The organism is Microcoleus sp. SVA1B4 (assembly GCF_036700545.1).
Lineage (GTDB): Bacteria > Cyanobacteriota > Cyanobacteriia > Cyanobacteriales > Microcoleaceae > Microcoleus.
The window spans coordinates 1-42,410 of the sequence record NZ_JAUBPB010000061.1; the positions used below are offsets into that span (position 1 = coordinate 1).

The window sequence follows — 42,410 nt, forward strand, 5'->3', positions numbered from 1 at the left end:
CGTCCCGCCCGTCCTTTTTGGACGGGCGGGACGCCCATCCCACAATAACAATTAAAATTGTAAGTTATTTAATTCGCAATCCTTAGCAATTTATTCTGGGAGGGTGACAAAGATGTCTAGGAACTAGAAGGACTCAGGGTTTCTCCCTGTATACGCTGTTGATAAAAGCTAATTTTATTACGAGCTAACTTCATTAATTCTTGCACAGGTTCAGAAGATTGTTCCAGATAATTTACCCGCTGCCCTCCATCTCAACCAACGCCAAATGTACTCCCTATTCGGGATTTTTGGGTCGGTTATTTACGGCGAGACACATATCTTTCCACCTGCATTTTCTGAATATTAGTGCCTTCAAATCCAGCATTTTGAGAACTAAAAAATTCCGCGCGATCGCCCATAGCATTATAGTAGCTGTAAAGGTAAGCTGTGGAGCATTTAAATTGGGAATTCGGGACAGGCTAGAAGCCCGTCCCACAAGAGTTTTATTGATTTTTGACACACAGTTTAAATGTAGAACAGCTTAATCGATCAGTTGCTGGCTGCCAGTCGAATAGATGTTATTCGGCAGCGCGTTTACCGTTATACCTCCGATTAAGCAGTGTGGTGTTTCCACAAATCGATTTTCCCGATTCTGCAGCCCTGTAGCCAATAAATCGTATTGAATTATAACTGCTATATTTTAATTTTTCAAACGATACAACACCGATTCAGTATTAAAATTTTTTCCGAAAACTGGTTGCAGCGGGCCCTCGGCACTTGTCAGCCAAGATAGAGCTTTTCTGGTAGCTGCGTCTGTCCCAGTCAGGGGCCCGAATCCTACAGTCCTAATTTTATTTCGCCGTAGATTGTCAATCCATGCCGAAAGTCGATCGGCTCTAAACGGCACATATAAGACTTGTCTGTCCATATTTCTCCCGTAAAATAGGTAGCTGCGCGAACTTAAAAAGAAGCCTATTTTTTGATCTGGTACTGTATTTTTATCAATATATTCGTAAATACCACGATACAGTTCGGTGCGTGCAAAATCTCGCTTTTCCCTCCAATTACCAATTACTATCAATCCGATAAAGACACCAATTATCACTATGTAAATCGATTTTTTTTGGGTGGGAAATAGATGATTCAGCCATCCTAAGCCAGGATTGATTTTCCACAATATCGCAGCCAGCGTCACTGACACCAGATAAAATATTGGGTATCTTAATATATCTGGCAAACTGGGGCCTAATATTTTCCCGATAGTATTAATAGCTTCTATTGGGTTAGACTTAAAATTGTCAATCAACAAACTACCCCAAACAATACTATCTCCGGTGAAAGAAGCATTTTTAATATAATCAAAAATTGTGTTGCTAGTAATTCCGAACAAACCACTAACCAAAACCACTGCCAGAACAACTAGATTTGGAGTTTTCAAGATAGTTGCTGTAGCTGCTGCTGCGATGCCCAGCAAGCTTAAAAAGGGAAAGCCGTATCTGAGGTTAAAACCCAGTAAAGGGCTGAGTTTACCGATCGAATCTCCCGCCGTACCGGACGTGTAAGGTGTAAATAGATACAGAATTCCTGTGCTGGCGAGAAGTATAATTAAAATAATATTATTTTGATTAATTATTCTGGCTTTACCCTGGATAAAAACCAGAGGCGCTGCCAATACCTGAAGTGCGATCGCCAGAAAGGGCAGTTGCAATCTAATGATAATTTGTACGCCGACAGTTTTCCAGTGGGAAATATTGCTGGGATTAAATTGAGCTGCTAAAGTGCTTTGCCAAATCTTTAGAAGTGGCGAAGCGGGCTGCTTCTGTACCGGAGGTATGGGTGCAGTTATGGGAGACGGGAAGGAAACAGGATCTAAGGGAATTTTAATATCGCCGACTTCGCCGACAGGATAATTGATTTGCAGCAAGTTTCTCGCATACCAAAAACATCCTAAAAGCAAGCAACAAGCTAGGCCGCCAAGTAACACTGGTTTGAGAAAGTGGCGAATTCTAAAATGAGCTGGTGTAGATTTTTTATTAACCGCGAATCTTTTAATTTCTAATATTGCTAATCCTCCTAAAAGTGAGGCTGCATAGATTATTCCCGTGATCTTTATTCCGGCTAGCATTCCTGCGGTTGCCAAAAATAGCGAGAGTTCCGATTGCGATCTGCTGCTATGATAGGATAAACCTAGATACAAGCAGACTGTAAATATTGCAGCTAGCGGTAAATCTGGCTGAATGGTGTTAACTTGGTTGAGCATCATCGGTACTGTCAATACTAAAGATGCTGCTGCCATACCGTGAATTCGGGTTGCTCCAAATTTTATGCTTAATAGATAGACGGCAATTCCCTCAAGTACCCACGCAATTACCAGGGGGAAAGCTGCTAGAAAATCTTCTCCGAAGGGAAGCACACACAAAGCAGATAAAACGTGCCAATTGTAGGGGTATACTCGTGCTTGCTCTTGTTCAAAAATCCAATTTCCGGCGGCATCTAATAATGTAAATGAATGGGTTTGATACCATCGGGCGATCGCAGGCAGGTGAAACCACAATGAATCATAATTGGTTATGGGTTTGGTTGCGATAGTTTCCAACAGCACAAATCCAGCCAAAGCGGTGGCAACAATAATTAGTGATTCTGAGAGAGTCCGAGGTTGATTGAGTTGGGGAATCGGCCACTCGGAGAAGGTAAAAGTTTTGTGGTTTTTTGTATAAATCAGGATGAAGCCGATCGCACAAATCAAAATTTCTGCTATAATCACCGCAGTAATATTTAGTCGATCGGCACTTCCTAAAATCAAGCCGATACAAACTTGGGCAATACTCCATCCCGTCAGGAGTACGAGGAGAAAATGGGGAAATGAATAGTTATTGTTTTCTTTGTGATTCTCGAAGGCAAGAGACAAGCTTAAGGGAATCGGCCCGACTACAATAATCAGAAATAAAATTAATTCCCACAAATGCTGCGCTATTAGCATAAGCTGCAAGTTACCATTTTTTATCAGTTTTTCCTCGTTACCCGAAAGAGCCTGGTAACGAGGAAAAACAACGAGTTCGCGTACTGGTTGCACAAAACATTAATTTTCTTGTGGGGAGTAGGGGTTTGGCTTTTCGACCCTTCCACAAGAAAATTAATCTAGCCCATCCCCAATTTTTACCTGTTAGCTTGCTTCTGAGGTTTGGGTTTGACTGCTTCGGCATCTTTGGGCTTAGAAGTATCAGCTTTTAAGAATTCCGGGAATGGCGGCTGGAGGTTGTGAACTTCGATGTCCATTCCCAGCGGCAGAGGTGGAAGCTGGGGCAGATCGTTTTCCCAATCCTTGAGTGAGCTAGCGGTTTGTATTTCCACCATTTTCGGCATTTGCGGTACTTTGGCGGTTTCCAAACTGCCGATCATTTTTGCCAGAGCGAATTCTAGCTGAGAGCCCGGGTCGATCGCCACCCAACCCTGATCGGTCATTTGCCGAACCTCGAAGTGAAGGTGAGGCCCTGTAGACATTCCCGTACTGCCGACGCGGCCGATCGTCTCTCCCTGTTTCACGAACTCTCCCGGTTTCACAAAAAGTTCCGAAAGGTGGGCGTAGAGAGTTTCCTGAGACTTTTTGTTGTGGTTGAGAACCACTGTCAAACCGTAACCGCCCAACCAGTCGGCGATCGCCACTTGACCCGCATAGGCCGCCAGTACGGGCGTTCCCATCGGGGCCCCCAAGTCTGTTCCGGTGTGAAACCTGCCGTAGCCCAGAACTGGATGAGTCCGCCACCCAAACGGCGAAGTAATTGCCGAAGCAATAGATAGCGGAAACAGCAAGCTGGTGTTGCCATTTCCGGGCACGCCTGGGGGACGCGGCGTGAGATTGTAGTAAGCAAAACCGGTATTGCTGCCACTGCTGACACTAACGGCACCGACTTGAACCGGCCCAAGTCCCATGCTGGGCGCTGGAGCGCCGCCGCCGTAAGATGCAGATCCGGCATAATACCCAGTGTCTGCGGAGTATCCAGTGTCTGCGGAGTAGCCGATGTTAGCCGACGAGTATCCAGCGTTAGCCGAGTATCCAGTGTCTGCGGAGTATCCAGCGTTCGGCGAGTAGCGCGGGGGTGCGTAACCAGATGCCGGTGGGTTTGAATCCCTCCAAACCTGGCTGCCTATTTGTTGAACGGCTTGACCGAGTTTACTGACAGGATTTCCGCTACTATTTCCGGCAACAGTTCCCCGAACATCGCCCGGAAGGCTTTCTGGCCGATTTCGAGGAGGAGGGGCTGCAATATAGCCGTCGTCTGCGATCGGAGGTTCCTCTCTGTAGTTGGGTTCTCCGGCATCTGCCGTCACCGGCTCGGAAACAGGAGGAGGCGCGCACAAACCGCCTTCTCCTTCGCACCCGGTCGATCGCTCTGCAAACTCTATTCTCGTTGGCGCTTCGTACTCTTGGTACTCTTCGTACTCGCTGGTAGCACCAATGCTGTAGTCTGTTTGGTCGATTTCAGCGTGGGCTGGGTTAACTGGCGCTTCAAAAGGTGGCTCCTGGGCCGTCGCTTCTGGCAGGGGAATCAGGGCGGGCTCTGGCAGATAATATTGGGTAGGAGGTGGTTCGCTGGCGTACTCCGGCTCCCAGGCAGGTTCGGGATCGAAAGGCTCGGACGGTGGAACTTCTGCCTGCGGTTCAGGGTATGGTTCTGGTTCCACTTGGCTGTATGCGGGTTCCGGGGGCGGGAGAGGAGCTTCAAATAATGGCTGGAGGTCTGCTGCGCCGGGGACGGCTTGTTCTGCTGGCGGAGTTTCGGCTTGGGCCCAAACTAAGCCTTTGCTGAGCAGTCCCAGACTGGCAAGACAACCCAGTCCCACCAGCAGTGAGCGATCGGACAAAAGGCGCGATCGAGTCCGGGCGCCTGTAGGGTTCTTTTTTTGCTGTTTGGTTTTCAAATGGGCTGTTATTTGCTTGTCTGGAACTGGTTTCACGATTTTTTTTCCCAACTCAACAGGGGGCACAAGGATCTCGAAGTCAGGATCGAATGTATGGCAATCCTTGTCTTTATATACAGGCCTAACTGATTTTACCGGGCTTGAGGCAATTTTTTCTGCACATAGAACAAGCTCAAATGCTTTACGCATTCAGTCGCGATCGATATCCGGTTTTTTCGAGCCTGATTGCACCCGTAACTCGTCTGTGACGGTCACACCGATGATAGCGCTTTGGCGTTCGTTTATGTTAATTAGTTACTAAAATTTTGCTCTCGGGTCGTGCAAAATTTTGGTGGCGTCCGCCGGAGTTAAGCGCCCAGGCATGGGGATTTTTTGATTAAAGCCGATCGTGGGTTTAAACTCAGATGTTGCACCATTGTCAATAAGCTTTTTATGAACAGGCTTTCCGGCCTGTTCCACAAAGAGTGAATTTTCTTGTGGAACAGGCCGGAAAGCCTGTTAAGCGAGAATGGTGCAAGATGTGGGTTTAAACTGAATCGGCTTAATCGGCAAAATTTTTGATTGTTTACAATACAAGGCAAATGATTCGCTTGAGTAAGGATAGGTTTCATGACTGTAGCTGGCGATCGCTTGACAAATTTTCCAAACTCTGAGGGCCTCAGACAGCCTGATGGTATCAGTTGGGACTGGCAGAGTTCTGAAGGCTTGCCCTATCTAACTTGCAGCTTGCTTTCTCGCTGGTCTCACGGCTTTTTTACTCGCGATTTCTCGCCCCAGGGGCCGATCGATCTGACGGAAGTTCTCGAACCTGGAGCTAAGGTTTACCGACTCCAACAGGTACACGGCAATGCGGTACTCAAAACGAGTGAGTTGTCACCCGTTGTGGCTCCGGCCCCGGAAACCCCTGCCCCAAGCTATGCTGAGGCTGATGGCTTGGTGGCAGCTCGAGAATTGGAGGCGCTGTGGGTTTGCTCGGCTGACTGTGTGCCGGTGCTGATTGCTGACGATCGCACGGGACTCGTTGCGGCAGTTCACGCGGGTTGGCGCGGGACTGCTGCTAAGATATTACCAGAGGCGATCGCTCAACTTGTGGCACAAGGCAGTCAACTAGAAAATCTGAAGATTGCTATGGGGCCGGCGATCGCTGGAGAGGTTTACCAGGTATCTGTGGAAGTAGCAGCGGAACTGGGAGCCACCATTGCTCCTAAGAGTGCCGTTAGTGCGACAGCCGACGGCATCTGCGAGTTTTTGCATCAACTGCCGCAAACGCCTGTTTTAGCCGATCCAGAACCGGGAAAAGTACGCTTGGATGTTCGCCTCTGCAATGCTCTGCAATTGCAGCAGTTGGGAATCGATCTTTCTCAAGTGGCGATCGCTCCTTTCTGTACTTATTCTGACTCGGCTCGCTTTTTTTCCTATCGCCGCGATCGACTTAAAAAAGTCCAGTGGTCGGGAATTGTGAGCGCCTGCAGGACAAGTCCCTTCTGAGGGCATTTGGCAGAAGGTAAAATTTTAGACGGCCAAGATAAAAATAACAATCTTTGGATTCATTATTTTTTATTTACGAATGCCAAATGCCTTCTAGTTTCAACCTTCGTAAGGTTTGCTGGTTCCTGTTTTAAAGCACTAAAAACTAGCAGCAAAACTTTTGGGAAAGCGGCAGAGCTCCCGCCCCGCTTTCCTCTCTTGTTAAGATTACTCTATAACGAGAGTCTTCAGCGGGTTATTACAATGAGTGAGCCAACTCCCTATCAACTTCTTGAAGTCGATGAAGATGCTTCCTTTGATGAAGTGCAAGAGGCCCGCACGCGCCTAGGCGAGCAGTACAGCGGTGACAAGAAACGTTTGGAATTGATCGAAGCCGCTTACGATGCGATCCTCATGGATCGCCTGCGGCAGCGACAGGAAGGGAAAATTAAAGTGCCCGAACGCATCCGCTTTCCCGAACGGCTGACTCCCCCACCCCCAAGCTTTACTCCGTCTCCTCCGAGTGGCAGCCCAGCTTGGTTGCAGCGGTTAATCGATACTCCTAGTCGATCGGACATTTTGTGGCCGGCTGGGGTGTATGTGGGGTTAGGCGGACTGAGTATTTATCCGGCGGCTAATGATGGTTTACTACAGTTGACTCTGGCTCTTGGGGTCGGCTGTTGTCTTTATTTTATTAATCGCAAGGAACAAAAATTTGGTCGCGCCGTGCTGCTGACTGTGGCTGGCTTGGTTATAGGCTTGTTGCTGGGAGGATTTTTGGGTTCTTTGGTCAGTCCGGCATTTATAACAACAGAGAAATTTATCGCTGTGTTTACGTTTTTAATTCTGTGGCTGGTTAGCAGTTTTCTGCGATAGTCAGTTGACAGTTGACAGTTGACAGTTGTCAGTTGTCAGTTGTCAACAGTCATCAATCATTAGTCAAGCATCAACAGTCATTAGTTATTGGTAATTGTTGAGTGGTAATTAGTAATTGGTAACAATCAACTAACTACTAACACCTAAAACCTACGAACCAACCAATAACAATTAACCAATAACAATAATTAACCAGTGCCAACTGTCAACTGTCAACTGTCAACTGACAACTGTCAACTGACTAATGACTACTGACTATCTAAGATAATCTCAACTGCTTCGCTCAAATTGTTAGCAATTAAATCCGGTTGGTGCATTTCTAGTTGGGTGCGATCGCGAATTCCGCACAAAACACCAATTACCTTGACACCGTGCGTTTTTGCTGCTATAATATCCGCCTCCGTATCGCCAACCATCCAAGTGTCAGAAGCCGGCGGCAGTTCGGCGAGAGCTCTTGCCATCAACAGGGGCTTATCTTTGACATCCCCGGTTTTAACGTAATCGTTGGGGAGGCAATAGCGGCGGTTTTCTGGGAAAAAATGCCCTAAATTGCAGCGGTTGAAGGCTTCATCTAGTTCCCTAACGCGGCGCATGGTCATCACCGCTAAGTCTACTCCAGCGCCCTGCACCTTTTCGAGAGTTTCCACAGCGGTGGGAACTGGTCGATCGTAAATCATGTAGGGAAGCGTGTGGACGGTTTGACGGCGTTTCTGGGCAAAATCGCGGGCTTGATCTGCATCTAATCCAGAGAGGATGGCGATTTCGGTTTCGGGAACCCGCGCGCGCTTCATGTCCCAAAACTCTGCCTTGGGGAGTTCGCGCACTGCTTGACCCTCACGTTGAGTCTCGGCGAGACACTTCTGGTAAACTCGGTAGTAGCGATCGGACACGTCCATAATCGGGCCGTCAAAGTCGGTAATAAGTCTCAGCATTTAGCAGAGTATTTTTAAGCTTTGTATACAAATCCTTCGATACTATATCATTTAAAGGTAACACTTTCTTTACAAAAATTGACACAAATACCTAGGGGAGGTAAGGTCTATAGGAATGGTGCTAATTAAAGCAAACATTTGAATTAAACTGTGCTGTTCATCAACTTGAGCGGTTGTCAGCCATATCGGGAAATTTAAAATTAAAATGTGTCGCACAAATAGTGTAAACCGCTACATATTGTTGATAAATCTCAACCTCAATCGAGGCTGATTTTGACTGCGCTTTCTCACAAAAAGTGGGTCAAATTAATATTTAGCCCCATTTTTAAAATAAGCAAAAAACTGCTTGGAGAATCCAAAGTGTACTGTTTGCATAAATGAGCCAGCGATAACAGGTGATAACATCTGCCAGTATAAAAATTTCCCTGATAAATCGCAGCCAAACAACAACTAACTTTACCGGCTAACCTTTGAGAGAGATGCTCTACAATAACGAGATGCTTCCCACATTAACTGTAGAGAGCAGCCCCAGAAGTATTAATATTCTTCTTTATAAGCTGTTATCCTTACGCAGGATTGAATACCTCACAGTCGATCGGGAACTTAAGATTAAAGAAATATCTTTGAAAGTGCAAGATTTTGCCTACATTCATGAAGAAGTAGCCGAAGGAAAAGACGTGCGCGATAGTTTTCCCGAACTGCTCGGAATTGAAGGAATCCTTGAAGGCATTATTGAAGAAGGAGAGCAAGACTTTCAGTTAAAATCAATTAACCGAGTTCTCAAAGACGGATCTTATTTGTATCTAAATTTGTACATATTTGGTTATAAGGCACAAGCCAATGCTGACAGATTGATTATTTTATGCGAAGATGTGACAGATAGCATTGCAGCTCAGCAAAGCATGGTTCAGGCTGCCAACGAAAACAGTATGAAAGTCGATTACTTAGCTGCGACTGGCGATTATATTGACAAAATTATTAATTCCCTAGGCGATGTTTTGTTCGTAACCGGAACATCGGGAAAAATCAAAAAAGTGAATCAAGCTGCACAGAAATTATTTGGATATACCGAATCGGAATTAATCGGTCAATCCATATCCCTGATTACGGCAGAGGAGGAATTGTTACGCAAAGTCAGCCAGCTACCTCCTGCACTTAAAAGCCAATATTGGCCTCAAGTAAAAGTAGCTTGCCAAACGAAAATAGGTTTAAAGCTGATTATTGCGTTTTCATGCTCTACTTTCGAGACAAGCCCAGGAAACCCGGATGCAGATAGCGAGGTTATACAAGATTTTGTTTATATCGGCAAAGACATTACCAAGCAACAACGCATAAAAAAGTGTCAAGAAGCACAGTATGCTGTGACTCATATCCTGTCAGAATCAACTTCTCTAGATAGCGCAACTCCGAAAATTTTGCAAGCTATTTGCCAAAGTTTTGGGTGGGATTTTGGCGAACTTTGGACGCCTGCAGAGGCGGAGAAAGAAACTAGATTGGGTGAGGAAATAAAATCGGAACAAGATCCGCTGTGGTGCCTGCCACTTTGCTGTCCGATCGAGGAAACTCCTTGTTGGCGGCGGGTGGCCGTTTGGCAGGCAGCGGAGGAAGTTAGGGAGTTTGCCGAAAACTATCAGCAGATTACTTTGGCTGCGGGTGAGGGTTTGCCGGGAGCGGTTTCCAGAAGCGGTTCTACGCAGTGGATTACTGATCTTGTGGGCGATCCCAGTTTCGTGCGATCGCGCTTGGCAGAGGAAGCGGGACTGCGATCGGGATTCGGTTTCCCCATTCACGCTAGGAGCCAAGTTGTAGGAGTAATGACTTTTTTTTGCCGCGAAGAACTGCCACCGGATCAAGATTTACTTCAGATCATAGCTGTGGTAAGTTCTCAATTAGGAGAATTTGTTAAGCGCAAATATGCAGAGCAAGAATTGCAAGAAGCTGAAGCTTCAATCCGATTTTTGTACGAACAAGAAAAACGCCAAAGTGAAGAATTAGCTCGGCAAAATTTAGCTTTAGAACAAGCCAAATTAGAATTACAAGCAGCTAACATGGAATTGCAGCGGCTCGCTTCGGTGGATGGATTGACTCAAATTCCCAACCGTCGCTGTTTTGACAAAAAATTGGAGTTAGAATGGCAGTTGATGGAGCGAGAAAAAGAGTCGCTATCTTTAATTTTGTGCGATATCGATTTTTTCAAACTTTACAACGATCGTTACGGGCATCAAGGAGGCGACGAATGTTTAAAACAAGTAGCCGAGATTTTAGCTAGCAACGCTCAGCGGGCAGGAGATTTAGCCGCCCGCTACGGTGGCGAAGAATTTGCGGTAATTTTGTCGCGAACTGATGTGCAAGGAGCAAAGCAGGTAGCTGAATCAATTCGCAGGGATTTGAAAGCTGCGGCAATTGTTCATGCTGCTTCCAAGGTAAGTGAGTTTATAACTCTCAGTATGGGAATCGCTACTACTGTACCTGCTGCTGGTTCATCGATCGAGGAGTTGATTGGACAAGCCGATCGAGCGCTGTATCGAGCTAAACTAGAAGGGCGCGATCGTATAGTTGCCCTAGACTTGAAAATAGAATTTCAGAGCCCGAAAGGAGTATGTTCTGATGATTGTGAGAGAAGCTAACATCGCTGACGCACCTGCAATCGCACGGGTGAATCTAGATACTTGGCGCACAGCTTACCGGGAAATTGTACCAGCAGATTACCTCGCACAGTTATCCTATGAAAAGCGAGAAAGCAATTGGCAAGAAATCCTCGTAAATGCAGAAAAAAGTAAAAACTTTGTGTACGTTGCTGAGAATGAATCGGGAGAAATTGTGGGTTTTGCTGCGGGTGGTGGCGAGCGCACTGGCAAATATGTATATAAAGGAGAATTATTTGCCATCTATATTTTGGAGGAATATCAGCGTCAAGGAATCGGACGGCAACTCGTGAGAACAGTTGCCACAAAATTGGCAGAATTAAGTTTGAACTCGATGCTAGTTTGGGTACTAGGAGACAATTCAGCCTATAGGTTTTATGAATTATTAGGAGGTGAAAAAGTAGACGAAAAGCAAACAACTAGAGCAGGAGTTGCCCTCAAAGAAATTGCCTACGGTTGGAAAGATATCGCAGTGCTGATTAACACGCCTGTATGACCGAAAAAGTGGAATTTTTATCAATCATCTATCAAACTTCCTCTCTTCATTTGTTCGCGTTCAATTGCCTCAAACAAAGCTCGAAAATTCCCTGCCCCAAAACCTCCAGCTTGTACCTGTTTCCCGTTAACTAAACTAACTCGGCGCTCAATAATCTCGAAAAAGAAAGTCGGTTCTGCAAAAATTGGCTGGGTAAATATTTGCAGCAGCATTGCTGCGGGAGTATCTTCTTGCCAATCTGCCAAAACTTGACAAGCTGCAATTGCTGGCCAATCTGCGGGCAAATAGTTTTGCCGCTGCTGCAATTCCGAGTAGTATGTTGGAGGAACCGGCAGAAAAGGCAAACCGCACGATCGCAAATCGGCAACAACCCCCACAATATTATTAGTTTGCAAAGCCATGTGCTGAATTCCCGGCCCCCGATTTGCGCTCAAAAACTCTTGAATTTGAGAATTAGCTGATGCCGGTTCATTAATCGGGAATTGCACCCCACCTTCAGCGTGCACCATAACTTGGCTACGCAAAGCCGATTTCTCAGTCTGAATGTCAAAATTTTGCTGCGGTTGAAAACCTAATATTTTTTGATACCAACTAACAGCACTTGATAAATCCCCAGATTCAACATTTAACACTACGTGGTCAATCCGGGTAAACAACGGCCGCTTATCCGAAGCCGATAGCAGTGAATGGCTGCCAATTCGCTCCACTAGCGTATGACTTAAATCGCCCCAGCCAGCGATTTTTGCCCGCTTAAAATAGCCTCCTGCGTTTAGGTCTTCTTGAATCGGTTCCAGGATTTTAGCGCCTTCAGCAGCCGCTCTAGCTACCGCTAATTCAATATTTTTTACCCGAAAACCCACATCGGCAATCCCTGGAGGATGAAACTTCAACCAACTAGCAGCGGGACTAGCGGGTGTCAGGGGCGAAGATAAAACAAAACATACATTGCCACTGCTGACAACTTCAGTGTGAGTGTGGCTGTTGGCATAACCTGCTATGGATTGAAAGCCTAACTGGCTGACAAACCAGTCGCAGGATACTTGAGCGTTTTCAACGTAAAATTGAATGCGATCGAACTCCATAATCAATAATTGAAAATGGAAACTGAAAAATGGAAAATCTGCTGATTTTCAAGGTCAAACTGCCAGGTAGGGACTGAGTAATGGAGATGTTTCATACTTTTTATTGCGCGCCCACTTAATAATAACCTAAAGATTGAATATCCTAGCTCCCTCTGAAGGCAGAAATAAGTCGGCACTTAAAAGAAACCCGTTGTCTGCGATAACTTAGGTTTGACCGCTAGACCTTCGCCAATAGGACTAAGGCAAAAAATGGTTTGACGTGCTACTTATATGGGTAAGGTGCGCGGCAGAAGAGCACTCTACATAATTAGGTGCTGTGCAAGTTCTCAAACCTAAAGATATGATAATTTTTCGGGGCTTGAGGCGCCGCTGTCTTCTGCCTTCAAATGACCAAGAATTTCAAAGGTGGTACCCGCCACGTGATTTATCCGTGGAATCAATCCCAAATCGAAAATCGAAAATCCTCAAGAAAGAGCATTGATCCGTGGGGTCGCCTCTAAAATCGAAAATCGAAAATCGAAGCTGTCTTCTGCCTTCAAATGACAAGCGAATTTCTTCATGTGATACCCGCCACGTGATTTATCCGTGGAATCAATCCCAAATCGAAAATCGAAAATCCTCAAGAAAGAGCATTGATCCGTGGGGTCGCCTCTAAAATCGAAAATCGAAAATCGAAAATCGATTGACTCCTCAATCGCTAAAAGAACAAATGACTTTCCGGCTGAATATTAATCTCCATCGGCACAGCTTGCGGGTCAGCCGAAAGAGCAAACATAATCGCATTTGCAGCAGTTTCGGTACTCAGCATTTTTGACCTGTCTACCTTCAAACTCACATTATCCCAAAAGGGAGAATCCACCCCGCCAAAATAGAATAGCGTAAACTTAATGCCGTAGCGTCGCAGTTCATCTGCCATGCACTTGCTGAAACCAACTACCCCAAACTTTGAAGCGCAATAAGCCGTTCCCATCGCCATCGAATGCTTGCCCAAAATCCCGATGACATTGCAAATGTGGCCGGATTTGCGCTCTTTCATCACATTCGCCGCTGCTTGAGACGTGTAAAAACTGCCTTTCAAGTTCAAGTCAAGCATTGCATCTAAATCAGCGGGTTCTAACTTGTTCCACTGCTTGAGAATTCCGGCACCGGCGGCGTTGATGAGGGCATCAATTTGTCCAAAATGTTCCAGAGTTGTCTGCATCAACGTCTCGACTTGTGGCAAATCGGTGATATCTGTGGGCACGCACAGTACCTCTGTTGCTGAAAGTTCGCTAGCTAAAGTGTCTAATTTACTGCTGTCTCTGGCGGCGAGCACTAGCCTCGCACCCGCATCAGCGAGTTTGCGGGCCACTGCTGAACCGATGCCGCCAGTCGCACCCACCACAACCACAACTTTGTCCTGCATATCCCTTTACATTTCTTTACGTCCAGATTGTATGATAACTCAAGTTGCTAGTAATGGGGATGTTGATATAGCAATCCTTGCAGGAGTCGTAAATTTTTGACCCCACCCCAACCCTCCCCTTATCAAGGGGAGGGAGTAAGAAATTCACAAATTATTTAGGATGGCTATATATTTTAATTTTTAATTAATTGAGAGAAACTTGCCAGCCTTTTTCGGCTTTTTTTAGCTGGAGAGAAGCGCAGGATTGCAAAAATTTAGTGAATTTCTTACCCAAATTAAAATCTTTAATTATTTGGGTAATTTGTTTGCCGTATTGTCGGTGAAATTCACTACCAACATTGGAGAGAAATACAGAATTTTCAGGAGAGTTGTCGGTTAAGTCGCCAACGATTTTGACAAGAGCTCTTTCTAAGTCTTCGAGAGAATTAATATCGGTCAAAGTTGCAGGTGCTGGCTGGTGGTTATTCAGATTTTCTTGGTTAAGTATTGGCGGTGGGGGCGATAATCTTACTTCAAAAAGAGTGACATAAGTTTGAGAAGTTTCTGAGGGTTTGTGGAGGACAAAATCGGTGGGATATTTGATAAATATATCCCTGGTTTTAGTACCAAGCAAATGATGGGCAACAACTTGATTGAGGACTAAGCCGTAATTTTCCTTAAATAAAGCTGAAACTGTAGAAAGTTTTATCCACTGAGTTGAGGTACGCTTTTGCTCTTTTTTGATTAATTCTTTGAGCTGAATAACTAATTGTTCTAGGGGGGTTATTTCCGGTGTGGTTACTAGGGAATGGGTTTCCAATTGTCCGGTTTTGCTGTTTAAAACTAGGATTTTATCTATTTGTTTGCGGACTTGAAATACGGTTAGTCCGTGGGCTTGCAGTGTGTTGCTGAGGTGAGTGAGGGCGCGATCGGACGAACAGACAAAAATCTCCTTGGCTGTGGGATAATGTACGAAAATCGATGCCCCGACTGTAGCCATTTTTAAGTCGGCGCTGTCTTTGCCGGGGGGGACGTGAATTAGTTGATAGCCACGCTGGTGAAATTCGGCATCTTTTTTGCCCATGCTGCGCCAGTTGGCAAAGGCAACTTTGATTTGGATGGGATAGTGGCAAATTCCCTCTAAAAATTTTTCGGTTTCGATGGTGAGTTGCAAGTTTTCGACATCTAGCAGCAAAATAGCAATACCGACAGGAAGCGGGGCTGGTTGATTGGCTGTTGGAGTTGGAGGTTCTGACGAAACTGAGTTTTGTGATTTAGCTGGTGCTGTTTGAGATTGGGCTAGCTGCTGAATTTTGGCACATAATTTACTGAATTGAGGTGAATTAACGAATTCTGGAATCAGCAGAATTTGTAGGTATTTTTTCGCACTCAGCACCAGGGAATCTGTATCGCTGGCTACTGTGAAACTTTTTGTCAATTTTCCAATCAAAACTGACTGAAAATCAGGTTTGGCCCAGGGGGTTTTCCTGTATTTTTCAGTTATCCATTCGGGATGCTTTTCCTGAATGGTAATTAGGGTTTGAGCTATATAGCGACTGATGGCGCTGAATGCGAGAGATTCTTGAGTCGCAAGCTCGGAGGTTCGATCGGGCATGGCCCTCTACAATGCGGGATGCTGTTTCAATTTATCACAATTCTAGTTTTTCGCCGGGAGTCGGACGATCGCCCGCCAAATTAAACCGGCGACAATTAATGCCAATCCTGTCAGCCAAATTTGTCTCTCCACCCAAAAAGCCAGAAACAGACAATTCCCCAAACCCACCCAAGCCAACCACTGCGGATAAAGTCTTTCGGCGGGGGAAAGTTGCAGGGCGGCGAGGTTGGTGATAGCGTAGTAAATCAAAACGCTAAAAGCGCTAAATGACCAAGTGGTTTTGACATCGCCGACGAGGATTAAAAGTGCGATCGTAACTTCCACAACCACCACAGCCACGTAGGGAGTTGTCCCCGAAGGATTCAGCCGCGCCAAGACTCTGGGCATATCCAAGCGTCGCCCCATCGCCAGCCAGATGCGCGACAGCCCTAAAATTAAGTTCAGCAAGACTCCCAACATAGCGGTAATTGCGCCGACGGCTAGCAGTTGAGAAACTCCCGGAATTCGGAAACTGCGGGCGATGACTTCCAAGGGTGCAGTCGTGCCGCCTGGTTGTAAAGACAATTTATCGGCTCCCCCCGCGCCCGCGACAACTACTGCTACCCCGACGTAAAGCAGCATTGTCAGCACCAAAGTGAAAATTATGGCTTTGGGAATGGTTTCCCTCGGTTCCCGCACTTCCTCGCTCATTGTGGTGATGCGGGCGTAACCGCTATAAGCGACAAACATCAGGGCGGTGGCCTGGAAGATGGAGCCGATCGAGCTATCATTCTGTACGGTGGCCATTTCCCACCTTACCTCTGGCAAACCGACAGCAACAAACACTGCTAAGGATAGAAGTGTAACTGAGACTATGGCAGTATTGGCAATATTCGATCGCCTAATTCCCGTCAATACAATTAAAGTGATGGCGGCGAGGGCGACTAAAGCTGTTAGGATCAGGTAAGTGCGATCGGCGACACCAACTGCATTTAAAAAATACCCCGCAAAACCTAAAGCAGCAGTAGCCGCAGAAGCCGTTTTCGCCAACAAAAACATCCAGCCGGCAGTGAAACCCAGCCAAGGATTGAGATATTTGTAGCCATATTCATAAGTACCGCCGCTAACAGGATGATTTGCTGCTAATTGAGCGCTGTTAAGGCCATTGCAAACAGCAACAAAAGCTGCAATACCCACAGCCAAAATCACCCCCGGCCCAGCAACTTCCGCCGCAATGCCGATACTCACAAATACTCCGGTACCGAGGATTGAGCCCAGGCCCATGAGAGTTGCGCCGAAAACACCTAACTCTCGCTTCAGAAGTGGTGAAGACATTTTTGCAAAAAACCTTACAAAGTTTTCAAGACGATCGCAAATAGCACATTAGACATATCCAATAATTTTTGTGGAACAGGCATCCTGCCTGTTCAAAACTGGCTTTTCTGGAGATGCCTATTTAAAAAAACAATTGTCGCTGCCCTTTCTAGTTTAAGCTTTTTCCCGATCAATTTTATAGTCATCAAAAGATTGGTTCAACAGTCCATTATCTCAGTTCGTGGGAAAAATTTAAACTGTTCATAATCTAAATTAATTCAAAATTTAAAGATCGACTGTTATCCTCCTATAGGATTCGCTGCTCATCATACTTAACGCACAGGATCAAATTATATGGCGCTCAATTTGATGAAATTTAAGCTTAACGGCTGGACAATAGCCGGTGCATCGGCATTTGTAGCTGCGGCAATTGGTATGTCAGTCCCAGCGATTCAGGCTCAAGGACAAAGAATAATTAAAATCGACGGTTCCAGCACAGTCTACCCGATTACCGAAGCTGTCGCCGAAGAGTTCCAAAAAACCAACAGAGGCATACAAGTTACCGTGGGCGTCTCCGGTACGGGTGGGGGCTTCAAAAAATTCTGCCGCGGTGAAACTGACATTTCCAACGCTTCCCGACCGATTTTGAAAGCGGAGATACAGGCCTGCGCTCAAGCTGGGATTAGATATATAGAACTCCCCGTGGCTTATGACGCTCTGACAGTGGTGGTTAACAACCAAAATACCTGGGCGCAAAACTTGACAGTTGCCGAACTCAAGAAAATGTGGGAACCCGGAGCTCAGGGTAAAATCAATAACTGGAACCAAATTCGGGCAGGATTTCCCAACGCACCCCTGAAGCTTTTTGGTGCTGGTACGGCTTCTGGAACTTTTGACTATTTTACTGAAGCGATCGTCGGTAAATCTAAATCTAGCCGGGGCGACTACACTGCCAGCGAAGACGACAACGTGTTAGTCAACGGTGTTTCTCGCGACAAAAATGCCATAGGTTACTTTGGCTACGCTTATTACGAAGCAAATAAGGGCAAGCTCAAATCAGTGGCAATTAATGGTGGTAGAGGACCTGTATTGCCTTCTGCACAGACAGTGCAAAATGGCTCTTATCAACCGCTATCCCGTCCTCTGTTCATCTACGTTAATGCCAAGTCGGCAGATAAACCGGAAGTGAAGCAGTTTGTCGAATACTATATCAAGAACGGTGCTAAACTAGCGCGCGATGTCAAGTACGTAGCTCTACCTCCACAGGCTTATACAACTGCTATGGGTCATTTTACCAAGCGTCGTGTAGGCACTATTTTCGGTGGCGAAGAAGCTGTAGGTTTGACGATTGAGGAAATGTTGAAGCGCGAAGCCAGATAGCAAGTTTATCGGTATTTATTTAGTCAGCAGTCATTAGTTACTGGCGTAAATCCCGATCGTGGCGCTGCATTTACTTACAAAAATTATATCAATATTTCGGGGTGCCAATCCGAGAGTCACTACTAATGACCGATCGCTAATGACTAATAACCAATAACTCTTGATAACTAATGGCTCAAAAATCACTGAAATTATCCAAACAAGCCGCGTTTTCCCCAAAGCTAGTGAGGGATTTGCGCGAAGGTGCGATCGCTTTTTTGCTGTTCCTCGCAGCCTTTTCCTCAGTAGTAACTACTTTCGCTATTCTTTACATCCTAGTTTCGGAGTCCTTGGGTTTCTTCCAACAAGTTTCTTTGGTGGAATTTCTCACGAGTACAGAATGGACTCCCCTATTTTCCGAGCCTCGCTACGGGATTTTGCCCCTAGTTTCGGGTACTTTGGTAATTGCGGGAGTTTCAATGATGGTGGCAATTCCTATGGGTACAATCATTGCGATTTACCTGAGCGAATTTGCTGACAGTCGGGTGCGCGAGGTGATGAAGCCAGCGTTGGAATTGCTGGCGGGAGTTCCCACAGTAATCTACGGTTACTTTGCCTTCTTATTTGTGACCCCGATGTTGCAAATAGTGCTGCCGGATTTACCGGGATTCAATATGTTGAGCGCTGGATTGGTGGTGGGTATTATGATTGTACCCTTCATTAGTTCGATCGGCGAAGATGCAATGCGAGCTGTGCCAGTATATCTCAAGGAAGGCGCTTATGCAATGGGAGCAACACGATTTCAAACAGCAACGTCGGTAGTTTTTCCCGCTGCACTTTCGGGAATTTCTGCTTCTTACATTTTGGCAATTTCTCGCGCTGTGGGCCTTACAATGGTCCCCGCGATCGCCTCTGGTTTGCAGCCGAGTTATACCTGGAATCCAATGGAACCCGGTGCTACAATTGCTTCTTATATCGTGCAAGTTAGTCTCGGCGACTTGCCGCACGCCAGCTTAGAGTATCAAACAATTTTTGTGGCGGGGCTGACCCTAGTGTTGATGACTTTGATATTTAACATAATTGGGCATTTTCTGAGCAAGCGTTACAGGGAAATCTACTAATACTAAGTAAGGGTAATACCAATTTTTGGTGAGTTTCCATACAATCAGATCCCCCCTAACCCCCCTTAGTAAGGGGGGGACAACATTCTTCTCTCCGCCCTTAATAAGGGGGGATTCTTCTCAAAGTCAACCCCTACTCCCCTTATTAAGGGGGATTTAGGGGGAGCTAGCTATGTGAAACTACCCATTAAATTGGTATAAAAAGAAAGTTTTAAGGCTTGAGTTAACTAAACACAAGAATCAAAACTCCTCACCAATTACTAATCATCAATTGCCAATTACTAACTCCCAAAATATGGCCGTAAAAAATATACAAGAAATCCGAAAAATAATTGCAAAAGCTAAGCTGTGGGACAGCATTTTCGCTGCGATCGGCTTATTGTTGATGCTAGTAGGCGTGGTTGTCCTGTTAGCATTAATCATTGATTTGGCGATCGATGGTGTACCGCGTCTTTCCTGGCAATTCTTGACATCCTTCCCCTCCCGTCGCGCGGAAGACGCAGGCGTACTGTCTGCTTGGGTAGGCTCGGCTTTAGTAATGTTAGTAACAGCTTTAGCCGCGGTTCCCTTGGGTATTGCGTCGGGTATTTACTTGGAAGAGTACGCCCGGAAAAATTGGGTTGCTGATTTTATCGAAATTAATGTCACTAATTTAGCAGGCGTTCCTTCAATTGTTTATGGACTTTTAGCTTTAGGTTTCTTTGTATATCAATTAAACTTGGGTCAGAGCATTCTCACTGCTGGTTTGACTTTAGCACTGCTGATTTTACCAGTAGTAATTGTTACTACTCGCGAGGCACTGAGGGCTATTCCTAATGAGATCAGGGAAGCTTCCTACGCCACAGGCGCTACCAAGTGGCAAACGATTTCGGATCACGTTTTGCCATACTCCGCTGGCAGTATTATGACAGGAGTAATTGTGGGGTTGTCAAGGGCGATCGGAGAAACAGCACCTCTAATTACAATTGGGGCTCTCACATTTATTGCCTTTTTGCCCGACTCTCCCCTGCAATCCGAATTTCCTTATGTTTCGTTTAAATGGCTGATGTCACCCTTCACAGTCATGCCCATGCAAATGTTCAACTGGGTATCCCGCCCGCAACCGGAATTTCAAAACAACGCTGCCGCAGCAGGCCTGATAATACTGGCGATGACTTTGGCAATGAATGGCTTGGCAATTTATCTCCGCTATATTTTCCGCAAAAACATCAAATGGTAAAAAAAATCACAACCAACTCTTCGTCTTCAACTACCGTTAAGGCAAAAGCTGAAGTCAGAAACCTGAATTTTTTCTACGGTTCAACTCAGGCACTGAAAAATATCAACCTAGTTGTTGATGATAAAAAAGTGACCGCGCTAATTGGCCCGTCTGGCTGTGGCAAAACTACGCTGCTGCGGTGTTTTAATAGGATGCACGACCTCTATCCCGGCAATCGTTACGAAGGGGAAATCTTGCTGGACTCCGATGAGATTAATATCCTCAGCCGCAAGGTAGATCCCATCGAAGTTCGGATGCGGATTAGCATGGTATTTCAAAAGCCAAATCCTTTTCCCAAGTCAATCTATGAAAATGTAGTTTATGGGTTGCGAGTGCGGGGTCAAACGAAGCGCAGCGTCATGGATGAAAAAGTCGAAAAAGCTCTGCAGGGCGCGGCTTTGTGGAATGAAGTAAAAGACAGATTAAATGATTTGGCGTTTAATCTTTCGGGAGGTCAACAGCAGCGGTTGTGCATTGCTAGAGCTCTCGCAACCGAACCTGAGATAATTTTATTTGACGAACCAACTTCTGCCCTAGACCCGATCGCAACTTCCAGCATCGAAGCTTTAATTGCCGAATTGAAGGAACAAGTGACAATTCTAATTGTTACTCACAATATGCAGCAAGCCGCACGGGTTTCTGACTATACAGCTTTCATGTATTTAGGTGAAATGGTCGAGTTTAATCAAACTAAGACTATTTTTAACAGTCCTGCCAAGCAGCAAACGCAAGAATATGTAGAAGGTCGATTTGGATAATCAATGACTCAATTAAGGTGCGTTACAACTAGATATAACGCACCCTAATTTTTCAACTAATTACACTATCTATGCGGCTGTAAGTGCCCACATAATCAGAGGTCGTTTTATGTTGAGGACTCAGGAATATAGAAGGAGCTGAAGCATACTCTACAAGTTCGCCCACTCGCCTTCCTTCTTGAATCTTGATATTGAAAAAGGCAACAAGATCAGCAACTCTTGAAGCCTGCTGTAAATTGTGCGTGACTATAACAATTGTGTAATGCTTCTTCAGCCTGTTAATCAATTCTTCTATGCGTAAAGTTGAAATTGGATCGAGCGCTGAACAAGGTTCATCCATCAAAATTACCTCTGGTTGAAGTGCTAAGGCTCTAGCAATGCAAAGTCGCTGCTGCTGGCCCCCTGATAAAGTCATAGCATTTTTATTAAGCCGGTCTTTTACTTCATCCCACAGCGCTGCTTGACGGAGAGAATCTTCGACAAGCTCGTCAATATTTCCCCGATAGCCGTTGACGCGAAGTCCCAAAGCAATGTTCTCGTAAATCGATTTGGGGAATGGATTGGGTTTTTGAAATACCATACCGATGCGGCGGCGAATCTCTATGAGATTGAACTCTGTGATGTCTCGATCGTAAAAAGTAATTTTTCCGGTTATTTTAGCGCCTTTAACTAAGTCGTTGATGCGGTTAAAACAGCGCAGCAGAGTCGTTTTTCCGCAGCTAGAAGGGCCGATAAATCCTGTAACTTGATTTTTGTAAATTTCCATATTGATTCCTTGTATGGCTAAAGTGTCATTGTAGGATACGGATAGTTGCTGGACGCGCAAAATAGCTTCTAGGGGTGTTGGCAATTCAAAATCTGTTTGCATAGGTACAAAGAAACTGGGTATTGGCGATTGGGAATTGCAGATAGGGGGGTGTAAGGAAGAAGCAATAATTTATCCATTACAATCCTAATCCTGGATTTTTAGGTTTACAGGTGCGGAATTTTATTGCTACTTGGGTGAGGCTTGCTAATTGCTATTTGATGCTTTAAGCTTTTTTTTTGCTACAGCTATCTCGCAATATTATAGCCGAAATATTCATCACAAATAGAATGCCAATTAGCAAGATAATTGCTGCTGCTGCATTTTGTTGGAAATCGGCTTGACTTCGAGAAACCCAGTTAAATATTTGAACTGGTAGAGCGGTAAAAGGACTGCGTAACCCCTCCAGAGATAAAGCAGGCGTAAAGGTAATAAAAGCCGATGCACCTACCGCAATTAGCGGGGCAGTTTCGCCAATTGCGCGGGAGAGGGATAAAGAAATTCCCGTTAAAATACCGGGCATTGCAGATGGCAGGACTAGATGCCACAAAACCTGCCACCGAGTCATTCCTGTAGCGGTGCCTCCTTCGCGCAAGCTATGGGAAACGGCGCGCAGTGCTGAACGAGTAGCTATAATTATTGTGGGTAAAGCGATTACTGATAGAGTGAGGGACGCAGAAAGTAAACTGTACTTGCCAGTCACAAATCCTAATCCGTGAACAAATACTCCCAGCCCTAGCAAGCCATAAATAATAGAGGGCATTGCTGCTAAATTTGCAATGTTAATTTCGAGGAATTCGCTAAATAGATTATTGGGGACGTATTCTTCGAGATAAATGGCTGCTCCTACTCCAATGGGAGTAGCGAAAATTGCAGTTAATCCCAGCAACCAAAAAGTTCCCGCTAAGGCTACGTAAATTCCTGCTTCTTCGGGGTTCCTGGAAGCAAATGACGTGATAAATTGCCAGTTAAGGCGCGAGAGACCATCTTGAGACACATCAAATAATAAAAGCCCTAGAACGGTTATTAAAACCAAAGGTGGAATAACGGTGAGAATTATGAATATTCGATCTAGGAAGTGACGTTTGGTGAAATCAGGCTGAAAAATGTGAGGAATATTTGGTATTTTTTGAGGGGAGTATTGAGCGATATCTGACCGAGAATTAATAGCTAAATGTTCTTGATTTACCTCCGGGCTGCCAATTGGGACTTCTAACATTAAATCGCGGTGACGCCGGACAAGCAAGTGACTCAGTGTGTTGAGGATCGAGGTCATCAAAAATATGACCGTCCCTACTGTGAAAATAGTGTGAAATTCTAGAGAATTTATAGGTACATCACCCAAACTTACTTGAATGATAAAAGCAGTCATTGTCGATACTGCTTCTAGCGGATTCAGAGCAAAGTGGGGATTTTGTCCGGCTGCAATGGAGGCGATTAGGGTTTCTCCCAAACAGCGAGAAGCTGCTAATGTAAAGGAGGCAATGATGCCGGGAAATGCGACTGGTAAAATTATTTTAGTGATAATTTCTGGTTTGGTAAAACCTAAAGCATAAGCTGCTTCCTGTAATCGTTTTGGGACATTTTGAATAGCGTCTTCACTCATAGAAGATACAATAGGTGCAATCATTATGCCAGTGACTAAACCTGCGCTTAAAGGGCTAAACCCGGCTAGATTGGGGATAAGTTTTTGCAGCAGCGGGGTGACAAATAACAGAGCAAAATAGCCATAGACTACAGTGGGGATGCCCGATAGAGTTTCTATAAAGGGTTTGAGCAGATAACGCACTCTATGGGGAGCGTATTCGCTGAGGTAGATGGCAGTGAGGAAGCCAATAGGCACGGCAACAGTCATGGCGATCGCCGTTGTCAACAATGTGCCGCTGGCAAGTACCATAATGCCAAAGGTTTTATTAGGAAACAGCGGCGTCCACTGCGTATCTGTCAAAAATCTCCACAAAGGTACTTCTTGGAAGAAAATAGCTGTTTCATAAATCAGGACTGTAATAATTCCTAGGGTGATGAATGCGGGAATACACCCAAGTATTCCCAATAGAGCGTGTAAAGCATACTCTTTCCACATAGCTGAGGTTAAATTGCGCTGCCAAAGCTTAGACTCAGGGGGTGGCAGATGCGAAGGGGCAGTTTTCATTTAAACCTGGGCTTTTGATTGTTGGCGATCGAGAGTGTCTTGATAGTTTAAAAATAATTAATTTTTCGTGCTAGTTAGTGAGGGATTAATTATTATTCAGTAATTGAGTCGCTGCAAACTGACTCAAAAAATTAGCTTTAAAAACTAATAACTAATGATTGCTAGTAGATGGTTATTTAAAATAACTGATGTTCTCTGATAATTTATCACAATAGCTAATCAAAAAGGGTTAAGAATAGGTAAGCAATTCGATAACTGAGGATTAAAGCCTCGGACTGGTTGAAAGAAAAGTGGGCCGCCCGATTAAAACCTGAGAGGCGAAAAGTTGTCTATTTGACCGAAAGCATCCAGGATACAAGCCCCCGAATTTATCTGTGGGGTCAATGCTTCAATTCTTTAATCTCAAATCTAAAATCTAAAATCGATTGACCTCAATCTTGAATACGATCGCCAGGGAGTACATGAGCCTAGTCGAAGAGCGAGCGTTACCTAAGCACCTTGGCGACTGCTATAGCTTGTAAGGTACGTCCAAGCGCACCTTACCCTCACAATTTATGACTTTTGAGTCATATATTTAATCCGTAACTTTGGCGATCGCCACTTGATGCTCCTTACCCTTTTTCTGAACTTTGAATTTTTGGCATGACTGCAAAAAATCGTGAAAATTGCTCCCCAAATGCAGCGATTGCAGCTTTTTAGTAATTGGTTGACCGTATTGCTTGTGAAATTCGGTCGCTACCTGGTTAATGCCAATGTAATTGCCGGGAGATTTAGCAGTTAATGCCTGTACAATATTTGCTATAGATGCTTCCAGGGCGGCTGAGGACTGTGTTTTTGAAGATGCTGCTGCTTTGGGAGCGATCGCCACTTGATGTTCGTTACCGAGCAATTCCATTTTGAAAACAGACGGACGCGATTTAAAAAAATTAATTAGACTAGAATCAGGCAAAAAATTTTTCACAATTAAATCGGCATGACACTGATATTTAGTATAAAATTGTTTCTTGATTGTTGTGACGGGAATAGCATTTTGTTTTAAATCAACTATCGCTTTCGCAATCATTGCTACAAGTATCTTTTCTAAAGCATCCAGCGAATGAATCCCAATTGAATTGACTGACTTGGTTTCGGGAACTTTTTGGGATTCAATATCTAGATCCACGACAAGAGGAGTTATACACTCTTTAGTCCCAGAAGAAATTTTGTCTTCTGCTGACTCCGACAGTGCAGCAGGGGAAGTTGTAGAAGGGAAAACAATAGTGTGGCGCTCTTGAAAAAGCTCAGCCACACTAGAAAAACGAGCGATCCGCTCATCAATAGATTTGTGTTCAGCCTTCAACAACTCTGCAACTTGATTAGCCAATTCTGCAAAACTAGGGATTTCCTCTTCCCTTTCGCAAGAATAGTGCTTGCTCTCACCATTCTGACAGTTTTCTACAGACAAAACTGAATTTTGCCGACGCACCCGAAACACAGTCACTCCCTGATTTTGCAACTGATTGCAAAGATGATTTAACAAACCATCCGAAGAACAGACAAAAACTTGTTTTACATCCCGATATCGATATAAAATAGCCGCGCCAAAAGCAATCATTTTACCGTCAGCACTATTAGCACCGCCCGGAACGTGAATCAGTTCGTAACCGCGATCGTAAAGTTCAGCATCCAACTTGCCGATACTCGGATTTTTCCAGTTAGCAAAAGCAATTTTAACTTGCAGGGGATAGTCGCACAAATCGGCTAAGAATTGTTCTGTATTAACCTTAAGTTTCAGATTTTCGGCATCTAACAGCAAAATCGCAATCCCGCCGGACTCTGTGGTGGTTGCAGACTCGATTCCTTGCAGGATAACTTCGCTTAACCGTGTTTCCGTGCATTTGCGACTTAAAGACGGCGGACTGGGCGGGTCAAAAAAATGTTTGCGGCAAGCTTTGCAAAGATACCGCTGGTGCCCGTTGGGACGGCCGTTTTTACGAACTTCGTCAGATTCGCATCTTGGACATTTCATGTAACCCATTATGCAGCCTAGGATCGCGAATTAAATAACTTACAATTTTAATTGTTATTGTGGGATGGGCCTAAGAGCCCGTCCAAAAAGGACGGGCTCTTAGGCCCATCCCACTTTCAAGAGTGGAAGTTATTTAATTCTCATTCCCTACTCCCGAACCGAACAAGGCATCACCTATCTTCTTCTTTCTCTTCCTACCCTACCCTTCGGGAACCCCTGCGGGGAACGGGAACGGCTTCGCCGAACGTGCCCTTGGCGTCTTCGCGGTTCGTTAAATAGATATTCTTTGACGGGTTCAAGAGTAACTTGTGGCAGTCGATCAGCTCATAATAACAAAAGAACGTTAACAATTCTTAAAAAAAATGGCTAGAGACTTGCGGGGATTCCTAAAACTACTCGAAGAACGGGGACAACTGCGCCGGATTAGCGCCTTAGTCGATTCCGACCTCGAAATTGCCGAAATTTCCAACCAAATGCTGCAAAAAGGCGGCCCTGGACTGCTGTTTGAAAACGTCAAAGGGGCCGAATTCCCCGTCGCAATCAACCTGTTGGGTACGGAAGAGCGCGTTTGCTGGGCGATGAACATGGAAAAGCCGATCGAATTAGAAGAACTCGGCAAAAAATTAGGAATGCTACAACAGCCAAAACCGCCGAAAAAGATTTCCCAAGCGATAGAATTCGGTAAAGTGCTGTTCGACGTAGTGAAGGCCAAACCGGGGCGCGACTTTTTCCCAGCTTGTCAGCAAGTGGTACTGGAGGGAGAAGGGCTGGATTTGAACAAAATCCCGATGATTCGCCCCTATCCGGGAGATGCGGGCAAAATTATCACCCTCGGTTTAGTAATTACCAAAGATTGCGAAACGGGCACGCCGAATGTGGGGGTTTATCGGTTGCAGTTGCAGTCAAAAAACACGATGACTGTACACTGGTTATCGGTGCGGGGCGGGGCGCGACACTTGCGGAAAGCGGCGCAGGCTGGTAAAAAGTTGGAAGTTGCGATCGCCCTGGGAGTCGATCCCCTGATTATTCTCGCCGCAGCAACCCCAATTCCTGTAGATTTATCGGAATGGTTATTTGCCGGACTTTACGGCGGTTCCGGCGTGCAATTGGCGAAGTGCAAAACAGTAGATTTGGAAGTACCGGCGGACTCGGAAATCGTGTTAGAAGGAACGATTACGCCGGGGGAAGTTCTGCCCGACGGGCCCTTCGGGGATCACATGGGTTATTACGGCGGCGTGGAGGATTCGCCGTTGGTGCGGTTCCACTGCATGACGCACCGCAAAGACCCGATTTATCTGACCACATTTAGCGGGCGGCCGCCGAAAGAAGAAGCAATGATGGCGATCGCGCTTAACCGTATTTATACCCCTATTTTGCGGCAGCAAGTATCGGAAATTGTCGATTTCTTCTTACCGATGGAAGCCCTGAGTTATAAAGCGGCAATTATCTCGATCGATAAAGCATATCCCGGTCAAGCGCGCAGGGCTGCTTTAGCATTTTGGAGTGCTTTACCGCAGTTTACTTACACTAAGTTTGTGATTGTTGTCGATAAAAGTATCAACATTCGCGACCCGCGTCAAGTAGTTTGGGCAATTAGTTCTAAAGTCGATCCTGTTCGGGATGTATTTATTCTGCCGAATACGCCTTTTGATACGTTAGATTTTGCCAGTGAAAAGATTGGTTTGGGAGGCAGAATGGGGATTGATGCTACTACGAAGATGCCGCCGGAAACCGATCACGAATGGGGGGAAGTTTTGGAGTCCGATCCTGATGTGGCTGCGATGGTAGAAAGGCGTTGGGCTGAGTATGGTTTGGCCGATTTGAATTTGGGAGAAGTCGATCCGAATTTGTTTGGATATGAGATGAAGTAGGGAAGGAATCGTAAAGGCGCAGAGGAGAAGGGGAGAGCGATAATTTCTCCCTTTTTTTCGTAATTTTGATAAACTTAGAGTAACGTTCAGTCACTTCTGAGATTTTCAGTATGTTGGAATGGTTGCTCAGGCTTAAAAATGCAAAATGAAAAATTAAAGATGGAGGATAGACCATGACATCACAACTTCAACAAGCCATAAATCTGGCTCAGTCACTTTCCTTCATAGAGCAGCTTGAACTCCTAAAAACACTATCCACAATCATTCAACAAACCCATTCTCTAGAAAAAAAAATCACGCCCGAAGCAGACACAGATTTTTCAGGAGAAAGCTTTCGCACATCCTGGCGCCAAGCTGTAACCGGACAAACTCTACCCCTTTCTGAACTTTGGGAGGGCATCGAACAAATATCTTGCATTTGTTGCGACATTCCGGCAGGGGTTTAAACCCCTGCCTCAAAACGAAAGTCCACGCTTTGTGGACTGAAGAAATGATTGATTCAAAATTTAAAAAAAAGGATTGAAGCGGAGAGCGATCGCTTTTTCAGTCGTCTTTAGACGACTTGAGCTTTGAGGCGGGGGTTTCAACCCCCGACGGACTGTTGCAAGAAGTGCAAAAACTAAATCACAAATCAGTTTACCGTTCCAAAACCTCAACCAAATCTTCCACCATCAAATCGAAGACAGCAGCAAGTTTCTGCAAAGCCGTGTAGTCCACCGTTGCCATTTTGGGAGCTTGGGCGTATTTTTTAACCGTGCTGTAGGGAATGCCCGTTCTCTCGGAAACTTCTTTCAGCGTCCAACCCTTTTCCTCAGCTAGTTCTCGAACTCGCAACCGTATTAGCCCCATCTTCCCGCTGACAAATCAGTTTACTGTTCCAAAATCTCGACTAAATCTTCGATCGCAATATCGAAGGCACGGGCCATCTTGTCCAAAGCCGTGTAGTCAACAGTTGCCATACCTGGAGAACTGGCATAGGTGGCGATCGTGGTATATGGAATACCTGTTCTTTTGGATACTTCTGTCAGATTCCAACCCTTCTCTTGAGCAAATTCTCGAACTCGCAGCCTAATTCGTCCCCTATTCCCAACGATTAATCAGCCTACTCTTCCAAAATCTCAACTAAATCTTCGATCGCAATATCAAACACGCGAGCCATTCTGTTTAAAGCTGTGTAATCTACCGTTGCCAGCTTGGGAGAATGGGCATAGCTTCTAACCGTACTGTAAGGAATGCCCGATCGCTCAGAAACTTCTTTAAGCGTCCAACCCTTCTCTTCAGCTAGTTCTCGAACCCGCAACCGAATTAGACCCATCTTGCACTTGACAGTCGATACGAACGTATCATAAGATTAATATTATCAAATTAGCGATCGCCCTCCGACCTGAGAAATCAAGGGCGAACGCCTTTCCTTTACCACCCACAAAAGTGGGCAGAACACATCTATGATACCAAAACAATCGACATATCGCGATCGACTTCAACCGGGAGTGCATAATTCGCCACCTCCCCAACTGTCAGCGCTTAACAGTCGCCCGTTTCAGCCGTCGCCCCGATGCCGAATCTTACCTAAATGCACTGCGCCGCTTAATGCCCGCAGTCCCGCATACAATTGTTTTCGTGAATGCGCTGTCTGTCTTAGATGAAAACAGCGTTCCAATTCCGACGCAATTGTCGATCGAAGTTTAAGCGTTGAAAAGTGTGAACAACAGGTAAGATGCCGGTTCCACCAACATTAAAATATGTTGTGGGGTGGGCCGGAGAGCCCGCCCAAGAAACAGGCAAGATGCCTGTTCCACAAATATTCAACTAAACTAGAAATAGATTTGAGTCAAGGAGTCACATCAATGCCATCTCCCTTTCCCGGTATGGACCCGTATTTAGAGCATCCTGAACTCTGGCCTGCCCTACATCACTTGTTAATTAGTGAAATTTTTAGGTTTTTGTCTCCCCAACTGCGTCCTAAGTATTTAGTCTCGTTGGAAGTGAGAATCTATGAAACCGCTGACGACAATTTATCAATTGGCATTCCTGATGTAAACGTAATTCAGCCAAGAACTACAACCGAATTAATCACATCAAACGTAGCCGTTGCAGCGCCACCAACACAACCATTGACAGTAAATATTCCGATGCCCTACCAGGTTCGGGAAGGCTATTTAGAAATTAGAGAAAGAGGAAACCAAGAACTAATCACCCTGATTGAAATCCTCTCGCCTAGCAATAAGCGCACAGGAAAAGGACGACAAATGTACGAAGAAAAGCGAGAAGAAATTTTATCCAGTCGCACTCATTTAATTGAAATAGATTTATTGCGGCGCGGTCAAAAAATGCCAGTTATTGGCAATGACATTGAAAGCCACTATAGTGTTTTGGTGTGTCGGGGAAATCGCCGTCCCAGAGCAGATTTGTACGCTTTTAACGTGCAGAACCCGCTCCCGGCTTTTCCTTTACCACTGCGATCGGGCGATACCGAACCTATAATCAATTTGCAGGAATTATTCACTCAAATTTACGACATAGCAAGTTACGACCTCAAGATAGATTATCGCAACTGGGAACTCATACCAGCACTGTCAGAGGCCGATACAATTTGGGCAGATGCTTGGTTGCGCGATCGAGGATTGCGAGATTAATTTGGTATCAAGCTGGCACGCTGCTACCTTATCTTGAAGCTCTTCACCTTCCAATGCTTCATGGCTACTCACTCACACGATCGATCCTCATCCGATTGTGAGAATAGAACCCGTAAATCCCGATAACCGCTGACGACTCGCAAAACTTCAATACCTTCCTCAATAGCACGATAGAAAATTAGGTAATCATCGATCGGGAAACTTCGCACCTTGGGAGCCAGCTCATCCCGCTTCCGTCCCATATTGGGAAAGCTTGCCAACCTCTTGCACTGATCGTTAATTCTATTGAGCAACCGTTCCGCAGCATCAAAGCTGCTGTTATCAGCCACATAGTCAATGATGGCTTCGATATCTCGACTGGCGGGAACTGTGAACCTGCAAACATGGCTCATTGACCTACCTGAGCTTGCTGCTGCCGTAGTTTGTCCCGCAACCTTTGAAACATCACGTCAGCATCGATGACATCTCCTCGATCCGCCGCATCAATTCCGATCTGCACTTCTTGCTGGAGTTCCTTAAACCGCCCTTTATAGATATGCTCCCACTCATCCGAATCCAAAAACTCGATGAACGCTAACACCTCTTGTTGCTTTTCAGGTGGCAACACCCGCACCTTATCGATGATGGCTTCTTCAACGGTCATTTTTTTGCTCCTAGCGACTCTTTGACTTCTACAGCTATTTTACGTCCGCTACTTAACAGCTAAACATCTTGACTTTGCATCAACCGCTGCTTCAAACGCGCCGGATCTCCCCGATCGACCACTTCGCCCTTTTCCAACAAAAAAGCCCCATCACAATAATTCAACTCATCCAAACGGTGAGTCACCCACAAAGCCGTAATCCCGCGATTTTTCACCAACCGCTGCACCGCCGCCACCAAATCCAACTGAGAATCAGGATCTAACAAAGCCGTCGGTTCGTCCAACAGCAGAATTTCGCAGTGACGGGCGATCGCCCCAGCAAGAGCAATTCGCTGCTTCTGGCCCCCACTCAAAGCATAAATCGGTCGCCGCTGCAAATCCAGCAAATTCACAGCCTCCAAAGCCTCCGCCACCCTCTCCCGCACCTGAACGTTAGAAAGCTTTTCCTCCACCAAACCAAAAGCCACATCCGCACCCACCGTCGGCATCACCAATTGGTGATCCGGATTTTGGAACACAAAACCCACTCGCCCACTCAGGTCAATTTCCCCCGACTGGGGGTGCAGCAGCCCAGCCATCAGCCTCAACAGCGTAGACTTGCCGCTGCCGTTAGTGCCCAAAAGCATCCAAAACTCGCCCTTGGGTACATCCAGAGAGCAACCTTGCAACACTCGATCGCCCGACGGCCAGCAAAAACCCAAATCCCGCACAGCAACGGCTGATTGGCTCATATCGGCACCAACACCCCCAGCCCTCATTCTGCTGTCATCGAGACAAAACCAGGGGATCGGCCTGTAGATGACGCCCCCGATTTCTGAGAAACCACCACCCCAGAAATCTCGCTGCTGAGTACAGCCACCTTTTTCTCAGGATTTTTCTCGCAGGTGAGTTCCAAAATTTGCGGTTGGGAGTTGCGAATCGCCGCCAGTACCTGCTGGTAAACAGTCTCAGCGTCTTCCTCCAACTTCCGCTGCACCGACAGCGAGACGGGCGTATTTTTCACAATGATGTCAATGCTGAACATTCGGTTTAAAAAAATTAACTGTAAGATCCCAATTTTAAGTATAGGTGCTGAGGAGCAGAAGAGGATGATGGGATGGAAAAGATGGGGGGGTGGGGAAGATGAGGACAGTCATTCGATTTTAGATTTTAGATTTTAGATTTTGGATTGACTTGCGCGAGATCAATTCGGGGGCTTGAGGATTTTAGATTTTAGATTTTGGATTGATCCCACGGATAAATCACGTGGCGGGTACCACCTTTGAAATTCGTGGTCATGGACGCAACTGGCACACGGTGATGAGTGCGATCGCCCCTCGCACAGGAAGAATACAAGTGCGATCGCCTCATCTCAAACTCAAAGGCGATCGCGATTAATTCCACTCAAATAGAGTGGACAAAGCCCATGCTACAGAATCACAAAAGCATTTGTCGTCAAAGTGCTTTTCGCCACCCCTTGAACGATACCCAAATAACTGGAGTCGGCTTTAACTTTAATTGCTATAGAATTGACAGCAGGTTGTCCAGTCAGAGTCAAACTGACATTTTCAAAGGAGAGGCCGCCAAATGTATTCCCGTCGGTGAGACCAATTTTGTCCCCAGTCTTGAAGTCTGTAATCACATCTGCATCTGTTAAACTGAGCGCTGCTATCTGTCCCCCAGCTAAGACAAATGTATCGTTTCCATGGCCACCGGTGAGAAAATCTTGATGGCGATCGCCATAGAGAAAGTCATCGCCACCACCACCAGTCAGGCTATCTTTCTCTTTACCGCCCCGGATAGTATCATTGCCTTCTCCTCCGGTAAGAGTATCGTTGTCATTGTTGCCTAATATATCGTCGTCGCCAGCACCACCTTCAAGGGAATCTGACTCTTTACCGCCGGATAAACTGTCATTACCAGCACCTCCGTCAATTGTATCGGCTCCTTGCATTCCGTTAACCGTATCAGCGCCACTGGTGCCAATAATATTATCGCTGCCAGATAGGGCTAAGATTTGTTTGCCAGTAGCAGTCGAGGGCAGTGAGAACAGCAAAATATCATCCTTACTGTCTGAGAGGTTGTAAAACAGGCCCGTAACAGTGTTTGCTGATTGCCCTGTAGGATTACCTGGGCCGGGGGCATTAATTGTTGGTGTTGCGATATCTACAGGTGTACCGAAAATCTGTGGCGATGTTCCCCCATTAGAAATATCTGGCAATGTAGAACCGTCGGGTACTTTTCCACCACTGCGCCCTAGTTGCAGAGTTTCGCCACTCCGAGGGGTTAATGTGACGCTACCTTGAGCAACACTGACCTGTAAACTGTAATCAGCAGCAGAAGCTGTGGAATTGGGAAATGTAGTGTTACTGCTGACGCGGATTCTGTAATCAATACCTGCGCGCGGAACAGTAAGCTGTGAGTTCAAACCGCCGCCGCTGTTATTATCTGAGACAAAAATTTCGGGATTCTTAGGGCTGATGACTGCTACGAAAGGGTCAAAGCCTATTGTTGTACTGCTAAGGGAAATTTTGAGCGGTTCGTTGTCGAGTGATGTACTTACGAGAAATTCATCAGCAAGTGTGTTACCACCTATACCTGGAAAAGTAAAGTCTTTGTTGACATCCAATTTACCAGTTAATGCAACGGTACTGCCCGTTAGAGGGCTGCTAAAGTTGCTACCTCTTGGAACTAAACTGACATTACCATTAGGAACGCTGGCCTGTAAAGTGTAGGGATAAGTAGACAATAGGTCGGTAACAGAATCTACGCTAAAGACGCGCACTTTGTACTTGGTAGTGCCGTCAATTGTCAAAGAATCAGGAATTGTTGAAATGTCAAATATATCACCACTTTGGGAAGGCTGACCAGGCGCAATCAATGAGTTTGTACTAATACCACCCTCATCGTCATTATCAGCAAGAACCTTACCCGTATTGGCATCTATAATTTCTAAGAATGTGTCAAATTTGCTTTGATCTGTAGCGTCAAGAGCAAGTGTGATTCCTTGCCCGATTGCATCTGTATTTAAGTCATATTCATCCAGCCAGGTATAGCCGCCGATATACCTAGCTGGAAACAGAAAGTCATTGTTATCCAACCGACTCGTTTTTGTATCAGAAGTTGTCATTCTAGTTTGCCCTAATGTAATAGTACATTTCGTCATGTCCCACAACCTCATGTGCTGTCTTAGCAGCTTTTCCAACAGGACCAATACAAGAAGATGACCCTATATTAATCCCCCAATTAGCACCTATATTGATTGGCTTGCCATCCCAGCGTAAATTTTGACTACCTGGTTTGATATTCCAAACAGCAAATGCGCGACCGTCACTGTCAGGGTGAGATAATATAACAGTTACAGTTGGATTGGTCTCATTTATAATCAATATTTTACCAATGGGATAACCAACTTTTCCACGGAAAAGTTTTTGGGATGCTGCGGGATCAAACCTTTCCCAGCAAGTCTGACTTTGTGCGGGGAGTGTTTTATAAGTCAAAGCAATAGCTGTGTATAAAATAATGACAGAGGTGACAAGAGTATGGATGCAAACTCTAGTTTTGAATTTCCTAATTCACTTGCCTAAAAAATTAGAAATCAAGGTTTTTATTTGCAGGACATCTTTATCCAGTAAGTTTTTTCAGTGCGTGAGTTACTTCTGTAGGGTGCGCGATTGCCTTTAAACTGAATGTCAACTCAATAGTGGGGAAATACTAGCGTACCCTACGACTCACTCAAGTTAGGCACTCGCAGCCACCAGAGAACCTAAGAAGGAGCGATCTGATGAGGTCAGAGACTCAACAAGCTTAGTCATATCATCCTTGCATTCCTGAGTTTCCAAGAACCTTTCTGCTATCTCAACCAATAAATCGAGATTATCGGGATCAGCACTAAAAGCACTAACATTTTCTTTTAGAAGTGGTTGAAAGCGAAAATATTCACTCTCTCCCTTAAGCAATTGTTTGGCAATATAATCAGTAGCATCAGTTGAACCATCAGAAAATACATCCATCAGAGGGATATTTCTTAGCAAGCTTGTCCAATTAAAGCCACCCCACCCTTTCGCTTCCCGAACTGTAATCCGATTCAAAGTCCAACCGGAACCAAAAGAAGCCACAACAGAAGGAAGAGTCTTAAATTGTGTCCGACATTCTGCGATCGCACAAAGTACAGGGTTATTAGCAACTATACCGCCATCAATCAACGGAATACCGTCATCAGGGACTTTTATGTTTGGTTCTTCCCCTGCTTTTTTCGCCTTTTCTTTAAGAGATTTAAGAAATTCCTCATTCTGGGTAACGTGAGCAGGAAAAGCAACAGGCGCAGCGCAGGAGGCTCTACAAACTTCCCATACTGGCATCGTTTTAAACTCTTCTGCGTTGTTTTTGAAGATTACAGCATCGTGATTATAAACATCGTAGCTTGGGACGATCACTAATTTTGGCAACTCACCAAGTTGCTGACAGCCAAATATATCCTTTAGTACGTCCTCCAGACCTTCGCCGTCATAGACGGGTTGACTCATAAATTTCTTGGTATCTTCCTTACCTCTATGCAAGAGGTTAAAAGTGTCAAATTCACTAAAATCTATCTCTTCATTCAGTAACCGCCAAATTAAACTCCTCAAAGTGTCTTTTAGTGGAGGGAAAATTTGGAGGCCAGTGTACCGGTACAATTCCTTCATTTCCTTGGCTGAAATTCCGTTGGCAATTCCACAGGCTAAGAGACTACCTGTCGAAGTTCCTGCAATGATATCAAAGTAATCTCTTAATTGCCGATCCGGGTTCTTTGCTCTTAGCTGTTTTTCTAGCTCTTCTAGTAAAGCAGCCGTTAAAATACCGCGAATTACACCACCGTCACAAGAAAGAATACGGTAAGAATCTTTTGGGAAATTATTAGTAAACATCTCTTTTCCTTCACTGAGTAATCTGTTGAGGAGACTTTGAACTTTGGCAATGGAGTGAACATTAATTAGAGAGGACGTAGGCAAGATTTGTCTATCAACACTATCGATAGGTAGCGCGTTAATAACGCACACTATTAATGGAGTTTTCACTGAGATATTCTGTACATTTCACTCTGTTAGAGTCACTCAGTGAGAGTGTATGTAAAATTCTTGGCGTTACCTGTGTCTACCTGTTCAAAGCCCTTCCACTCACCATTAGATCCACAGCGTCGATCTGAACTAGCCATTGTAAACTCAGATTCCACGGTACAAAAACGATGATTCCCACCCCACTGTCCTCCACTTTCACTTACACCATAAACATAATAAAACCTGTTTTTGAGCGAAGGATGATAGGTTGTAGCACATTCACCTGATTTGAGCCTGTACCAACCGTGTGAAGTCCAACCCCCGCCTTCAGGATATGCAAAGGCTACCGTAGCTGTTGAACCTGATTTATTACAGACCTTAAACCAAGCCTGTGCTGGTGGAGAAAATGAAAACATACCAACAGCCAATGTAGCTGAACCAAGAACAAATGTTGCAAGAGAAGTGCGAAAATTATTAATTTTCATACCTGTGCCTCCTGGAGGCTCTTAACTGTTTCTAAACACAGCTTAACCTCATAACCTCAGCCCCCACAGTGGGAAAAAGTCATAAAAAGCCAGCACTTTATATGAAGATTTGATAAATACAGTAAAAAAAAGTAAAAATAGTCAGAAAAAGTAATAACGTATGAGAAAAATCACTTAGTCAGCGTTTTAATATCACAGCTCATGACCCTCGAAAAAAGCGATCGCTGTGTTTATAGTCAGAACTTAAGCACAACTAACGCAATTCTGTCATTGCGAGGCTTCCGAAGCAATTCCAAACCTTTGCCACACCATTACAGTGCGTAAATCCTAATAGCGAGCGTGCTAATGCTGAAGTGTTACAAATTATTAAAGTATAATATAGCAATACTCCGGACAGTTTTTGGAACGAGACTACAAGCTTACGCGGGGCAAGAAGCATAAAAAAGTCGAATTAAATGCCTGTCAGGGGTGGAGCTGACATTGATTTAATTATCCACAGTGGCTCAAAGTCAAGCGAGCATAAGCCATTGGGCCATATAAAAACTGTCCGGACTATTGATATAGTATACTAATATAATAACTGTGACATAATTCAACAATTATGAGGTGTAAAAATGTGTGTCGTCAAAATCTTGGAAAAAAATTCCGAGCGAATTTCCTTTAAAGTTGGAAAAAAAGGCAAATTTTCAGTGAGCTTCATCGTCATAATGGTTGTATTAATTTTAGGGTTCTTCCTTTTATTGTTGCCGATGTGGCTCTCTGATATTGGTGGCAATTTATTTTCAATATGTCTCCTGTTGGGAGCCGTCGGTTATGGCTTTTATACGGTTGGTTATACAATTCGGTCTTCATTATGTACTTTCAATTTTAAAACCAATCAAATTGAAGTGTTTCAAGAAAGTCCAGTCAGAAAACATAAAATTAATCAGAGTATTGATAATTTCTTGAACTTCACGATCATAGAGTCATCTTCAGGGAGTGAATATGGAATGATTTCAACATTTTCGGTCTATCTCACCCTTGTATCTAACAAAAATATCTATTTAGGGAGTGGGAGCATTGAAGAAAAACAAATAGACTCTCTAGTGTTGGACGAAATTCAAAACTGGATTGAAAGGAATAAATAGTCTAATTGATGACCAGTGTAAAAAAATGCAAGATAGCCCTGAATAAATTAACCTCAACCTTCATTGACGGTTGAGGATTTCGAGTTATTTGAGGTTGGTAACGATCGCCATACCAATTTCTGCTTCTCGTCTGGAAATCGGATAAAGGTTGAAGCAGAAATGTTCTGTCACCCCGATCTTTGGGACCAAATAGATGCCAAAAATATAATTGGATGATGTCAACACTTGTATAAATTACCTCACCCAATCAAAGCCTCAAACTTGTTTTAAATCAGGAAAGATTTTATGTCATTTTACATCTATTGGTTAATGGTGAAATTTGTATGAGCTTTCATCTGCCAAAAGCTTTCCAAATGCCCCCCTATCTGTTCGCATGAAGATCCTCGTTTAGATTGACCATCAATTGTCAAAGAAAATCTGGAGTGTGGTTCCGCCTCTTCTGTTTGAGAGCTATACGCCTGATTAGAAACACAAAATTCAGCTATACGCTCAAACTGAGCTGGAACCTTAACCCCACTTTTTGAGGTTATCCGTATGTAGATGCTCTTTCCCTTGGTTTGTGTTTCGTAGACAACCTTGGATTCACCTGGATTAACAGACCACCAGCCTTTAGAAACCCAATAAGGGTGGGTCATTACTGCAAGGCTAGATGTGCTTCCACCCCCTGAAGAACTTCTCATAGGAATATACTCTCCATAGGCAACAGACAGAGGTTCATTACTTTGATTGATGAGGGTAAAACTCTCATAAATTTCACTCCTTCTTTGTGGCATTGGAGGATTAATGTTGTTTCGTATAGTCTTCGTTGGAGAGTCCCACTGACGGGGATTACAAGTAATATCAAGAAAACCACACCCGGCTAAGGCTCTATTCGGAAGGTCAAATAAGGGTAATAAAGAACCGAATAAGCCCACAGAAGCTAATACAAATATTTTTCGATTAATCATGACTGTACCTCTCTGAAATAGACGCATCTTGACCTCACAGTTTGCAATTTTCTTCTTGTTCCTGCGAAAATCATTTTATAAACACACAATAACCTTCTCACCTCAACCTCCACAGTGGGAAAAAGTCAGAAAAGGCCAGAAGTTTATATGAAGATTTGATAAATAAAGTAAAAAGAAGTAACAATAGTTAGAAAAAGTGATAGTCTATAAGAGTAATTACTTAGTCACTGTTTTACACTTACAGCTAATGACTCTCGAAGAAGCCTTAGCCATTTTAGACACCCTACTCAAACCAGGCCACTTAAACGACGTTCAAGACCTAGTATTCCGCCAATCTTGGCAAGGAAAGTCTTATCAAAACATGGCGGATACATCAGGATACGATGCCGACTACTTAAAAGATATCGGTTCCCAATTATGGCGAACAATTTCTTTGGCATTGGGAACTCAAGTCACAAAACGCAATATTCACTCAATCCTTGAATCATGTACACGCCCGTCTCCAGATAAAACACCGACAACAACATCACCCCATTTGCCCGATTGTTGGGCTAATTGTCACCTTTGGGAAGCTTTGGGCTTAAAACGTTATCCAGAGGAACAAGCGATCGCCTTCCCAAATCCTTCCTTAGTAACAAAAACCCACCACAATTTATCAGAGGCGATCGACGTTTCTATTTTCTACGGGCGTAGCCAAGAATTAGCTACTCTTAAACATTGGATTTTACAAGATCGTTGCCGCTTAATTACCATTATAGGTATGGAGGGCATTGGTAAAACTGCTTTATCGGTAAAGTTAGCCAAAGAAATTCAAAGTGAATTTGAATTTGTCGTCTGGAAAAGCCTTCGGAATAGTTCACCTTTACCAGAAGAATTAGCTAAACTTATCCAATTTTTTTCAAACGAGCAAAATACCGATTTAACCCAGGTTGTAGGCGAACGTATCTCTCTTCTCATCAAGTATTTACAGGAACATCGGTGTCTGATTATCCTTGATGATTTAGACTTCCTTTTCCAGAGTGGTAGCTATGCAGGTACTTACCGCGAGGGATTCTCTAACTACAGCCAACTTCTGAGACAAATTGCTGAAACCAATCACCAAAGTTGCGTGTTAATTGTCAGCAGAGAAAAAGCGAGAGAAATTGCATCTTTAACCGGAGCAACTTTACCCGTCCGATTCTTGCAACTGCAAGGTTTAGCACCAGTCGCAGCCAAGGAAATCCTCAAACTTAAGTCTTTAATAGGAACCGCTGCTGAAGAAGCGGAACTAATAAAATGCTACCAAGGTAATCCTATAGCTTTAAAAATAGCAGCGAGTTCCATACAAGATTTATTTGCGGGAAATATTCGAGATTTCTTAGAACAAGAAGAAACTATTTTTAATGGCATTCGCCTTTGGTTAGATGAACAATTTAATCGCTTATCTCCGATAGAGAAACAAATTATTTACTGGTTAGCCATTAACCGAGAACCAGTTTTGCCTACAGAACTTCTAAATGATATCGTCCCGCCCGTTTTCCACGCAGAATTATTAGAAAGCTTAGAATCTCTCCAGTGGCGCTCTCTCATTGAAAAAGCCGCAATTCAAGTCCCGGAAAAAAGTATTTTTGGCTTCACTCAGCAGCCATTAATCAGAGATTATATCACAGAAAAAATAATTGAGCAACTCTACCAAGAAATTACTAGAGAAGAATGCAATAGTTCTACATCCTCTTGTTCCTTGTTTCCTTTTCTTCAAAACTATGCTCTGATTAAAGCTACAGCCGAAGAGTCGGTCAGGAAAAATCAAATTAGCGCCATTGTTACGCCTTTAATTTCCCGACTCCTAGTTACCTACAACACCACCGAAAAGTTAGCCGAAAAACTAAATTACATTTTAATCAAATTAGCAGAGCAGGGTGTAGCACCCGGATATGGGGCTGGTAATATCTTCAATTTATTATGTCAACTTCAACTAGATTTAACGGGCGCTGATTTTTCTGATATCACTATTTGGCAAGCAGATATGAGGGGTGTTAATCTGTACCAAGTCAACTTTTCTGGATCTAATTTAGCCAAATCGGTTTTTAGTAGACCCAGAGAAAATAGTCATAATTTAGTTAGAGATGACCGCGAACAAACGATTGAATTTTCAACGGTTGAAATGCAGAAATATGGAAAAAATCTCTCCCATTCAAGAATTTATGAAGGCATGAATATCAAGGGCGTTACAGGTTTAACTCAAGGGCAAAAATCCTTGCTAAAAGCTTTAGGTGCTGTCGAGTAAGCTGTCAAATTATTTAATTTGGCAACTAAAAAGTCCAGATGTTCCGATGTTTATCGTTTAGTTGGTGGGTGATGCTGTGGGGCTAGGCCACCCTAAAGCGCTTGTGACAGTTCCTAAGTCTTGCGGGTTCGTAACCGTTTGTGATAAACCTAGTTAAATCTATAGGATTTAACCTAAAATGATTACAGGTAAAGCCACCGCAAACGCCAAATCGTAAAACGCCCAATCGTAAGCAGTTCTTTACCGAATATGACAGCCAAGACAACATTTTTGTTAAATCATTGAGGCGGATTTTGATTGACAGAGAAAATGGGATGCAAGCCCCGTCCTAAAAGGACGGCTTTATGCTATAGTTTAATTGGTTGAAATCCCCACCTAAGATTGCAGCGATATATACTCATCTTGAGTTGAAACCGGGACTGATCCAGTAATAGGGAAAGACCCAAGGGCAATGGTTAAAATCCAACCTGGAAGCAAAACAAAGTATTGTTAATGTTTTTTAAACAAAACGATACATATAGTCGGGATAGGGCATTGCCACGACTTAAAATGAACATGGAGGCGCTCGTAAGACTACTTCGGTAGCATTGGTCGATGAAGTGTTAAGAATCCTCTCGCCTTTAGGCAGGGGAGTATGTCAAAAAAGTAATTCCCCACTAGGTTGAGGGAATAGGGGGCTTGCCGTTTAGCATCTGGGTGCTAAATTCACTCAAAATGTCGATCGCTAGCAATCTCTAGTTTTTAACCAGCGGTTGCTCAATCATTTTCATGCTCAGCAATTGCCCGATCGCTCAGAAACCCGGATTCTCTCCTACTCGATTGAGAGAGAAACCCGCTTGCTCAATCATTTTCCGGCTTTGAGCAATTGTCCTGAGATCAGAAACCCAGATTCTCTCATACTCGATTGAGAGAGAAACCCGCTTGCTCAATCATTTTCCTGCTTTGAGCGATCGGCCGATCGCTCCGAAACCCAGTTGATCTATTGCCTTGCCCGTCAGAACTACCAACTTACTCAAAACTTAAAATTCGCTCTTGCTATTGTAAAGATTTCCCTTTATAATCATCATCAGCGGTAAAGAAACGTAAATTATATTCACACTCCACTCATTTTATGCTACAGCAGAGCTATGAGGTGGGAAGTTGTGACTAGAGACAGATCCGTTGTAATTATATCCATTTGGAGATTTGCGTAAATGACAATCGCAGTCGGACGCGCCCAGACCGAAAGAGGCATCTTTGATGTACTCGACGACTGGCTCAAACGCGATCG

36 protein-coding genes are annotated in these 42,410 nt (G+C 44.5%); 14 read left to right on the forward strand and 22 right to left on the reverse strand.

Going from position 1 to position 42,410, the window contains the following annotated elements:
• Positions 1-679 precede the first annotated feature (679 nt).
• Together QT987_RS22900 and QT987_RS22905 are read right to left on the reverse strand one after the other, a co-directional pair.
• Complete coding sequence (locus QT987_RS22900; RefSeq protein ID WP_333244715.1) at positions 680-3,052, reverse strand: hypothetical protein; 2,373 nt, start codon at positions 3,050-3,052, stop codon at positions 680-682.
• An 83-nt stretch (positions 3,053-3,135) separates the two neighbouring features.
• On the reverse strand, positions 3,136-4,935 hold the full coding sequence (locus QT987_RS22905) for a peptidoglycan DD-metalloendopeptidase family protein (protein WP_333244718.1): 1,800 nt from the start codon (positions 4,933-4,935) through the stop codon (positions 3,136-3,138).
• A 573-nt stretch (positions 4,936-5,508) separates the two neighbouring features.
• Between QT987_RS22905 and pgeF the strand changes: the two genes are divergently transcribed.
• Together pgeF and QT987_RS22915 are read left to right on the forward strand one after the other, a co-directional pair.
• Entirely contained in the window at positions 5,509-6,387 is an 879-nt protein-coding gene (gene pgeF / locus QT987_RS22910) for a peptidoglycan editing factor PgeF (RefSeq protein WP_333244721.1), read from the forward strand.
• Between the two features lie 243 nt (positions 6,388-6,630).
• Complete coding sequence (locus tag QT987_RS22915) at positions 6,631-7,242, forward strand: CPP1-like family protein (RefSeq protein ID WP_333244724.1); 612 nt, start codon at positions 6,631-6,633, stop codon at positions 7,240-7,242.
• Between the two features lie 248 nt (positions 7,243-7,490).
• On the opposite strand, the gene QT987_RS22920 is transcribed toward QT987_RS22915, so the two are convergent.
• Positions 7,491-8,174, reverse strand: a complete 684-nt coding sequence (locus QT987_RS22920; RefSeq protein ID WP_333244727.1) for an HAD family hydrolase — start codon at positions 8,172-8,174, stop codon at positions 7,491-7,493.
• A 479-nt stretch (positions 8,175-8,653) separates the two neighbouring features.
• Here QT987_RS22920 and QT987_RS22925 point away from each other — a divergent pair, with 479 nt between their 5' ends.
• Both QT987_RS22925 and QT987_RS22930 read left to right on the forward strand, forming a co-directional pair.
• Positions 8,654-10,801: a diguanylate cyclase domain-containing protein gene (locus QT987_RS22925; RefSeq protein ID WP_333244730.1), complete on the forward strand. Its 2,148-nt coding sequence runs from the start codon at positions 8,654-8,656 to the stop codon at positions 10,799-10,801.
• Complete coding sequence (locus QT987_RS22930; RefSeq protein WP_333244733.1) at positions 10,782-11,315, forward strand: GNAT family N-acetyltransferase; 534 nt, start codon at positions 10,782-10,784, stop codon at positions 11,313-11,315. Before QT987_RS22925 ends, QT987_RS22930 begins: the two co-directional genes overlap by 20 nt.
• 20 nt (positions 11,316-11,335) lie before the next feature.
• Here the strand turns inward: QT987_RS22930 and hppD are convergent, their stop codons facing one another.
• The 4 genes from hppD to QT987_RS22950 all read right to left on the reverse strand — a co-directional run bounded on the left by hppD (position 11,336) and on the right by QT987_RS22950 (position 16,710).
• Positions 11,336-12,397 (reverse strand): 4-hydroxyphenylpyruvate dioxygenase, encoded by a 1,062-nt coding sequence (gene hppD, locus QT987_RS22935; RefSeq protein ID WP_333244736.1) that lies wholly within the window; start codon positions 12,395-12,397, stop codon positions 11,336-11,338.
• A 697-nt stretch (positions 12,398-13,094) separates the two neighbouring features.
• Positions 13,095-13,802, reverse strand: coding sequence for an SDR family oxidoreductase (locus QT987_RS22940; RefSeq protein WP_333055228.1), 708 nt, complete (start codon positions 13,800-13,802; stop codon positions 13,095-13,097).
• A gap of 184 nt (positions 13,803-13,986) precedes the next feature.
• A complete protein-coding gene (locus QT987_RS22945) occupies positions 13,987-15,396 on the reverse strand; it encodes an NYN domain-containing protein (RefSeq protein WP_333244739.1) in 1,410 nt (469 codons plus the stop codon).
• Between the two features lie 42 nt (positions 15,397-15,438).
• Positions 15,439-16,710, reverse strand: a complete 1,272-nt coding sequence (locus QT987_RS22950; RefSeq protein ID WP_333244741.1) for an APC family permease — start codon at positions 16,708-16,710, stop codon at positions 15,439-15,441.
• Positions 16,711-17,043: 333 nt separating this feature from the next.
• On the opposite strand from QT987_RS22950, the gene QT987_RS22955 reads away from it, so the two are divergent.
• From QT987_RS22955 to pstB (QT987_RS22970), 4 genes are all read left to right on the forward strand, one after another.
• Complete coding sequence (locus QT987_RS22955) at positions 17,044-18,069, forward strand: PstS family phosphate ABC transporter substrate-binding protein (RefSeq protein ID WP_333244745.1); 1,026 nt, start codon at positions 17,044-17,046, stop codon at positions 18,067-18,069.
• Between the two features lie 170 nt (positions 18,070-18,239).
• Positions 18,240-19,169, forward strand: a complete 930-nt coding sequence (pstC, locus tag QT987_RS22960; protein ID WP_333055221.1) for a phosphate ABC transporter permease subunit PstC — start codon at positions 18,240-18,242, stop codon at positions 19,167-19,169.
• A 295-nt stretch (positions 19,170-19,464) separates the two neighbouring features.
• Positions 19,465-20,388 carry a phosphate ABC transporter permease PstA gene (pstA, locus tag QT987_RS22965; RefSeq protein WP_333244748.1) on the forward strand — a complete coding sequence of 308 codons (924 nt, stop codon included), beginning with the start codon at positions 19,465-19,467 and terminating at the stop codon, positions 20,386-20,388.
• Positions 20,382-21,185, forward strand: coding sequence for a phosphate ABC transporter ATP-binding protein PstB (pstB, locus tag QT987_RS22970; RefSeq protein ID WP_333244751.1), 804 nt, complete (start codon positions 20,382-20,384; stop codon positions 21,183-21,185). The genes pstA (QT987_RS22965) and pstB (QT987_RS22970) overlap by 7 nt, the downstream gene beginning before the upstream one ends.
• A 52-nt stretch (positions 21,186-21,237) precedes the next feature.
• On the opposite strand, the gene pstB (QT987_RS22975) is transcribed toward pstB (QT987_RS22970), so the two are convergent.
• The 3 genes from pstB (QT987_RS22975) to QT987_RS22985 form a co-directional block, all read right to left on the reverse strand.
• Positions 21,238-22,053, reverse strand: a complete 816-nt coding sequence (gene pstB / locus QT987_RS22975) for a phosphate ABC transporter ATP-binding protein PstB (protein ID WP_333244754.1) — start codon at positions 22,051-22,053, stop codon at positions 21,238-21,240.
• Between the two features lie 163 nt (positions 22,054-22,216).
• Positions 22,217-24,142 carry a phosphate ABC transporter permease PstA gene (gene pstA, locus QT987_RS22980; RefSeq protein ID WP_333244757.1) on the reverse strand — a complete coding sequence of 642 codons (1,926 nt, stop codon included), beginning with the start codon at positions 24,140-24,142 and terminating at the stop codon, positions 22,217-22,219.
• A 574-nt stretch (positions 24,143-24,716) separates the two neighbouring features.
• Positions 24,717-26,150, reverse strand: coding sequence for an IS1/IS1595 family N-terminal zinc-binding domain-containing protein (locus QT987_RS22985; protein WP_333244760.1), 1,434 nt, complete (start codon positions 26,148-26,150; stop codon positions 24,717-24,719).
• A 362-nt stretch (positions 26,151-26,512) separates the two neighbouring features.
• On the opposite strand from QT987_RS22985, the gene QT987_RS22990 reads away from it, so the two are divergent.
• Both QT987_RS22990 and QT987_RS22995 read left to right on the forward strand, forming a co-directional pair.
• Positions 26,513-28,021, forward strand: coding sequence for a UbiD family decarboxylase (locus QT987_RS22990; protein ID WP_333160993.1), 1,509 nt, complete (start codon positions 26,513-26,515; stop codon positions 28,019-28,021).
• A gap of 173 nt (positions 28,022-28,194) precedes the next feature.
• Complete coding sequence (locus tag QT987_RS22995; protein WP_333244763.1) at positions 28,195-28,467, forward strand: hypothetical protein; 273 nt, start codon at positions 28,195-28,197, stop codon at positions 28,465-28,467.
• Between the two features lie 190 nt (positions 28,468-28,657).
• Here QT987_RS22995 and QT987_RS23000 read toward each other — a convergent pair whose 3' ends face one another.
• Genes QT987_RS23000 through QT987_RS23010 form a run of 3 tightly spaced genes read right to left on the reverse strand, consistent with a single transcriptional unit; the run spans position 28,658 to position 29,336 of the window.
• Positions 28,658-28,870: a helix-turn-helix transcriptional regulator gene (locus QT987_RS23000; protein ID WP_333244766.1), complete on the reverse strand. Its 213-nt coding sequence runs from the start codon at positions 28,868-28,870 to the stop codon at positions 28,658-28,660.
• A 20-nt stretch (positions 28,871-28,890) separates the two neighbouring features.
• Positions 28,891-29,115, reverse strand: coding sequence for a helix-turn-helix transcriptional regulator (locus tag QT987_RS23005; RefSeq protein WP_333244804.1), 225 nt, complete (start codon positions 29,113-29,115; stop codon positions 28,891-28,893).
• Between the two features lie 8 nt (positions 29,116-29,123).
• Positions 29,124-29,336 carry a helix-turn-helix transcriptional regulator gene (locus QT987_RS23010; RefSeq protein ID WP_333244770.1) on the reverse strand — a complete coding sequence of 71 codons (213 nt, stop codon included), beginning with the start codon at positions 29,334-29,336 and terminating at the stop codon, positions 29,124-29,126.
• A 532-nt stretch (positions 29,337-29,868) separates the two neighbouring features.
• On the opposite strand from QT987_RS23010, the gene QT987_RS23015 reads away from it, so the two are divergent.
• Positions 29,869-30,657, forward strand: a complete 789-nt coding sequence (locus tag QT987_RS23015) for a DUF4058 family protein (protein WP_333244773.1) — start codon at positions 29,869-29,871, stop codon at positions 30,655-30,657.
• A gap of 68 nt (positions 30,658-30,725) precedes the next feature.
• Here the strand turns inward: QT987_RS23015 and QT987_RS23020 are convergent, their stop codons facing one another.
• Genes QT987_RS23020 through QT987_RS23035 form a run of 4 tightly spaced genes read right to left on the reverse strand, consistent with a single transcriptional unit; the run spans position 30,726 to position 32,324 of the window.
• On the reverse strand, positions 30,726-31,049 hold the full coding sequence (locus tag QT987_RS23020) for a type II toxin-antitoxin system RelE/ParE family toxin (protein ID WP_333244776.1): 324 nt from the start codon (positions 31,047-31,049) through the stop codon (positions 30,726-30,728).
• Positions 31,046-31,300, reverse strand: coding sequence for a hypothetical protein (locus QT987_RS23025; protein WP_333125018.1), 255 nt, complete (start codon positions 31,298-31,300; stop codon positions 31,046-31,048). The genes QT987_RS23020 and QT987_RS23025 overlap by 4 nt, the downstream gene beginning before the upstream one ends.
• Before the next feature lie 59 nt (positions 31,301-31,359).
• Positions 31,360-32,031, reverse strand: a complete 672-nt coding sequence (locus tag QT987_RS23030) for an ABC transporter ATP-binding protein (protein WP_333244779.1) — start codon at positions 32,029-32,031, stop codon at positions 31,360-31,362.
• A gap of 23 nt (positions 32,032-32,054) precedes the next feature.
• Positions 32,055-32,324 (reverse strand): hypothetical protein, encoded by a 270-nt coding sequence (locus QT987_RS23035; RefSeq protein ID WP_190663726.1) that lies wholly within the window; start codon positions 32,322-32,324, stop codon positions 32,055-32,057.
• A gap of 221 nt (positions 32,325-32,545) precedes the next feature.
• Between QT987_RS23035 and QT987_RS23040 the strand changes: the two genes are divergently transcribed.
• Entirely contained in the window at positions 32,546-32,677 is a 132-nt protein-coding gene (locus QT987_RS23040) for a hypothetical protein (protein ID WP_333244782.1), read from the forward strand.
• A gap of 31 nt (positions 32,678-32,708) precedes the next feature.
• Here QT987_RS23040 and QT987_RS23045 read toward each other — a convergent pair whose 3' ends face one another.
• The 4 genes from QT987_RS23045 to QT987_RS23060 all read right to left on the reverse strand — a co-directional run bounded on the left by QT987_RS23045 (position 32,709) and on the right by QT987_RS23060 (position 36,800).
• A complete protein-coding gene (locus QT987_RS23045; RefSeq protein WP_333244785.1) occupies positions 32,709-34,409 on the reverse strand; it encodes a calcium-binding protein in 1,701 nt (566 codons plus the stop codon).
• Position 34,410: 1 nt separating this feature from the next.
• A complete protein-coding gene (locus QT987_RS23050; protein ID WP_333244788.1) occupies positions 34,411-34,779 on the reverse strand; it encodes a hypothetical protein in 369 nt (122 codons plus the stop codon).
• 240 nt (positions 34,780-35,019) lie between these two features.
• Entirely contained in the window at positions 35,020-36,336 is a 1,317-nt protein-coding gene (locus tag QT987_RS23055) for a patatin-like phospholipase family protein (protein WP_333244790.1), read from the reverse strand.
• A gap of 32 nt (positions 36,337-36,368) precedes the next feature.
• Positions 36,369-36,800, reverse strand: a complete 432-nt coding sequence (locus QT987_RS23060; protein WP_333244793.1) for a DUF1036 domain-containing protein — start codon at positions 36,798-36,800, stop codon at positions 36,369-36,371.
• A 614-nt stretch (positions 36,801-37,414) separates the two neighbouring features.
• Here QT987_RS23060 and QT987_RS23065 point away from each other — a divergent pair.
• Positions 37,415-37,927, forward strand: coding sequence for a hypothetical protein (locus QT987_RS23065; protein ID WP_333244796.1), 513 nt, complete (start codon positions 37,415-37,417; stop codon positions 37,925-37,927).
• 299 nt (positions 37,928-38,226) lie between these two features.
• On the opposite strand, the gene QT987_RS23070 is transcribed toward QT987_RS23065, so the two are convergent.
• On the reverse strand, positions 38,227-38,874 hold the full coding sequence (locus tag QT987_RS23070) for a DUF1036 domain-containing protein (protein WP_333244798.1): 648 nt from the start codon (positions 38,872-38,874) through the stop codon (positions 38,227-38,229).
• 247 nt (positions 38,875-39,121) lie between these two features.
• Here QT987_RS23070 and QT987_RS23075 point away from each other — a divergent pair, with 247 nt between their 5' ends.
• Positions 39,122-41,140, forward strand: coding sequence for an NB-ARC domain-containing protein (locus QT987_RS23075; protein WP_333244801.1), 2,019 nt, complete (start codon positions 39,122-39,124; stop codon positions 41,138-41,140).
• Positions 41,141-42,410 lie beyond the last annotated feature (1,270 nt).

Bases quoted from the DNA above. Each gene is read 5' to 3' on its own strand.
- QT987_RS23045 (WP_333244785.1), bottom strand. From the start codon at position 34,409: ATGACAACTTCTGATACAAAAACGAGTCGGTTGGATAACAATGACTTT.
- hppD (WP_333244736.1), bottom strand. From the start codon at position 12,397: ATGGAGTTCGATCGCATTCAATTTTACGTTGAAAACGCTCAAGTATCC.
- pstC (WP_333055221.1), top strand. From the start codon at position 18,240: ATGGCTCAAAAATCACTGAAATTATCCAAACAAGCCGCGTTTTCCCCA.
- QT987_RS22915 (WP_333244724.1), top strand. From the start codon at position 6,631: ATGAGTGAGCCAACTCCCTATCAACTTCTTGAAGTCGATGAAGATGCT.
- QT987_RS23035 (WP_190663726.1), bottom strand. From the start codon at position 32,324: ATGTTCAGCATTGACATCATTGTGAAAAATACGCCCGTCTCGCTGTCG.
- QT987_RS22930 (WP_333244733.1), top strand. From the start codon at position 10,782: ATGATTGTGAGAGAAGCTAACATCGCTGACGCACCTGCAATCGCACGG.
- pstB (WP_333244754.1), bottom strand. From the start codon at position 22,053: ATGCAAACAGATTTTGAATTGCCAACACCCCTAGAAGCTATTTTGCGC.
- QT987_RS22950 (WP_333244741.1), bottom strand. From the start codon at position 16,710: ATGTCTTCACCACTTCTGAAGCGAGAGTTAGGTGTTTTCGGCGCAACT.
- QT987_RS23030 (WP_333244779.1), bottom strand. From the start codon at position 32,031: ATGAGCCAATCAGCCGTTGCTGTGCGGGATTTGGGTTTTTGCTGGCCG.
- QT987_RS23010 (WP_333244770.1), bottom strand. From the start codon at position 29,336: ATGGGTCTAATTCGGTTGCGGGTTCGAGAACTAGCTGAAGAGAAGGGT.
- pstB (WP_333244751.1), top strand. From the start codon at position 20,382: ATGGTAAAAAAAATCACAACCAACTCTTCGTCTTCAACTACCGTTAAG.
- pstA (WP_333244757.1), bottom strand. From the start codon at position 24,142: ATGAAAACTGCCCCTTCGCATCTGCCACCCCCTGAGTCTAAGCTTTGG.
- QT987_RS23025 (WP_333125018.1), bottom strand. From the start codon at position 31,300: ATGACCGTTGAAGAAGCCATCATCGATAAGGTGCGGGTGTTGCCACCT.
- QT987_RS23065 (WP_333244796.1), top strand. From the start codon at position 37,415: ATGTGTGTCGTCAAAATCTTGGAAAAAAATTCCGAGCGAATTTCCTTT.
- QT987_RS23075 (WP_333244801.1), top strand. From the start codon at position 39,122: ATGACTCTCGAAGAAGCCTTAGCCATTTTAGACACCCTACTCAAACCA.
- QT987_RS22995 (WP_333244763.1), top strand. From the start codon at position 28,195: ATGACATCACAACTTCAACAAGCCATAAATCTGGCTCAGTCACTTTCC.
- QT987_RS23020 (WP_333244776.1), bottom strand. From the start codon at position 31,049: ATGAGCCATGTTTGCAGGTTCACAGTTCCCGCCAGTCGAGATATCGAA.
- pgeF (WP_333244721.1), top strand. From the start codon at position 5,509: ATGACTGTAGCTGGCGATCGCTTGACAAATTTTCCAAACTCTGAGGGC.
- QT987_RS22945 (WP_333244739.1), bottom strand. From the start codon at position 15,396: ATGCCCGATCGAACCTCCGAGCTTGCGACTCAAGAATCTCTCGCATTC.
- QT987_RS23060 (WP_333244793.1), bottom strand. From the start codon at position 36,800: ATGAAAATTAATAATTTTCGCACTTCTCTTGCAACATTTGTTCTTGGT.
- QT987_RS22990 (WP_333160993.1), top strand. From the start codon at position 26,513: ATGGCTAGAGACTTGCGGGGATTCCTAAAACTACTCGAAGAACGGGGA.
- QT987_RS22955 (WP_333244745.1), top strand. From the start codon at position 17,044: ATGGCGCTCAATTTGATGAAATTTAAGCTTAACGGCTGGACAATAGCC.
- QT987_RS23015 (WP_333244773.1), top strand. From the start codon at position 29,869: ATGCCATCTCCCTTTCCCGGTATGGACCCGTATTTAGAGCATCCTGAA.
- QT987_RS22925 (WP_333244730.1), top strand. From the start codon at position 8,654: ATGCTCTACAATAACGAGATGCTTCCCACATTAACTGTAGAGAGCAGC.
- QT987_RS23070 (WP_333244798.1), bottom strand. From the start codon at position 38,874: ATGATTAATCGAAAAATATTTGTATTAGCTTCTGTGGGCTTATTCGGT.
- QT987_RS22985 (WP_333244760.1), bottom strand. From the start codon at position 26,150: ATGAAATGTCCAAGATGCGAATCTGACGAAGTTCGTAAAAACGGCCGT.
- QT987_RS22920 (WP_333244727.1), bottom strand. From the start codon at position 8,174: ATGCTGAGACTTATTACCGACTTTGACGGCCCGATTATGGACGTGTCC.
- QT987_RS23000 (WP_333244766.1), bottom strand. From the start codon at position 28,870: ATGGGGCTAATACGGTTGCGAGTTCGAGAACTAGCTGAGGAAAAGGGT.
- pstA (WP_333244748.1), top strand. From the start codon at position 19,465: ATGGCCGTAAAAAATATACAAGAAATCCGAAAAATAATTGCAAAAGCT.
- QT987_RS22940 (WP_333055228.1), bottom strand. From the start codon at position 13,802: ATGCAGGACAAAGTTGTGGTTGTGGTGGGTGCGACTGGCGGCATCGGT.